Source organism: Marinobacterium rhizophilum DSM 18822 (assembly GCF_000378045.1).
Taxonomy (GTDB): domain Bacteria; phylum Pseudomonadota; class Gammaproteobacteria; order Pseudomonadales; family Balneatricaceae; genus Marinobacterium_A; species Marinobacterium_A rhizophilum.
Window position 1 is genome coordinate 1 of the sequence record NZ_KB899108.1, and the last position, 57671, is coordinate 57671.

General features: G+C 58.5%; 48 protein-coding genes and 2 pseudogenes (1 of these 50 running past the window's edge). 18 read left to right on the top strand and 32 right to left on the bottom strand.

Annotated features, from left to right (window positions below; all coding sequences use genetic code 11):
• Positions 1-913: 913 nt before the first annotated feature.
• The 12 genes from F451_RS0118750 to F451_RS26040 form a co-directional block, all read right to left on the bottom strand.
• Entirely contained in the window at positions 914-1642 is a 729-nt protein-coding gene (locus tag F451_RS0118750) for an SDR family oxidoreductase (RefSeq protein WP_020682949.1), read from the bottom strand.
• Between the two features lie 167 nt (positions 1643-1809).
• A complete protein-coding gene (locus F451_RS26900; RefSeq protein WP_020682950.1) occupies positions 1810-2502 on the bottom strand; it encodes a hypothetical protein in 693 nt (230 codons plus the stop codon).
• Positions 2503-2603: 101 nt separating this feature from the next.
• Positions 2604-2960: a hypothetical protein gene (locus F451_RS0118760; protein WP_020682951.1), complete on the bottom strand. Its 357-nt coding sequence runs from the start codon at positions 2958-2960 to the stop codon at positions 2604-2606.
• A 26-nt stretch (positions 2961-2986) separates the two neighbouring features.
• Positions 2987-3646: a methyltransferase family protein gene (locus tag F451_RS0118765; protein WP_040880192.1), complete on the bottom strand. Its 660-nt coding sequence runs from the start codon at positions 3644-3646 to the stop codon at positions 2987-2989.
• A gap of 45 nt (positions 3647-3691) precedes the next feature.
• Positions 3692-3916, bottom strand: a complete 225-nt coding sequence (locus tag F451_RS26025) for a DUF2933 domain-containing protein (protein WP_040880193.1) — start codon at positions 3914-3916, stop codon at positions 3692-3694.
• An 11-nt stretch (positions 3917-3927) separates the two neighbouring features.
• On the bottom strand, positions 3928-4287 hold the full coding sequence (locus F451_RS0118775) for a cupredoxin domain-containing protein (RefSeq protein ID WP_020682954.1): 360 nt from the start codon (positions 4285-4287) through the stop codon (positions 3928-3930).
• A complete protein-coding gene (locus tag F451_RS26030) occupies positions 4284-7229 on the bottom strand; it encodes a heavy metal translocating P-type ATPase (protein ID WP_020682955.1) in 2946 nt (981 codons plus the stop codon). The genes F451_RS0118775 and F451_RS26030 overlap by 4 nt, the downstream gene beginning before the upstream one ends.
• Positions 7226-7708 (bottom strand): MerR family transcriptional regulator, encoded by a 483-nt coding sequence (locus F451_RS0118785; RefSeq protein ID WP_020682956.1) that lies wholly within the window; start codon positions 7706-7708, stop codon positions 7226-7228. Before F451_RS0118785 ends, F451_RS26030 begins: the two co-directional genes overlap by 4 nt.
• A gap of 371 nt (positions 7709-8079) precedes the next feature.
• Complete coding sequence (locus F451_RS26035) at positions 8080-8832, bottom strand: metallophosphoesterase (protein ID WP_020682957.1); 753 nt, start codon at positions 8830-8832, stop codon at positions 8080-8082.
• A 337-nt stretch (positions 8833-9169) separates the two neighbouring features.
• Positions 9170-10126: a choline ABC transporter substrate-binding protein gene (gene choX / locus F451_RS0118795; RefSeq protein ID WP_240476514.1), complete on the bottom strand. Its 957-nt coding sequence runs from the start codon at positions 10124-10126 to the stop codon at positions 9170-9172.
• Between the two features lie 47 nt (positions 10127-10173).
• Positions 10174-11700 (bottom strand): choline-sulfatase, encoded by a 1527-nt coding sequence (betC, locus tag F451_RS0118800; RefSeq protein WP_020682959.1) that lies wholly within the window; start codon positions 11698-11700, stop codon positions 10174-10176.
• Positions 11701-12151: 451 nt separating this feature from the next.
• Complete coding sequence (locus F451_RS26040; protein WP_020682960.1) at positions 12152-13033, bottom strand: LysR substrate-binding domain-containing protein; 882 nt, start codon at positions 13031-13033, stop codon at positions 12152-12154.
• A gap of 256 nt (positions 13034-13289) precedes the next feature.
• Here F451_RS26040 and F451_RS26045 point away from each other — a divergent pair, with 256 nt between their 5' ends.
• Positions 13290-15023: a BCCT family transporter gene (locus F451_RS26045; RefSeq protein ID WP_020682961.1), complete on the top strand. Its 1734-nt coding sequence runs from the start codon at positions 13290-13292 to the stop codon at positions 15021-15023.
• A 29-nt stretch (positions 15024-15052) separates the two neighbouring features.
• Here the strand turns inward: F451_RS26045 and F451_RS26050 are convergent, their stop codons facing one another.
• The gene (locus F451_RS26050; protein ID WP_020682962.1) at positions 15053-15826 is read right to left on the bottom strand and encodes an NAD(P)-binding domain-containing protein; all 774 of its coding nucleotides are present in this window, start codon (positions 15824-15826) and stop codon (positions 15053-15055) included.
• Positions 15827-16592: 766 nt separating this feature from the next.
• On the opposite strand from F451_RS26050, the gene F451_RS0118820 reads away from it, so the two are divergent.
• On the top strand, positions 16593-17219 hold the full coding sequence (locus F451_RS0118820) for a trimeric intracellular cation channel family protein (RefSeq protein ID WP_020682963.1): 627 nt from the start codon (positions 16593-16595) through the stop codon (positions 17217-17219).
• Positions 17220-18037: 818 nt separating this feature from the next.
• On the opposite strand, the gene F451_RS0118825 is transcribed toward F451_RS0118820, so the two are convergent.
• From F451_RS0118825 to F451_RS0118840, 4 genes and pseudogenes are all read right to left on the bottom strand, one after another.
• Positions 18038-18406, bottom strand: coding sequence for a nucleotide pyrophosphohydrolase (locus F451_RS0118825; protein WP_020682964.1), 369 nt, complete (start codon positions 18404-18406; stop codon positions 18038-18040).
• Positions 18407-18513: 107 nt separating this feature from the next.
• A complete protein-coding gene (locus F451_RS0118830; protein ID WP_020682965.1) occupies positions 18514-20904 on the bottom strand; it encodes a DNA/RNA helicase domain-containing protein in 2391 nt (796 codons plus the stop codon).
• A gap of 621 nt (positions 20905-21525) precedes the next feature.
• A complete protein-coding gene (locus tag F451_RS27855; protein WP_156826558.1) occupies positions 21526-21786 on the bottom strand; it encodes a hypothetical protein in 261 nt (86 codons plus the stop codon).
• A gap of 776 nt (positions 21787-22562) precedes the next feature.
• Positions 22563-22769: pseudogene (locus F451_RS0118840) on the bottom strand (transposase); the annotation flags it as partial.
• A 124-nt stretch (positions 22770-22893) separates the two neighbouring features.
• On the opposite strand from F451_RS0118840, the gene F451_RS0118845 reads away from it, so the two are divergent.
• The 4 genes from F451_RS0118845 to F451_RS0118860 all read left to right on the top strand — a co-directional run bounded on the left by F451_RS0118845 (position 22894) and on the right by F451_RS0118860 (position 28967).
• Positions 22894-24123 carry a LysR family transcriptional regulator gene (locus F451_RS0118845; protein ID WP_169434544.1) on the top strand — a complete coding sequence of 410 codons (1230 nt, stop codon included), beginning with the start codon at positions 22894-22896 and terminating at the stop codon, positions 24121-24123.
• A 233-nt stretch (positions 24124-24356) separates the two neighbouring features.
• Positions 24357-25379 (top strand): TAXI family TRAP transporter solute-binding subunit, encoded by a 1023-nt coding sequence (locus F451_RS26055; RefSeq protein ID WP_020682969.1) that lies wholly within the window; start codon positions 24357-24359, stop codon positions 25377-25379.
• Between the two features lie 70 nt (positions 25380-25449).
• The gene (locus tag F451_RS26060) at positions 25450-27408 is read left to right on the top strand and encodes a TRAP transporter permease (protein WP_020682970.1); all 1959 of its coding nucleotides are present in this window, start codon (positions 25450-25452) and stop codon (positions 27406-27408) included.
• On the top strand, positions 27405-28967 hold the full coding sequence (locus F451_RS0118860) for a sulfatase family protein (RefSeq protein ID WP_020682971.1): 1563 nt from the start codon (positions 27405-27407) through the stop codon (positions 28965-28967). The genes F451_RS26060 and F451_RS0118860 overlap by 4 nt, the downstream gene beginning before the upstream one ends.
• A gap of 266 nt (positions 28968-29233) precedes the next feature.
• On the opposite strand, the gene F451_RS27860 is transcribed toward F451_RS0118860, so the two are convergent.
• From F451_RS27860 to F451_RS0118895, 8 genes are all read right to left on the bottom strand, one after another.
• Positions 29234-29740: an NIF family HAD-type phosphatase gene (locus tag F451_RS27860; protein ID WP_156826559.1), complete on the bottom strand. Its 507-nt coding sequence runs from the start codon at positions 29738-29740 to the stop codon at positions 29234-29236.
• Positions 29741-30002: 262 nt separating this feature from the next.
• Positions 30003-31184: an acyl-CoA dehydrogenase gene (locus F451_RS0118865; protein WP_020682972.1), complete on the bottom strand. Its 1182-nt coding sequence runs from the start codon at positions 31182-31184 to the stop codon at positions 30003-30005.
• 36 nt (positions 31185-31220) lie between these two features.
• A complete protein-coding gene (locus F451_RS0118870; protein WP_020682973.1) occupies positions 31221-32423 on the bottom strand; it encodes a 3-oxoadipyl-CoA thiolase in 1203 nt (400 codons plus the stop codon).
• A complete protein-coding gene (locus tag F451_RS0118875; RefSeq protein WP_020682974.1) occupies positions 32420-33949 on the bottom strand; it encodes a 3-hydroxyacyl-CoA dehydrogenase in 1530 nt (509 codons plus the stop codon). The genes F451_RS0118870 and F451_RS0118875 overlap by 4 nt, the downstream gene beginning before the upstream one ends.
• Positions 33950-33966: 17 nt before the next feature.
• A complete protein-coding gene (locus tag F451_RS0118880; RefSeq protein WP_020682975.1) occupies positions 33967-35109 on the bottom strand; it encodes an acyl-CoA dehydrogenase family protein in 1143 nt (380 codons plus the stop codon).
• A 15-nt stretch (positions 35110-35124) separates the two neighbouring features.
• A complete protein-coding gene (locus tag F451_RS0118885) occupies positions 35125-36321 on the bottom strand; it encodes an acyl-CoA dehydrogenase family protein (RefSeq protein WP_020682976.1) in 1197 nt (398 codons plus the stop codon).
• Positions 36322-36334: 13 nt separating this feature from the next.
• Positions 36335-37714, bottom strand: a complete 1380-nt coding sequence (locus F451_RS27350; protein WP_083928492.1) for an enoyl-CoA hydratase/isomerase family protein — start codon at positions 37712-37714, stop codon at positions 36335-36337.
• A 55-nt stretch (positions 37715-37769) separates the two neighbouring features.
• Positions 37770-38546 (bottom strand): enoyl-CoA hydratase, encoded by a 777-nt coding sequence (locus tag F451_RS0118895; RefSeq protein ID WP_020682978.1) that lies wholly within the window; start codon positions 38544-38546, stop codon positions 37770-37772.
• Between the two features lie 202 nt (positions 38547-38748).
• Between F451_RS0118895 and F451_RS0118900 the strand changes: the two genes are divergently transcribed.
• The 12 genes and pseudogenes from F451_RS0118900 to F451_RS28490 all read left to right on the top strand — a co-directional run.
• Positions 38749-40413, top strand: a complete 1665-nt coding sequence (locus F451_RS0118900; RefSeq protein WP_026291885.1) for an AMP-binding protein — start codon at positions 38749-38751, stop codon at positions 40411-40413.
• A gap of 44 nt (positions 40414-40457) precedes the next feature.
• Entirely contained in the window at positions 40458-41225 is a 768-nt protein-coding gene (locus F451_RS0118905) for an SDR family NAD(P)-dependent oxidoreductase (protein ID WP_020682980.1), read from the top strand.
• A 16-nt stretch (positions 41226-41241) separates the two neighbouring features.
• Entirely contained in the window at positions 41242-42024 is a 783-nt protein-coding gene (gene badI / locus F451_RS0118910) for a 2-ketocyclohexanecarboxyl-CoA hydrolase (RefSeq protein ID WP_020682981.1), read from the top strand.
• Between the two features lie 63 nt (positions 42025-42087).
• Entirely contained in the window at positions 42088-43227 is a 1140-nt protein-coding gene (gene aliB / locus F451_RS0118915; RefSeq protein WP_020682982.1) for a cyclohexanecarboxyl-CoA dehydrogenase, read from the top strand.
• A 72-nt stretch (positions 43228-43299) separates the two neighbouring features.
• A complete protein-coding gene (locus tag F451_RS0118920) occupies positions 43300-43776 on the top strand; it encodes a MarR family winged helix-turn-helix transcriptional regulator (RefSeq protein ID WP_020682983.1) in 477 nt (158 codons plus the stop codon).
• Between the two features lie 9 nt (positions 43777-43785).
• Complete coding sequence (locus F451_RS0118925; RefSeq protein ID WP_020682984.1) at positions 43786-44463, top strand: nitroreductase; 678 nt, start codon at positions 43786-43788, stop codon at positions 44461-44463.
• A 714-nt stretch (positions 44464-45177) separates the two neighbouring features.
• Positions 45178-45984: an ABC transporter ATP-binding protein gene (locus F451_RS0118930; protein WP_020682985.1), complete on the top strand. Its 807-nt coding sequence runs from the start codon at positions 45178-45180 to the stop codon at positions 45982-45984.
• Positions 45981-46709, top strand: coding sequence for an ABC transporter ATP-binding protein (locus F451_RS0118935; protein WP_020682986.1), 729 nt, complete (start codon positions 45981-45983; stop codon positions 46707-46709). The genes F451_RS0118930 and F451_RS0118935 overlap by 4 nt, the downstream gene beginning before the upstream one ends.
• 66 nt (positions 46710-46775) lie before the next feature.
• Entirely contained in the window at positions 46776-47990 is a 1215-nt protein-coding gene (locus tag F451_RS0118940; RefSeq protein ID WP_020682987.1) for an ABC transporter substrate-binding protein, read from the top strand.
• Positions 47991-48084: 94 nt separating this feature from the next.
• Positions 48085-48972 carry a branched-chain amino acid ABC transporter permease gene (locus F451_RS0118945; protein WP_020682988.1) on the top strand — a complete coding sequence of 296 codons (888 nt, stop codon included), beginning with the start codon at positions 48085-48087 and terminating at the stop codon, positions 48970-48972.
• 51 nt (positions 48973-49023) lie between these two features.
• Positions 49024-49950 carry a branched-chain amino acid ABC transporter permease gene (locus F451_RS0118950; RefSeq protein WP_040880194.1) on the top strand — a complete coding sequence of 309 codons (927 nt, stop codon included), beginning with the start codon at positions 49024-49026 and terminating at the stop codon, positions 49948-49950.
• Positions 49951-50375: 425 nt separating this feature from the next.
• A pseudogene (locus F451_RS28490) lies at positions 50376-50510 on the top strand (IS3 family transposase); the annotation flags it as partial.
• A 533-nt stretch (positions 50511-51043) separates the two neighbouring features.
• On the opposite strand, the gene F451_RS0118955 reads toward F451_RS28490, so the two are convergent.
• The 7 genes from F451_RS0118955 to maiA form a co-directional block, all read right to left on the bottom strand.
• On the bottom strand, positions 51044-52318 hold the full coding sequence (locus F451_RS0118955; RefSeq protein ID WP_020682990.1) for a TRAP transporter large permease: 1275 nt from the start codon (positions 52316-52318) through the stop codon (positions 51044-51046).
• Positions 52315-52824 carry a TRAP transporter small permease gene (locus F451_RS0118960; RefSeq protein ID WP_020682991.1) on the bottom strand — a complete coding sequence of 170 codons (510 nt, stop codon included), beginning with the start codon at positions 52822-52824 and terminating at the stop codon, positions 52315-52317. The genes F451_RS0118955 and F451_RS0118960 overlap by 4 nt, the downstream gene beginning before the upstream one ends.
• A 44-nt stretch (positions 52825-52868) precedes the next feature.
• Positions 52869-53849 carry a TRAP transporter substrate-binding protein gene (locus tag F451_RS0118965; protein WP_020682992.1) on the bottom strand — a complete coding sequence of 327 codons (981 nt, stop codon included), beginning with the start codon at positions 53847-53849 and terminating at the stop codon, positions 52869-52871.
• Positions 53850-54000: 151 nt separating this feature from the next.
• A complete protein-coding gene (locus tag F451_RS0118970; RefSeq protein ID WP_020682993.1) occupies positions 54001-54702 on the bottom strand; it encodes a fumarylacetoacetate hydrolase family protein in 702 nt (233 codons plus the stop codon).
• Between the two features lie 43 nt (positions 54703-54745).
• A complete protein-coding gene (locus F451_RS0118975; protein WP_020682994.1) occupies positions 54746-55777 on the bottom strand; it encodes a cupin domain-containing protein in 1032 nt (343 codons plus the stop codon).
• Between the two features lie 30 nt (positions 55778-55807).
• Entirely contained in the window at positions 55808-57019 is a 1212-nt protein-coding gene (locus F451_RS0118980) for a 3-hydroxybenzoate 6-monooxygenase (RefSeq protein ID WP_020682995.1), read from the bottom strand.
• 47 nt (positions 57020-57066) lie between these two features.
• Positions 57067-57671, bottom strand: the 3' portion of a protein-coding gene (gene maiA / locus F451_RS0118985) for a maleylacetoacetate isomerase (protein ID WP_020682996.1). Its footprint extends 37 nt past the window's final position; only the last 605 of its 642 coding nucleotides appear in the window; the start codon falls outside the window, past its right edge — the gene reads right to left on this strand; its stop codon occupies positions 57067-57069.

Here is a 57671-nt window from a genome sequence, read left to right on the forward strand (position 1 = left end):
CTTGCATGTGTTAGGCCTGCCGCCAGCGTTCAATCTGAGCCATGATCAAACTCTTCAGTTTAAAATCAAGATACCGAAGTATCGATAAATCTGCTCAAGCTAAAACAACTTAAATGAATTCACATGAAGGTTGCTTACCTTGATAAAGCTTTTATGCCTTATCCTGACAAGCGCCCACACGAATTACCTGATCAATTTGTTAAAGAGCGTTTGGACTCAAGGACCGTTACCGCTGATCCCGTGTCTCAAGTGAGGCGCACATTCTAGCGACTCAGTGTTTTAAGTCAACCCTTTTTTTCAACTTTCGTGGCCGAAGCCGCGTGGAAAACAGGGTGACTCACAAGCCGATAACGCCGGTTAACTTTGCAAGAAAATCAACCACTTACTTCCGACTTGCTCGCTCTGCTTGAGGGCCGTTAAAGCCGCTCTCCCTAAGCGAGGTGCACATTCTACATCCCCCCACTGGAGAGTCAACATCCCTATTAAAAATATAGCCAAAAAAGGGAAAAAAGGCAGCTTTCTGGCTACTCCGTGACCAGCCGACCAACAACAAGAACAGTTAACACTCAAAGGTGAACCAAAGTATCGATAACCTGGGTCAACGACCCGCTTCTCAAGGCCCTGCTCGACTGCATAAAGAGCCTAACCAATGAAGAAATTGCCACCATCGTGCAGATCGATGACGCTGACAGCATCGCGACTAGACAGTTATTCATGATGGAGAGCGATACGACGCCGTTATCGAGAATCGACGCAGGCTGGTGCCACCGCACTTACCCGTACACCTTCTCCCGCCAAGGGCACGCGAGCACCGGTGTAAGCGGCGACCCATTTTCTGGTTATCTTGCTGGCGTCTTTCTTGTTTGCTTTGCATCTCCGCCTGTGGCGGCGGACAAAAGCAGTTACATCAACCTCAAAGGTCAAACCCGGAGGGCATGATCACCACATCCCGAATGGTCACGTTGCGCGGTCGTGTCAGCATGAACATCAATGTATCGGCGACCTCAGTGGCCTCGATCAGACTGCCCGACGCCTTCGCGTCCTGCAGTTTATCCTCGGGCCAGTCAGCCAGCAGCGCGCCGATGACAGGTCCGGGCGAAACCGACCCGATGCGAATTCCATGTTTGTTAACCTGGCGGCGGACCGTCTGGACAAAGCAGTGAATCGCCCACTTCGATGATGCATAAACCGGCTCCCACGGTGTGGGGTAGTGCCCTGCCAGTGAACTGGTGACAAGAATGTCGCCGCAACCACGCTCGATCATGTGCGGCAGGACATCATGGACGTTTTTCATCACAACATTGATATTGAGGTTAAGCATGCGGTCGATCGCATCGGTTTCTGCATCGACCAGGTCTCCACCAATATAGAGACCGGCATTGGCATGGAATATATCGAGCTTGCCCGCCTTCTCCAATATTCGTGACATCATGCTGGCGCAGCTCGTCAAGTCGAGCAGATCAATAACCAGCGGGATCGCCGCATCGCCATGCTTCGCGCAGACGGTCTTTAGCGCGGCTTCGTCGCGATCGACAAACACCACACGTGCACCGGCTGCCAACATTGCTTCGGCGCTCGCCAGGCCAATACCGGATGCAGACCCCGTAACGGCAGCAACCTTGCCCTCCAGTTCTCTTGCCACCTCACGTCTCCTTATTATTCTTGGGCGTCCCGAAACGCAGGATATATCGCATACAACGGGTATGCCTTATACAGGCATGGCAGGACCGTTACGTTTCTTTTGGTCTCACCGGGCTCGCTTGAAAAGCGGCCTTGCCCGGCACTTAGGATTTTCCGGTCATGTATGGCTCAATGATGTTGTTCCATCAACTGTTCGAGCATTAGCTGCATCAGGTCCAGCCGCCTGTCCATCTGTCGATACGCCTCCATCATGCCTTCATGAACCAGTGCCTTATGGTCCATCATGCCCATACCACCCGCCATCATTCCCATGCCGCTGCCCTGTTGCTTGTCACGCATCATGTCCATCGCATCGTGCATCTGCTGGCGGGTCTCCTTCATCAGTTCGAGTCGCTTGGCGGGATCTTCCGTTTTCATTATCTCGTCCATCCCTGCCTGCATCTGTTCCATACGCTGCATCATCGGCATCATGCCGGACTGGCCGCCCATCATGCCCATGCCGCTCCCCATCATGCCCATACCACCACCCATCATGCCCATACCGCCCTTACCAGCTGGCATACTGCCCTGCATACCCATACCGCCTGACATCGCGCCCATCATGGACCGGGTGTCATGCATCGTCTGGCGATATTCCTGCATCAGTTCGCGGCGTTTGGCCGGGTCGTCGGTTTCCGCCAGCCGGTCGACGATCGCCTGCATATGATCAAGCCGCTGCTGCATGGGCGACGGCATCGCTGTCGCCTCATCCGTCGCCGCGGCATCTGGATGGTGGGCCTGGTGGTCTTGATCCTGCTCTGCCAGCGCCGGCGGTGCGGCCAGTGACAGGGCCAGCGTAAGAAAAAGTGAAGGTGCTTTCATTTCTTTATGCTCCAAGTGAATATCATAGTTTGCCAACCCGTTTGCGATACCGAGCAGGAACGACGTCCCGGGTCGCAAAGAACACCGCATCAGGCACCGTTTTACTTCCCCGACGGTGCCTTGTTGCAGCAATGGGGCTCGTGTCGGGCATTATCCCGAATGTTCTGATCCGTAAAGCGGTACCAGCTCGCCCTGAGCCGCGCCCACCAGCCCTGATCCGGTTCGATGCCATGCTCGCGCAGCATGTCCGTGAGCTGCCCGAACTGCAGCTTCGATGCGTCGTAGGCGACGTTTAGCCACCGCGCTTCGCCATCAAGTTCCACCGTATCGACGCCATCAAGCTGGCGGATCTGCTCGATGATTACGTGAACCCGGTCATCATTCCGATATTGAAGTTTCAGGTGGCGCTTCACCCGGAAGGCTTCGTGAATACCGGGCTTGTGAATGATTTCGGACATACTCGCCCTCCAATACGTATGACTGGCTAACCTCGCCCCGAAGCTACGCCGCCCTGATTCCGCAGCCGCGGGACAAAGGCCGGCGTTTTGGCCCGATAGCGCCGGTATTCATCGCCGAACTCCTGTATCACCTGCGCCTCTTCACGTTTGGCCAGTCGAGTGTAGACCACCACCAGAACCGGAAACATGATCAAGGTCAGGAGTGTCGGCCATTGCAGCAAAAATCCGAACATCACCAGCATGAAGGCCGCATACTGGGGATGACGCATCCGGGCATACAGGCCGGTCGTGGCGAGACGGTGTTGCTGCTGCGCCCGGTGCAGCACATGCCAGGCCGACGCCAGCATGAAAAAGCCACCGAGAATCATCAGGTTACTGGCTAAATGTAAAACATCGAAGTGCGGATCGCCCTCCATCCCCAGCAGCGTATGCCAGAGGTGACCGCTCTCATGGGAGAAAAGGTCTAGCTCCGGATACAGGCTCTGCAGCCAGCCGGACAGCAGGTAAATGGTCAGCGGAAAACCGTACATCTCGCTAAAGAGCGCCACGACGAAAGCCGAAAAGGCGCCGAGGCTGCGCCAGTCGAGCCGCGTACGCGGTTTGGTGAAACTGAACGCGAAAAAGATAAAGATGGCCGAGTTAAGGACCACCAGCATCCATAATCCATAGGCATCGTGTTCCGTCATCGCTGCGCTCCCCAAATTCAGCTCAGGCCCCTTCAGTCTGGAGCCCTAACGGCCCTCATCGTCGTGACGACGGGGCCTGTGGCCGTGGCCGTGACCGTGATGCATGAAAAGATGCATCAGCGGACACGCCAGCAGTATCAGGTACGGCAGCCACTCCACCAGATGCTGGCGATGCTCCATCACCAGCAGGTAACCGAGGATGGCAATGGCGCCGAGGGCTACAAGCCCACGGCTGCTCATCCAGAATGAAGGGGGTCTTTCATCGGGCATGATTCGCCTCCCTAAGACTCGACGACCAGTTCGCCGCGGTACATTTTCATTTGGCAGGTAAAGGCATAAGTACCCGGCTTATCCACCTTCAGGCTGATCTCCTTGGGTCTGTCGACCGGCAGTTCCTCGCTGATATCAAGATCGTCGAAGATCACCATGGCGGCACAAGGACTTGGGTCCTTGCGCAGGAACCGCAGTGTCACCGGCTCGTTGAGTTTGACGCGAACCCGGCTGGGACTGTAGACGCCATCATCGACGGTGATGGCCACTGCCCCCAGCGCCGCTTCTGCCGCCTGCGGGCGGTACAGCCAGAACCACCAGACGATCAACGCGATCAGTGCCAGCCCGACCAGATTGACGAGAATACTCATTTGGATTCCTCCCGGGGTTTGAACAGGCGCAGACGATTCGCATTGGTCACGACGGTCACGGACGAAAACGCCATTGCCGCACCGGCGATCACGGGGTTGAGCAAAATGCCGGCGAAGGGATAAAGCACACCGGCGGCGAAGGGTATGCCCAGTATGTTGTAGATGAAGGCACCGAACAGGTTCTGCTTGATATTGCGCAGCGTCGCTTTGGAGATCGCGATCGCATCGGCAATGCCGTGCAGGGATCCGCGCATCAGCGTGACGTCGGCACTCTCGATCGCCACGTCGGTACCGGTGCCGATGGCGAAACCAACATCAGCCTGTGCCAGGGCCGGCGCGTCGTTGATGCCATCACCGGTCATGCCGACCAGTTTGCCCTCGTCCTGCAACTGCGCCACCTTTTTCTGCTTGTCATCGGGCAGGACTTCAGCAAAGTAGTGCTTGATACCGACCTTGTCCGCCACGGCCTTCGCCGTGGCCTCATTGTCACCGGTGATCATCACCACATCAAGGCCCAGCCTCTGCAACCGCTTGATGGCTGCGACGGAATCCTCCTTGATCGGGTCCGCCACCGCGATAATCCCCCCTGCCTGACCATCCACCGCCAGATACATCGGCGTACGGGCCTGGGCCGCCAGCTCCTGCGCCTTCGCCTGCAGGTCGCCAAGATCGATATTGTGATCCTGCATCAGCTTGTAATTGCCGAACAGCAACGCTCGGCCCTTCACCGAGCCTTCAACACCATGGCCGGCGATGGCATTGAAGCCCTCAAGCGAATCCAGGGTCAGGTCACGTTCCTGCGCGGATTCGACAATGGCCTGGGCCAGCGGATGTTCGGAACCTGCCTCAAGGCTGGCCGCAAGCTGCAGCAGTTCGCTTTCATCGAAACCATTGCGGGTAATCACCTCCGTTACTTCTGGATGACCGGCGGTGATGGTGCCGGTCTTGTCGAGCACCATGGTGTTCAGCTTGCTGGCCTGCTGCAGTGCCTGGCCGTTTCGAATCAGCACGCCGGCTTCGGCGGCCTTGCCGACACCAACCATCACCGACATCGGTGTCGCCAGCCCCAGCGCACAGGGACAAGCAATGATCAGCACCGTGGTCGCGGTAACCAGCATATAGGCCACCTGGGGCACCGGCCCGAAGTTGTACCAGCCGAGGGCCGCCAGCACTGAAATGATCATCACCACCGGTACGAATACGGATGCGATCGTATCCGCCAGGCGCCCGATCGGCGGGCGGGAGTTCTGTGCCTGCTTCACCATCGCGATGATCTGCGCCAGCGCCGTCTCCTTGCCGACCCGGGTCGCCCGGTAGAGGATCGAGCCGGATTTGTTGAGGGTGCCGCCGACCACCTCGTCGTCGGCGTCTTTCTCGACCGGCATGGGCTCACCGGTCAGCATTGACTCGTCGATGCTGGTATGGCCCTCGGTAACGACACCATCGACTGCAATTTTTTCACCGGGACGGACACGGACAATATCGTCGACCTGCACCGCACCGATCGGTATATCCTGCTCCTTGCCGTCCCGAATAACGCGTGCCGTCTTGGCCCGCAAGCCCAGCAATCGCTTGATCGCCTGGGAGGTGCGCCCCCGCGCCCTGACCTCCAGCGCAAGACCGAGATCAATCAGGCCGATGATCATCGCGGTGGCCTCGAAATAGACATGGCGTGCCAGCTCAGGCACGATACCGGGCGCCACCACGACCACCATCGAGTAAACCCAGGCAGTCCCTGTTCCCAGCGCGATCAAGGTGTCCATGTTGGCGCTGTGTGCCTTGCAGGACTTCCAGGCACCGACATAGAAATGGCGGCCAGCGAACATCATCACCGCCAGCGTCAACAGACCGACCACCAGCCAGACCAGCCGCTCGCCGGTGGTCACGACGTTCATCTCGCCGCCGAGCACACCGTAGGCCATCAGCGGCACGCCCAATGCCAGCGCGACAGTCATCTCCCGCAGCAGCTTGCGGTAGTAGGCCTCGTCGGCCTTCTCCCTATCCTCCGATGCCTGCTCCTCGTCGGTGATTTCAGAGGCGCCGTACCCCGCGGCTTCAACCGCCTGGATCAGCGCACCGGCATCGACCTTGCCCTGCACCACGGCTTCCCGGTCGGCCAGATTGAAGCGCGCGGAATCTACGCCGTTCACGCCCTTCAAAGCCTTCTCGATCTTGCTGACGCAACTGGCGCAGGAGGCGCCGGTCACGGCCAGGTGCACTGCGCTCTCCTGGCTCTCCTGGCTCTCCTGGCTCTCCTGGCTCTCCTGGCTCTCTTGGCTCTCCTGGCTCTCCTGGCTCGCCTTCAGCGACGGGTCGCTGGAGGCCTTGGCCTCATGGCAGGGAGCCTCCTGCGTCATGCTCGAGCCGGACGGCTCCTCGTCGGTCATTTCAGAGGCGCCATACCCCGCGGCCTCGACCGCCTGGATCAGCGCACCCGCATCGACCTCGCCGTTCACTACGGCTTCGCGCTCGGCCAGGTTGAAGCGGGCGGATTCGACACCGTCCACGCCCTGCAGTGCCTTCTCGATCTTGCTGACACAGCCGCCACAGGAGGCGCCGGTTACCGCCAGGTGCACTGCGCTCTCCTGGCTCGCCTCGGGCGACGGGTCGCTGGATGTCTGGGCTTCATGGCAGGAGGCCTCCTGCATCAGTTTCGAGTCGGCCGGCTCCTCGTCGGTCATTTCAGTCGCCCCGTAACCGGCCGCTTCGACGGCCTGGATCAGCGCACCGGCATCGACCTGGCCGCTCACTACGGCTTTGCGCTCCGCCAGATTGAAGCGGGCGGACTCGACGCCGTCCACGCTCTGCAACGCCTTTTCGATCTTTCCGGCGCAGCCGCCACAGGAGGCGCCGGTTAGCGCCAGATGAATACTCTTTTGCGTCCCGCCGTGATCGGTATTGGCCGCATGGCCGGGTTCGTGGCAATGGGATCTGTGCTTCATGCTTGAGGCTCCCTGTTATGGTCGTCGAAACCATTCTCGTTCTTCGGCCGGATCACGGCTGCTGCATTTTCGCCGGCCGGGCTCCAGGATTCGATCAGATGACAGATCATGTCACCGCACGGGGCCTGATCGGGCATCTCGTCCCACTGTTCAAGCGCGCTTTCCATACGCTCGAACAGTGCTTGGGCTTCGCGCAGTTGTTCACGCATCTCATCGACCCGCTGCACGATCAGGCTGCGGACCAGCGGACAGGGTGACTCACCGCTGTCGGCATGCTCGAGCATTTGCTGGATGTCGCGCAGCGTGAAGCCGAGCAGCTTGGCGCGTGATGCGAATCGTAGCCGGGTTTCATCCCGCTCGCTGTAATGGCGGTAGCCGTTGTCGGCTGACTTGCGGGGCTGAAGCAGACCGATGCGGGTGTAATAGCGCACCGTGTCCGGTGCGACTTTCAACTTTCTGGCAAGCTCGTTAACGGTCATAACAGCAATCTCGCTATTCATTTGACCCTAGCTTAAAACCTATGAGCTACTCACAAGTCAAGTGCACTGCTACCAAGATATTAGAATACAGGATGGCCAGCGGATTCCAGGCAGTATCCAACCAACCGGACTCGCGTTGACCCAGATCAGCCTTTCAGCTGCTTGTACCGGTTACACAACGAGGCGGGATTCAGCAGTGCCATGCTGGTTGGCCAGCGGCGGCTAGCCGCCACCGAATCATGGGCATTGACAAGCGTTTTCGAGGCATCCGGGTTACAGCGGGCGTGGCTGCACGGGGCGTTATGCAGGCAGTGCGATCCCGGAACTCAGCGAGACAGGCCCTTGCATTGACCTTCGCCGGCGCGGCTCGATCAAGGTGTGCGCTCAGGCATATCGAACAAGCTGGCAATTTCCACCAGTGTCAGACGCGGCTGGCTTATGTGGCTGGCCATGGCTGTTCCCTGCCCCAGCAGCGCCGCTCCAGTATCGATATAGACACCATTACCCCGCTGTATCACCTGCGGCACGATCACATGGCCATGTACCGTGAGATCAATACCCTTGATGCGACGAGCATAATCAGGTGAATGGATCGGACGGTCCCAGATGATCGCATCACGCAGGGCCTGATCATGCTGCAGCCGCACTTCAAGTTCGAGCCAGTCGTCTACCGGTAAGCTGCTGTGTGAGATACCCAGGCGACGCCCGTCCGCCAGTGTCAGCTCGATCACCCAGGGCATTTCATTCGCCAGTTCGCGGACATAGCCAGCCACATGCGGATTCTGCTGAAAGAAACGCTGTGGATCATCGCCCAGCCAGGCGCGGCCACCGTTGCACAGCCAGATTTCGACATTGCAGCCTGCAGGATCGGATAGCCAGTCGAACAGAAACTGCTCATGATTGCCGCGGGTCGAATGGAACCAGGGCTCGCGGGTCAGCATCAGGCACTCGACCGAGTGGGGGCCGCGGTCGATCAAGTCGCCGACGGCGAAAAGTCGATCCACCGCCGGATCGAAGCCGACAGCCTCCAGCTCAGCCCACAGCGGCTTGAGCCAGCCATGAATATCGCCGACCACGAAATCGCGTCCAACCGGGTTGGCCTTGAAACGTTGAACGAGTGGCATTCTTACTCCCGATTTGTCGCTGGCGCATTAACGCTCATGCCAGGAACTTTAGTGTAAGAGTGACAAAGCAACGGTTTCTCAGCAAGCCAATCGCCAGGCCTGATTCGCGCGGTAACCACGACAAGCGGCGTGAGGTGCCCGCCGGTGGAACCCCGGCCAGAAGAATGGCCGGGGGTATTTAGCGGGCTGTTGAAAAGCGCTGGCGACGCAGCCTAGGCAAGGCAAACATACTCGAAAAGCCGCAGTTTACCGTGTGTAAATGAGGATTTTGAGCGGATTTTTAACGCTGGATTGGCCATGCAGGTCGGTTTGCAACAACCTGCCAAGGCCGAATGTCTCAGCCTTCGTTAACACCCAGGTGACGCTTGACCGCCTCCAGGCCCGGCTTTCCGTCCAGCGTGCTGATGCCGCCGAGCCAGCTGTTAAGTACATCGGGGTTCGCCACCAGCCATTCCCGCGCGGCGACGGGCGCGTCCTTGCCATCGTCCAGAATGCCACTCATCACTGCGCTCTCCATCTCCACCGAGAACTGCAGGTTGTTTAGCAATGCAGCTACGTTCGGGCAGTATTCCCGGTAGCCCTTGCGGGTCAGGGTATGGATGGTGGCGCCACCGTAATCGGGCCCGAAATAGTCATCACCACCCGCGAGGTAGGCCATGTCGACATGCAGGTTCATCGGGTGCGGCGCCCAGCCCAGGTAGACGATGTAATCCTGCTTGCGCACTGCCCGGCGAACCTGGCTCAGCATTGCCTGCTCACCGGATTCAACCAGGCGCCAGCCGTCTAGACCGAACTCGCCGGCATCGATCATCTTCTGAATCAGGCCATTGGCCGGCGCGCCCGGATCGATGCCGTAGATCTTGTGGCTGAACTTGTCGGCATTTTTACCAAGGTCGGCAAAGCTCTGCACACCGGCGTCATAGGCATACTTGGGTACTGCCAGTGTGAACTTGGCGCCTTCGAGGTTGGCGCGGATGTTGTCAACATCGCTGCCGTACTTGTCGATGAACGCCTGCTGCGCCGGCATCCAGTTGCCCAGAAAGACGTCGATCTCGTTCTTCTTCAGGCTCTCGAAACCGATCGGCACCGCCAGCAGGTCGACGGAGGTCTGGTAACCCAGCCCGTCGAGTACCGTGGATGCCAGCGCGTTGGTCACGCTGATATCGGTCCAGCCGGGGTCGGTAAAGCGCACCAGCTTGCACTGCTCGGCATCACCCGCCTGGGCTGAGGCGGCGACAACCAGGGAGGCCGCCAGGACGGCGCTCCCCAGACAGGATTTCATGTTAGTGTGCATCGTTTGAGTCCTCTTAGATTTCGTATTGAGGTGCTGCCCGTTATTGCTCAGTCGCTGACCCGGGGAAAACGCGAGCGCGCTTCGAGATCATCCAGGTCAATGGTGTTGCGCATGTACTGCTGGCTGGCGTCGACGAACGGCTGAAAATCCCAGGACGTAACCTTGCCCTTCATCAATGACCGGGCCACCAGGCGGCGGCGACGCTGACTCCAGAGCACATCCTCGGTCACTTTGTCGAAATCCCAGCGCGCGGCTGCTTCCTGGCGGAACTTTTCCGCCAGATCGGCATATTCAGGGTCATCCACCAGGTTGCTGAGTTCCTGCGGGTCTCGGCTCAGGTCGAAAAGCTGATCGGGATCAGCCGGCGAATGCACGAACTTCAGGTCGCCGCGGCGAATCATCACCAGCGGTGCAATCGCGCCTTCGCCCATGTACTCGCCGATGACTTCATCGTGCCCCTGTCCGCCAGTCAGGTGGGGAAGCAGACTGCGTCCCTCGACCGGAGTGACGGTTTGCGCCGCCTTGCCACCCTGGGCCAGTTCGATGAAGGTCGGCAGCAGGTCCATCGTCGAGACACTGGCGCTGACCCGGCCCGGTGCGAAGCGCTCCGGAGCATGCACGATCATGGGTACGCGGGCGGACGACTCGAACCAGCTCATCTTGTACCAGAGGCCCCGCTCACCCAGCATGTCGCCATGGTCGCCGGAAAACACAATGATCGTATTCTGGTCCAGCCCGGTTTCCTTCAGTGTTTTCAGCAGCTCGCCGATTTTGTCGTCGACGTAGCTGATGTTGCCGTAGTAGGCCCGACGGGCGTTACGAATCTGCGCCTCGGTCACCTCGGTCTTGTCGGCCTCGTAAACGAACTGCAGGCGTTTGGAGTGCGGGTCCTGATCCTTCGGCGCGATCGCTACCGAGGGCATATCGATGTCGACATCCTCGTAGCGGTCCCAGTATTCCTGGGTGCAGGCGTACGGATCGTGGGGATGGGTCATGGACACGGTCAGGCAGAACGGGCGCGGGTCACTGCCGCGAACGTGGTCGAACAGGTAACGCTTGGCGTTGAACACCACCTCGTCGTCAAAATCCAGCTGGTTGCTGCGCACGCAGGTGCCGGCATCAGTGATCGATGACATGTTGTGGTAGTAGCTCGGGCGCTTGTCGAATTCGTCCCAGTTCACGAACCAGCCGAAATCCGCCGGGTAGATATCGCTGGTCAGACGTTCCTCAAAACCGTGCAGCTGGTCCGGGCCACAAAAGTGCATCTTGCCGGACAGCGCCGTGCGGTAGCCGCCATCCCTCAAATAATGGGCAAAGGTTGGAATATCGGCCGGCAGTTCCGCCGCATTGTCGTATGCACCTATCTTGGACGGCAGGCGGCCGGTCATCAGAACAAAGCGCGACGGGGCGCAGAGCGGGCTGTTGCAGTAGGCCGAATCAAACACCACACCCTGCTCAGCCAGCGCATTCAGGTGAGGCGTTTTGACGACCGATTGCGGATTGTAGATTGGCAGTACTGGCGCTGCCAGCTGGTCAGCCATGATGAAAAGAATGTTGGGCTGGGTGCTGCTCATAGGGACTCCTGCAAAGACTTCGGGCGGGCATAAACCTTAAAATTTTTAATGTCAGTTACCCGCGTTTCATCCCGATACTGCCCGGCATCACTGATGCTGTAAACTAGCTCCACACTAATGCCAGACATTAGAATTTCTTATGCCAACAAGAAAAGCACAGCCGCTGCTGGCAACATGGCAGGCGTTCGAAGCGTGCGTTAGACCGAATCCAGGCAGCGCGGATTGAAAATCTCGACGGGGACGTACCCGAATGGCGAGAGGTGATAGGTGAGAGGCGAAAGGCGAAAGGTGAAAGGTGAAAGGTGAAAGGTATTGCTGCAGCGCGACAAGCCCCCAGCAACGCGAGGATGAATGAGGCCGCGGCCTGCGTTTCCCCGCCGCTCGGGATGACGCAATGCCCACTCGGCATTGACATATCGGTGGCCACGGTTCAGCCGCGTATCACCCAGAATCAGGTGAGCTGCATCTCCTGTAAAAACCACTCCTCAAAGACGGCCGCAGACTTGGACAGCGGTCGGCTATCGCTGTAGATCAGGTAATAGTTGTCTGGCGTTTCGACGCTGATATCAAAAGGCGCCGCCAAATAGTTGTTGAAACGCGTGGCAGCGATGAAATCCTCGTAGCCCAGGAACACGCCCAGCCCCGACTGCGCCATCTGAATCGCCATCGCGACGCTATCGACCTTGTGCTTGAGCACCGTGCCGGGGTCTGCGATGCCAGCACACTCGAACCAGTCCTTCCAGCTTCGTCGAGTGCCGATCACTTCGATCAGCGGCAGTGACAGCAGATCGACGGGCTCCTGAATCAGCCGCGCCAGTTGCGAACCACAATAGGGTTTCAACTGCGGCCTCAGCAGTGGCCGGGTAACATAGCCGGGCCAATCACCATCACCGTGCCGAATGGCGATGTCGATGCCCTGGCTGCCCCAATCACGCTCCCAGTTTGAATGGTACAGCTGAACCCCCAGGCCCGGATAGCGGCTGCAAAAGCCATTCAGCCTCGGCGCCAGCCAGCCCCAGGCGAACGCCATGTTCACTTCGAGCACCAGTTGGCCTTTCGAGATCGGCGCGAAGATATCGACGGTACTGCGCTGCAGCCGCTCAATGGCACTCTGAACCACCGGCAGGTAGGCCATGCCGCTGTTGGTGAGGGTTACACGACGGTGCTGGCGATTGAACAGCGGTTCGCCGAGATGATGCTCCAGCAGGCGAATCTGCTGGCTGACCGCGGACTGCGTCATATTCAGCTCCCGACCCGCCGCACTAAAATTGAGCAGCCGTGCGGCAACTTCGAATGTTTTGAGCCAGTTCAGCGGAGGCAGGTCGGACTTCATGCTATGTATTAGCTCTGCTTATCAAGATTGCTAAAATAAGTCGCTTGAATAACATAAACGCACAACCTAGCATGCGTTTTCTACAAAGACCATCCGAACGCGAGCCGTTTTGATACCACCCCCCGACGGCTGAGGGTCCGTGTAATTGCCCCCAACGCTGCAACACATCAGCGGTTAAAAAAGAACAACAGCGACACCGCCAACAAGAACAAAACTTTCAGGACCGAATTGATCAATTATCAATTAAGGAAAAAGCATGCTTTCAGATGAAAAAATCGACGAACTTATCGAACAAAGAGGTGTATTGAAGGGGCTTAATTCGACCCTCGGCATCACCGCCATTACCATGACCCTGTTCTTTATTCTGTACGCGGTGTTGCTCGGCAAGGCCGCCAGTGAACAGTTTCTGGGGCTGAAGGGCTGGATCGAAAGTACCCTGGGCTGGTATTACGTTCTGATGATGTTTCTGGCCTTTCTGGTCTGCATGTACGTGACCTTCTCGCGAGCCGGCCGCATTCGGCTCGGGCGCGACGACGACAGACCCGAGTTCAGCAATTTTGCGTGGTTTTCCATGCTCTTCGGCTGCGGCACAGGCGCTGGCATGCTGTTCTTTTCAATGTCCGAGCCGATGATTCATTTCGCCAGTCCCTGGAGTGGCGGCAACCCTTTCCTCAGCCATGAGGTCAAGACTGCCGTCGCGGCCTTCTTCGAGGCGAAAAAGACGGCACTGGAAGCCGGTTTGCGGCCCGGTGATGCGGGCTTCCCGATTCCCAGCGACCTGGTCGCCGAAGCCGCCGCGGGCGGTCTCAAGCTGACGATTTTCCACTGGGGTACCGTCGCCTGGGCCATGTACGGTGTCGTGGGCCTGTCGCTGGCGTACTTCGCGTTCCGCAAGGGCCTGCCGCTGTCGATGCGCTCCGCGCTCTACCCGCTGATTGGTAACAAGATCTACGGCCCTATCGGTCATACCGTCGACATTCTGACCGTGTTCGGCACCATCTTCGGTATCGCCACAACCCTTGGCCTTGGCGTGGAGCAGATCGGATCCGGCCTGGTCTCGCTGGGCGTGCTGGCGGAAAAATCCCAGACCGTCACCATTCTCTCGATCACCTTCATCACCATCATCGCTACTGCCTCGGCAACCAGCGGTGTTGCCAAGGGTATCAAGCGGCTGTCGACACTGAACACCTGGATCTGTATCGCGATCCTGTCCTACTTCCTGCTGGCCGGTAACACCAACTACATGATTGCCAGCACGATCACCGCGCTGGGCGACTACGTCTCCGATGCCGTCTCGATGACACTCTGGACCGCACGCAGCCCCGAGGAGCGCGTATGGCAGGGCGGCTGGACCATATTCTACTGGGGCTGGTGGATCGCCTGGGCCGGCTTCGTCGGCATGTTCATCGCGCGCATCTCCCGTGGCCGCACCATTCGCGAATTCATGCTCGGTGTCATGTTCATCCCGTCGATCGTCGCACTGGTCTGGTTCGGAGTGATTGGCTCCGCCGGCATTCACGAGTCGATCTACGGGGACGACATGCTGATCTACGACACCGCGGTCAACAACTGGGACTACGCCGGCACACTCTATAACGCCTTCGACGTACTGACGCCCGGTACCACCGCAACGCTGGCAAAGATTGCCGCCCTGGTGGTGGTGGTCATTTTCTTCGTCACATCCGCCGACTCGGGCACACTGGTACTGGGACGCCTGCTGGCATTCGGCCGCCGTCCCCCGGTGCAGCAGCGTATTATCTGGGGCACGGTACTGGGTGCCGTCACGCTGATCGTGTTGCTGCTCGGCGGTGACGAAGCGCTGCGCTCGCTGCAGGCGGCGTCGATCGCCGGCGCCCTGCCCTTCAGCTTCGTATTGCTGGCCATGATGGTGGGACTGCTGAAATCGCTGCGTGAGGACGGTGAAACCACCATCGAAAACGAGGCACATATCAAGCGCATGATCGAACGGGAAATCTCCGATATGTCGTAGATCGCCCCGCCGGGTGATCGCCCCCCGTGTCAGTCGTCCGCATTCGCTGTATCAAGCTGGTGGCGCAACAGTTCGCACGCCTCGGACCAACGTTCGAAAGCGCCACTGTCATTAAGATGATCGAGCCCGAGCCGGGTCAGGGTATTGGGCGTGGCGATTCCGGCGCTGAGCTCGTGCAGGCTCGGCGCGACCTTGCCCATACCGAGTGCCGCCGCGCCAGCGCTGGCACTCAGCGTCAAGGCGCGAGCCTTTTCTGGCGCCATTCCCTGCTGTTCCAGCCAGTCACTCACCGTCGCGAAGAGATCAATCAACCAGCCGTTGTAGCAGGCGGCGATGGTCGCCAGCTCGTACTGCTCCTCACTATCAAGCGCGATCACCGAACCCAGGCAACCGAACAGCCCTTCGACCTCGGTGCTGGGAGGAAATACCGGGACGGCACCGGCACCGAACTCGGCACAGGACAGCGGCATCGCGCGAACCAGGCGTATGGAAAGGCCTGCGAACCGCTCGCTGCCAACGCCGGCGATACAGGAAATGACCAGCTGATCGGCACGAAAGTCGCACTCGTCAAGCACCGCATCAAGGAACTCGGGACGCACGGCGAGCAGTATCCAGTCAGCGCTGTCGATCACCGCCTGGTTGGATGGCATTACCTCGCAGTCGTATTCGCGCCCGAGGCGGGCCGCAACCTCGCGGTTGCGAGGCGAAACGACGATGCGGCGCTTGTCGCCGCCATTACGCAGCCCGGCGACGGTGTAACTGGCGAGATGACCGGCGCCGATAATACCCAGGGTTGCAGCCATGTTTCATAGTCCTTTGATGCGAAGTAGGAAGAAGTCGAGGATTAAACATCCAGCGTTCCTGCATGGGAGCAGTATATTGTAGCGAACCACGCCGACAGCGAATCCTGCCCCCGCCATTCCCGAATATTTACAGCGCCAGCCAGCCGTTGTCCGCAGACAACACACGCATTTTAGTATGCTGTAAGACACATCCTGCCCGCCGCTCTTTGGAGAAAATCAACACGATGAGCTTTCATAGTCCAGTTCAATGTACTCGAATATCTGTCGGCGCAAGGCTTCGCGTGCAACCATCAACCTATCTGTTCGATGAGACTCCTCCAAATAGCCCTTAACGGGCAATCACAGGAGCCTGAACGGCACCACTGGAGCACGTCTTCACGGGCGGAGGCGGTCATCCGATGGCAGCGTGGCCGGAACGGATTGTTGACGGGACCAGGAGTGGAGAAAAACCGATGGGCATGGATTACGGGCTTGAAAACTCGCATCTGGTGTTTCCGTTACGGGCCGGCTGACGGGCGATCTCAGCACGGTTGTTCAAGTCCTTGTGCTGGCAGTACGTTGCGATCGGCATCAGCTCCCTACGGGCGAGACACCCAGGGGCCGTCCGCGGTGTTGCATTTTCTCGACATAGGCCCACTATATCGTCAAAACTGCGCCTTGTAGCCAGCCCCTTAGCGACTCGCTATATGCACCTTCAAGAGCGAAACAGCACACTGCCGACAGCTGCCAGGTTGTTGACGAATACAACAATAGACTGGATATAACGATGCCATTTGATATTAGCGCTGCGGTGAACATGATGAGCTTGGCTGCTGTAGCAGTTTTTGCCATTTCCGGTGCTCTTGATGCGGCCCGCCACAGAATGGATATCCTCGGCTTTATGCTGATCGGCACGGCGACGGGGATCGGCGGTGGTACGCTTCGAGATGTACTGCTGGGAGACGTACCGGTATTCTGGATTCGCGAGCCCGTCTGGATACTGGTCTGCCTGGTCTCCTCAGCGGCGACCTACTTCGTGGCGCCCAAGCTGGCCTCGCTATCGCGTGCGCTGGTCTGGATGGATGCAGTCGGATTGGCGCTGTTTTCGGTGGTTGGAATAAAAATCGCGCTGGATTTTGGCACATCGCCACTGATTGCCATCTGCATGGGGGTCATGACGGCGACTTTTGGCGGCATCGCACGCGATGTGCTCTGCGGCAGCAACCTGACACTGATGAACGAAGAGCTTTATATCACCACAGCACTGGCCGGCTCAGTTGCGTATCTCAGTCTCAACTACCTGAGTCTTCCCGAGAATTTTGACTTGCTCGGCGGATTCCTGGTCGCTTTTGTACTACGCGCCCTGGCGATTCAGTTCAATATCAAGCTACCCAACCCCTATAAAAAGGCCTGATGGGCTTTTCTGGCCACGATTTTGCCCCCGCAAGATTAGGCGTGTCTATTGCATTGATCCACAAGGTTCATCCCCCAGGGTTTATTTCCCAAGGTACAGGGGAAGATGCGAGATTACAGGTTCATTGCAATTCCTACTCGATACTCATCGCGCCACTGCCGCTTTCGCGACCATATCTGATCGGCCCGCTCCAACGGAACGATGCCGAGCCTTGAATCATCGTGCTTGCCATGTGGCATTGATGCAAAATCACCAAAGCCTATCCTGTATGGGCTTCACTGATAATCCAGTCGCAAAATGCCGAAAGTTTTGGCAAGCTGACAAGCAATTCAACTCGCCGTAACGTCCTAAGAAAGGTACGAGGATGGAATTGGTAATCGGACTTCAGGATCTGAACAATCTGTGACTCGGTGATGCGTGACTTCCGCATCGTGTGTTCTCCATCAGCATTGTTGAAGTATGCCGGAGAACTCTAGCTTTGGCTGGTCCGATTTTAAGGGAGGGTTACACCACGTTGAGCTAGTCATGGTGTCAAGCGGGAAGATGACCTTCCCGCTGCGCTAGGCGAGGCTCACCGGCGTTATACACATCATGTGCATTTTCAGCAGGGTTGGTGGGGCACTGTGGCAGGATCGATTGCACTCATTCGTCATGGACAAACAGTACTTGCTGGCAACTGTACGCAACGTTGAGCGTAATCCAATTATGGCGCGGTTGTGTCGGCAACCGGCCGACTGGAAGTCGTCCAGTGTTTATGCACACTTGGCGGTTCAGGACGACGGATTCGTTCGAGTAAATCCGATGCTTGATCGGCGGAATTACAGCTCATTATGCTTTTGATATCGAGTGTACTTTTGCGCACTCCCTTTCACTTGCTCTGCGGGGTATTTTTCTGCGTTTTTTTCCATTTTATCCCAACAAGCCTGTTCAATATCTACGTTCAGCTTTCCAGCTAGCCGAATCAAGTAGAGCTGGACATCGGCAATCTCGTCACGGACGGCGGATAACTGCTTCTCGTCCAGCTCTTTCGATTGCTCCTCAGTGAGCCACTGAAAGCACTCTTGTAGCTCTGCCGCCTCTACCGTCAGTGCCATGGCGAGGTTCTTGGGCGAATGGAACTGATCCCAGTCTCGCTCGTTGGCGAACTGGTCCATGGCGTCGTGAAGCTGCTTGAACGGATCTGACATAACGGACTCACTTGGTTCGGTTGTATCGAATTGCTGTGAGCATGCCTGCTCTGCTACTTAGTATCCAGCCTGAATCCAACTGAATCACTCAGCGAGGCCAGAGGGTCTTACAGCACGGAGAGAAATTCACCGATGACTTTCAGATCCTCCAACTCGTCTTCGAGCACTATGTCCCGGTAGCCGAAGGCATTGGTTTGGGGCTTCAGTACGATGCGCTGATTGACGTACTCGCCGTATTCTTCGATCTTCTCGCTCTGGTACAGCTTGACCGTGAAACTACCGCCATGGTCCGGGTCCTCGATGGATCGATGCTGTACCACAACGATCTTTCCTTGCCGCGTGCCGCCAGGATTTGCGCGGAACAGACACCAGGCGCCGTTGGGGATGCGCCGGTTCATTGACTCACCTACTACCCGGCTGACGAACAGGCCTGGGCTTGCCCGCATGAAGTCCGGCAGTTCGACCCAGTGCTCGGCTTCAGCGACCTGCATCTCGCTGAAATCACCAGCGGCAATGCTCAGGTCGTACACCGGCACATGACGCTCAAATGGCTCTGCCTGTTCCCGCGACACGATGGGGAGGTTCAGGCCATTCAGAGATCCACTTTTCTCGCTTACGACTGGACGCTCGACCTCTGCCCGGGAGCGGACAAAGTCCGCGAAGTACTTACGTGTTTCGGGATCGGTTGCGTAGACGTAACAGCCCTTCTGTCCACGAGTCATCAGCGTACGGTAGGTGTTCTTGATGATCTGGTCGGCCAGGGCTCTAGCATGCGCAGGCTCGTTCTTGTGCATTATCTTGTAGCCATGAACAGACCGGTCCTGCCGTGCACGCTTCTCCGCATTGGTCACCACGCGGCCATCTCGAATCACGAAGTCGTCTCCAATAATGACGCCGACGTAGTCGAACTCCAGGCCCTGACAGGTGTGGATGCAACCTATCTGTTCGACTGATTGATCGGCGATGGCCCAGAGCATGCCATCGTCATCCAGGTTCCACTGGGCAGCGAAGCCATGATCGGGAAAGACAATGTCCATGGCCTGCTTGTCCTTCTTGCTCGCCCAGGGCCAGCAGTACCCCGCCACCATACGTGCCTTGTTGGCCGTGCGGTTCTTTTCAAGAATGGCTCGCCGCAAAGCGCTGGGATCGTCAAATACCCGAAAGTCGTAATCGATGTCGTCAAGGTCGGTGTTGGCCGTGGTGCGAACCTGGAGCGCGTGATCAAGCCAGGCCAGGTAGCCATCGGAGCCGTTGCAGCGAAACTGGGAAACCAGATCAAGTTCTTGCACATCGGCCCCGCATTCCTCTGCTCGACGTCTGATTTCTTCGACCGTGCCCACATCTTTCATGGTCACCCGCTGCGCTTCATCAATGAAAAAAATTGAAAAACGTGACGCCAAGATCACCTCCTTGATCTGGCTCTCCCCCATGTTCTGGTACATGCCGGACTTTTCATTCAGTCGGTGCGCTTCGTCCACGATAAGAGCGTGGAAGGTATCAGGCGCCGCATTCACATAGCTTCCCGAGCCCTTAAACAGATTATCGATGTGTGTCTTCTTGCGGCTGCCCGTCAGCTTCTTCTTGAAGACCTCACGTGGGGCGGAGTTGCGTGACACGTACTGTGTCATCATCTCCCGGCTGGTCAGCTCTACCAGCAGGTTGATAGCCACCACAGACTTACCGGTTCCAGGCCCACCCTTGACGACAAGGCACTGTTTGTTGCCATTGGTCGCTCGGTGGGCAAGGTCAATCGCGGTTTCATAAACCAGTTTCTGGTCATCAATCATCACAAACTCGCCATTACCCTGCATCATCGACACCAGAGCATCCGCCAGATTTTTGCTCGGTTTGATCACACCATGCTCGATGCGATACATGATGTTGCTACTGTCACCGTACTTGATATGCTGGCTCAGGAACTCGGAAAGCAGCATCGCATCGCGGGAAATGAAAACCGGGGCACGGCGGGTATGGTGTTCGTAGAAGGGGTCATTGATGGCATCTGCCTGCTTCATGTTGTGAAGGTAGGCACAGGGCACAAGGCGGATTGACTCGGAGCGCACTGTCTCGTTGTAATCTTCGATTAGCGCCGCATAGGACCACGCCTGATAGGAGGGATGGTTGGTTTCGCGAATACCGGAACCCAACTGAGTACGCACAATGGCATCTTTTTTCGTCACCTCAACGGACTGCCATTGTTTCAATTCCACAATGACAGCGGAATCGTCACGCTGGTGATTCTTGCCGGTGAGGATGAAGTCTACACGGCGGTTAGTCAGCGGAATATTGTACTCGATAGCCACCCCTGCCGATGCGGGAATCCCCTCATCAAGCAGCACGCTCATCATGAAGCGAAGGGAGTTCTCCCAAGACGTCACCTCATTGCGAGGAGAGTTGCGGTTCAACTTGCGCGCAACCTCATTCTCTATGGCGTCGGTGATGATGTTGGCTCGCACGTCATCAATGAATTGCTGTTTGGTGGCGTTGTAGACCAGCATATATTCGAAAGTTCCCTTTTCGTATCAGCCGTTTATGGAGTGCTAGTGTGAATGCAGCTGACAATTATGCACGCTAGTTACCGCGATAGCATAGATCAGTAACGAAAAGGGCTGAGAGGGCGTTGGGCTGTACGTAACGGACTTGGGGAACCTGAACTCAGTCTATATTTTTGCTGTATCTCGCAATCGCAGTAATTGGAACACGAATTCGGCCGTCAGTCGCTGTTTGTAAGGTCTACAGCTACCTTTTTAGGCAGGTGTCAGATTAAGTCTGAACTAATACAGCTATCAGCTGACCCTACTCTTGCGGTCAAGTCTATTAAAAATAAGACGGTATTTCGGGGACAGATATTTCGGGGGCAGGTCAAGTATACCTATTTATCTGCTGATCAATGTCTGTTTTGTGGCGTTCGCGTTCCTCATATTCCTAGGCGTTCTCTCGCCTAATTTCTTCCCGATGTTTACGCTTCATCTCTTCGCAGTGCTGGCGATCTTTGCGCTCTACTTATCCCGTAATTGATGGTGAAATTGCCGCCCCACTCACCGTCAGCTTATCCATCATTTTGAGCTCGGTGTGCACTTCAGATCGCCATTTGGCGATCTGCTAATACATCGTATTGATCAATTATCGATATAGGCTTTAACCGCGCGTCCTTCAAAGTACATCTTCCCTTTCGTCACACGATTCAGGGCCGGCGGATTCTTCCCCTTCAGCGGCAGGTTGTGCTGCACCGCATGCTTCAACTCTGTGATCCTGACACCCAGGACACAGGCAACCTCTTCGATAGACAGCATACGATCCCAGTAGCTTGATGCCTGACTGTTATGCCATCCAACGCTACCAGGGACGGCACATGACTTCGACGATGTATCCTTTGCCATGTCAATTTCCTGTGACCAGATGGTTAAGCATCATTGTACCTACCGCAGGTGTGGTATCCAGGCCCAGAAGTGGAACTAGCTGGCTATCGTTGCAGCAGGAATCGATGCACACAGTGCGTGTCGCACGGCACACGGCACACGGCCCAGGTATCAAGAGTGGAAGTTACATAGGCGAGTAGGTTATCGACAGAATGAAACAAGCAATCAGAATTGCGGTGATGCAGTGGCTGTATGGTCAAGGAATTGCTTAGGATGATCTATCGCAGGGGTCTTGATAAAGCGGTATACAGCCAAGACCACCAAAGCGTTTAGCAAATCTCAATTAGGCACGAATTAGGCACGAGAAACACCAAACCCCAGAAACAACAAAGGCCGGTTGCTTTCGCAAACCGGCCTCTGCCTTTTGAATAATGGTCGGGACGAAAGGATTTGAACCTTCGACCCCTTGCACCCCATACATGCACTCTTCTCTACCTAAGAGTTTGATTTAAAATGGTTTTATGGAGAATCACAACATGTTTGGATCGGACTTTTGATACCCTTGCAAATCAATGAATTACGTAGCCATTTTGGATGCATCGAGAGCGTATAGAGTGATGGGCTCAACCAGGGTAGCCAGGTGAGAGGGAAGCACCGACACCTTATTCGGTGAACGCCTACTTCGAGACTACCTCGGTATCCATGCCGTGAGCCTCCATCAGTAAATATGAGGCCGGATATATGGGAGCAATGACTAAGCTGCCGATCGATCATTTTCTTGCAATACGGGGGAAGGTCCATATATGCATGCAGTGAATTCGCAGCATGGTGGACAGGGGGTACGGTCGACGGCCATTGCCGGTCTTGGGATAGTGAGGCTCGATGACGTCTTCGAGACGTGCCCATGGGATCAGCGTGTCCATTCGGCCCAGGAACTTTTCCTTGCGGGTCTGACGGCGTTTATTGCTGAACTCGCTGTCCGCGAATGTGAGTTGCTGATCCATCTCTTCGTCCTCGATCGTGTGCAGGGAACATTATCTCATGCGGCAGACTTGATCACAGCTTCCCTAACTGAAACGCGATTGGCTACACTCGCCAAGGCACGTGATGGATTATCAGGGAGCACGCATGACCGCAGCACAGGACACCGATACATTCACGCCCACCATGCGCTGTCTGCGCGCCTTGGTCGCCGTGGCCGATACCGGCGCCGTGCTGCGCGCGGCAGAGGCGCTGAACTTGTCCCAACCTGCCGTATCCCGCGCCATTCACGACCTGGAACAGGCGCTTGATATGCCATTATTTGAACGCCATCACGGCGGTATGCTCAGCACACGGGCTGGCGACATTGTCAGCCATCGATTTCGCCGCGCACTGACACAACTCACCCAGGCGCAAGAGCAGCTGGCGCATCTGGAACCCGCCGGGCATTTCCAGCGCCTGTCACTTCGGCTGTCGTACCGCAATCTCAAGGTGCTGGTCGAAATCGCCAGAAGCGGCAGCGAAATGCGTGCCGCCCGGCAGCTGGGGCTGACCCAGCCGACAGTGAGTGCCGGCCTGCGCGACCTGGAAACCAAACTGGGCGTACCACTTTTCCAGCGTACTCCAAGGGGGATGATTACAACTCTCTGCGGCATGGAGCTGATACGCCATGTCAAGATCGCCATGCGTGAACTTGCCCTGGTGCAGCAGGACCTGTCGGCCTGGCGTGGGAAAATCAGCGGCCGTGTGATTATAGGTGCCCTGCCCCTGACCAGCTCACTGCTGGTGCCTCAGGCAGTCGATACGCTGTTGCGCGAGTTACCGGGCCTGAGCATCGCCATTTATGAAGGCTCCTATGACACATTGTTTGAACTGCTACGCAGCGGTGAAATCGACATGCTGGTCGGCGTCTTACGCCCGCTGGACCGCAAAGAAAACATGACTCAGAAAACCCTATTTTATGACCGTCTCAGCACCATCGTGCGTCCCGACCACCCGTTGCTGCAGCGCGCGAACCTCAGCCTCGGTGAGCTGCTCAATGCCGACTGGATTGCGCCGCCCCAGGGCACTCCTGCACGCCACAGCTTTGATCAGCAGTTTCATGCCGCCGACCTGGTGCCTCCCACGCCTGTGATCGAAGCCGGCAACCTGAGTCTCTTGCGGGCATTGCTTTTGAATAGTGACCGGATTGCTATGGTATCGCCCTGCCAGATGCGCTTTGAGATCGAGAGTGCTCAACTGGCTCAGCTTCCGGTTCCACTCGAAGGCCCACCCCGCGCAATTGGCATCCTGATGCGCGAAGACAGCGCACCCACCGAGGCGATTCAGGCGCTTTGCCGCACCCTTGAAGAGGCCAGCCTGCAACTAGGCCTATAGAAAAAACACATACACCCTGTCCCCATTAGAATTAGCCAGCCATTGCGCGAGCGCAGTAGCATGGATCCAAGGGTTAAAACAGACAGCGATACGCCATCCCTGAGAATGTATAAGGGTTCGTACTTTTCGTTTACCTACGCCCGCCGCTAAAAGCTGCAACGGCCCCCATGACAACTCGGCATCTGCCTGTCACAGTCGGCCAAATATAATAACAACGAGTCCCGGAGGACCCGATGAAACTAACAACCAGTCTATTAGCTTGCGCCATTACAACCCACCTTGCCTTGACCGCTCCGCTGATCCAGGCGCAAACGCTGCGTGCCGAAAGCGGTAATCCTGCTACTTTCAATTCCCAGCTGGCCACCATGATGAGCAAGTACGCCAGCCAGGAGCATGGCATGAGCATCCAGCTCAATACCGGACAGGCGCTGTCGATGACCGGCGTCAAAGTCGGCAGCGGCCGCATCGATCTGACCATGATACCCACCGAACTCTATACCTATATGGGCGAAGGCAGCCAGATGTATGCGGGCATGGGCGATCAGGCGGTTAAGGCGGCTGAGAACATTCGCTCTCTGTTCGGTTATGTACACGGCGCCTACCATATCTTCACCTGGGCCGACAGCGGCATCACGAACTGGAGCGATATCGCCGGTAAAAATGTCTATATCGGCCCCTCGTCCAGTGCCTCAAGCCTGGCTATAGAACAAGTGATCAAGGCCAATACCGGCATGTCCCCGGGTGAAGGCTACAACGCGATCACCATGGGCTGGGGCGCCTCAGGCCAAGCCTTTTCCGACGGCCAGATAGATGTGCTGGTCAGCGGAGCGCAAATCGGCTCGTCCTCCATCGAGCAGTATTCGCTGGTCAAACCCATTCGTTTTCTCGGTGTCACCGAGGCTGGCAAAGCGTCCGAAAGCTGGCAGACGCTAATAGCGTCACCCGCCATGCAGGCACTGGAGATAAATAAAGATACTTATGCGAATACCGTCAATAATGATGACGCCATCACCCTGCTGGCATTCACCATGATGACGATCGTCAATCGCACGCTGTCCGACGAAGATGCCTATCAGCTGACCCAGTCGTTTTGGGACAATGCCGCCGAGATTCGCGGCTCAGGCCCTACCTTCAAGAGCATTTTAATCGACAATGCCTTTGTCGGTGTCAACGCACCACTGCACCAAGGTGCGTACCGCTACTACTTGGAACAGGGTATCGACGTGCCCGAGCACCTGCGTCCCCGCGCCGAATAAGCCCTTGCACGCACCGCTGCGCTGCGGTTTCTGGCTTGCGCAGCGCACTGACACGACAACGGACCTACCCATGACCCGATTATTCTCTCAGTTTAACGAGGCGAATATCCGCACCCAGCTGTCACTGGCGGTTGGACTGCTGATCGCCCTTCTTGGCATCATCAACAGCATGCCAAACTTTTCCTTTGTGCCGCGCCTGGGCCCTTTCGACTACGAATACATGCACCCCGGCATGCTTGGCCTCGCGGCCCTGGCGGTACTTAGTCGCACACCGTTGCTCCAGGCATCTCCGGATTCCCCGCTCCTGCTGCGTCTGGGTAGTCTGCTGCTCGACATTCTGGTCATGGTCGGACTGGGGTACGCACTCTACAGCTACTTCCTGACGATGGAACAACTCAAGGGTGGCCTGTTCTTCTTTGAAAATGCCCACGCTTGGACCGCCTTACTGGGCACCGGCGCCATTTTGCTCATCTGCCTGAGATTCTGGGGCCCGGCACTGACCGGCGTCGCCATCGTGGCACTGCTGTACTTTTACACCGGCCACCACTGGCCCGGTGTTTTTGGCATCGCGCCGATAAACTTTATCGACTCCACCGCCGACACTCTCTGGTACAACAGCGCCAACGGCGTGCTGGGCACCCTGCTGGGAATTGTCATCAATACCATCCTGCCCTTTATCCTGCTGGGGGCCCTGCTGGAGGGCAGTGGTGCCGGCGGTTCGCTGATCAAGACGTCCCTGTATGCCTTTCGACATGCTCGCGGCGGCCCCGCCCACGCGGCCATACTGTCGTCGGGCCTGTTCGGCTCAGTATCCGGCAGCGCTGTCGCCAATGTTGTCGGGACCGGGGTAATCACCATACCAATGATTCGCCGCCGGGGCTTCAGTCCCACCTTCGCTGGCGCCGTCGAAGCCACCGCGTCCAGTGGCGGACAGATCATGCCCCCCATCATGGGTGCCGCCGCCCTGGTCATGGCGGACTTTACCGGCGTGTCCTATCTGAATATCGTTATTGCAGCCCTGATACCGGCGCTGTTCTACTACGGCTCGCTATTCGCCGCCGTCGTGTATGAAGCGCGACGCCTGGGCATAGAAAACCAGCCTTCAGGCATTGAGGCTGTCGCAGTACCGACACGGCAGGACTACATTAACCTGATTATGGTTTTCGTACCTCTGTCTATCGTCGTGGGGGCACTGATCGCGGGCTTCTCCCCGGCCGGCGCCGGTGTCATGGCGCTGTTCTCGGTAATGCCACTGAGTCTGACACTGAACGCAGCAATTCGCCGGCGCCCACTTACCCTGATCCGCTCGCTAGCGGCGGGTGGCCAGAGCTTTTCCACGCTGCTGATTGCCGTTAGCGTCGTCGGGATCATCGTCGGGGTGCTGTCCGCCACGGGACTGCCAATCAAGTTCGCACAACTCATCAGCGAGTCCGCCGATGGAAATCTGCTGCAATCGCTGTTGCTGGCTATGGCCGCCGCCCTGGTACTAGGCATGGGCATGCCGACCCTGCCCGCTTATCTGACCATCATCCTGATCATGGGACCGGCCATGTTGCGTCTTGGACTCGAGCCCCTGGTCGCCCACATGTTCGTGTTCTATTTTGGTGTAGCTTCGGCCATCACACCTCCGGTGGCTGTTGCTGCCTTTGCCGCTGCCGCCATCAGTCAGGCCTCGCCGCTGAAAACAGCCTTTGAGGCAACGCGCATCGGTCTGGTGATCTTTATTCTGCCCTTCACCTTTGCATTTTATCCGCAGCTGCTGCTAATCCCCGAAGCCGGCGGTTCGGACTCCCTGTTCGATCTTGTCTCCATCATCCTGCGGTTGGGGCTGGCCATCCTGCTGATTTCATCCGCATTGGCCCGTTTTGATCACTCCAGGCTCAACCTGGCGGCAGTCCTGAGCCGCATCGCCATTGCCCTGGCCATGCTGATTACCCTGCCCCTGATTCACTGGAGTGCCTTCGCCGCGGGAATCGCCATACTCATTATTCACCGTCAACAGAGCCTTAAAAAGGAAGCCCTGGCATGAGCAAGCGCCCGAACTTTCTGTTCATCATCACCGACCAACAGCGCGCTGACTATCTCGGCTGTATGGGGCACGCACAACTAAAAACCCCGAATATTGACAGCTTGGCCGCTCGCGGCCTTTTGTTCGACGAGTTTCACACTGCAAGCCCCGTGTGCATGCCCAACCGCGCCTCGATACTCACCGGGCGCTACCCGTCCACCCACGGCCTGCGCAAAAATGGTCTGCACCTGCCTCTGCACAACAGCACCTTTGTCGAGGCGCTGCGCCAGGACGGCTACAACACCGCGATGATCGGAAAGTCACATCTGCAACCCTTTACCGGCCGTGAGATTCCACAGCAGAACCCCGCTGCCCACGCCCGGATTCCCGATGCGCACCAGGAATGCCCGGACGACTGGACGCAGGAAGAGCCGGCGCGCTGGCAAGGCCAGACGCCCTACCGGGTCGAGCTGCCCTACTACGGCTTTGAGCAGGTCAAGATTGTGACCCAGCATGGTGATAACTGTGGTGGACACTACTATCAGTGGCTCTGCGAGCAAGTGGAGGACCCAGCAGCGCTTCGCGGGCCCGCCAACCAGTTGCCCCATGACTATATCTGTCCCCAGGCGTTCCGCACCGCTATGCCCGAATCCCTGCATCCCACCAGCTATATCGCGCAGCAAGCCCGTGAGTATCTGCAAACGCAAACCGAGGAAGATACGCCCTTTTTCGCCTTTGTATCCTTTCCCGATCCTCACCACCCCTTTGCGCCACCGGGCAAATACTGGGGTCGGCACAACCCTGAAGACTTCGAGGTTCGTACCCCCTACAGCAAACACCGCAACCCGCCCGCACACCTCCAGTTTGTCGCCAAGCAGTTTCGCGATGGCCTGCGCAACACCGCCACGGAAAAGGCCTTCATGGCCAGCGATCGAGAAATCCGCGAAGCCATGGCGCTGACATGCGACATGATCAGCATGATTGACGACGCCGTAGGCACCCTGCTCGATACCTTGAAAGCGACCGGACTGGAAAACAATACAATCGTTATTTTCACCAGCGACCACGGCGACTATATGGGTGATTTCAACCTGCTGCTTAAGGGGCCCGCGCCACTGCGCAGCATCACCCGAGTGCCGATGATCTGGGCCGAACCGGGCCAGCACAGGCCACAACGAACCTCGGCGCTCGCATCAGCCATCGACTTCGCCCCCAGCATATTGGAACGCGCCGGCATAACGCCCTACCATGGCATTCAGGGCAGTTCCCTGCTGCCGCTCCTGGGTGGTGACGCCCGGCTTCGAGATTCGCTGCTTATCGAGCATGAAGACAATATCGCCCACTGGGGTTTTGAAACTCCTGCACATTCACGCACGCTGTTGCACGATGGATACCGACTGACGCTGTATCAGGGCCAAACATGGGGCGAACTATACGCTCTCGAGGATGATCCCCATGAATGTCACAACCTCTGGGACTCTGCAGAACGTCGCGAACTGCGTTTCGAGCTGACCGAGCGCCTGTTGCGACAGGTGATCGCAGCGGATGACCGCAGCCCCTGGCCCAAACGCCTGGCTTAGTCTTCACACCCGAGTACCCGGCCATACAAGGCCGGGGCTGATCGGATAGCCCCACAGCTCGCGCCAAACTTTCACGACAAGCTGATCAAGCCAAGTGGACATGATTCGGATCGGACCAGCCAAAACTAAAGTTCTCCGGCATACTTCAACGATGCTGATGGAGAACTTTAGTTTTGGCTGGTTCGATTTTAAGGGATGGTTACAAAAACAGCTCTTGACCGAAATATAAAATCCGAATATAGAAAGTTCGCGCAAGCTACAAAATGTCAAAATTCAAATAAACTATCTTTCAAATAGAGCAGTTCTTTATCATTTGGATCTCCAAAAAAGCTTGACACCTCAACAACTCTATCCCTTATATCCACCAACTGAGGGCGATCTGTAATGATCCAGAGATCATTGATAAAAACATGACACCGCTCTGATAAATACCCAAGATATTTCATCGGCCCTTTATCGGTTTGGACACATTGATCTAGAGACCAAGCGAACACATCAAGATCACAACTAAACGTTTCTAAGTTACAGGAATCATCAACACCAAGGTAGTAATTCGACAAGGTAGACATTACCTTATCTACATCTGATACTTTCATATCTGTGTAAATAATTGGACTGGCGTATCTTTCCAACTCTGAAAATAATTCGATAAGCCCAGGCCTTGGTATAATTATTAGATCGCTATCCGATCCTAGACTATCAACTTCAAGATTGATACCGTTTATTAACCACTGTGGATTGATATACTCAGGGATATCTTTTAAGTCTACTATCCGGAATAGCGTACCATCTCAGTCAAGGCACACACAAAAAGCGAGAGAGTCGAAAACTCTCTCTTCCTTAGTTATCTTTGGCAAAGAGTAACGGCCAATGAAGTGGGGTCGCAGTCACACATATACACAACAGTCTCCTTTTTGGCTGGCGTGGTTTTTTGGGGTGGAAAAAAAGGGGAGGCACTCATACAGCGCATGCAGGGTAGTATTTTCAGTGCCGACGGGGTCAAGAGTGCCCCACCGGCTCAAATACAAGTCACCATCAAAAGAATGCTTGTAAGCCCGTCTGTGCCCTCCCCAGGATCAGCGCATGGATATCGTGGGTGCCTTCGTAGGTGTTGACCACTTCAAGGTTGACGAGATGGCGTGCGACGCCGAATTCGTCACTGATGCCGTTGCCGCCGAGCATGTCGCGCGCCAGGCGGGCGATATCCAGCGCCTTGCCGCAGCTGTTGCGCTTCATGATCGAGGTGATTTCGACCGCCGCGGTGCCCTCGTCCTTCATCCGTCCCAGGCGCAGGCACCCCTGCAGCGCCAGACAGATCTCGGTCTGCATGTCGGCCAGTTTCTTTTGGATCAGCTGGTTCTGCGCCAGCGGGCGTCCGAACTGCTTGCGGTCCAGCGTGTACTGGCGCGCGGTATGCCAGCAGTCTTCGGCGGCGCCAAGCGCCCCCCAGCTGATACCGTAGCGGGCCGAATTCAGACAGGTAAAGGGCCCCTTAAGTCCGCGCACGTCAGGGAAGGCGTTTTCCTCCGGCACGAAGACGTTGTCCATCACGATTTCCCCGGTAATGGATGCACGCAGACCGACCTTGCCGTGGATCGCCGGAGCGGACAGGCCATCCCAGCCCTTTTCCAGCACAAAGCCGCGAATCTCGCCAGCATCATCCTTGCCCCAGACCACGAAAACGTCGGCAATGGGGCTATTGGTGATCCACATTTTATTGCCGGTCAGGCGATAGCCACCCTCAACCTTGCGCGCGCGGGTGATCATCGAGCCCGGATCTGAGCCGTGATTCGGCTCGGTCAGGCCAAAGCAGCCTATCCACTCGCCGCTGGCCAGCTTCGGCAGATATTTCTGCCGGGTTGCCTCGTTGCCGAACTCATGGATCGGCACCATCACCAGCGAGGACTGTACGCTCATCATCGAGCGATAGCCGGAATCGATGCGTTCGACTTCACGTGCAATCAGCCCGTAGCAGACGTAGTTCAGCCCGCTACCACCGTATTCTGCCGGAATGGTCGCGCCCAACAGCCCTGTTTCGCCCATTTCGCGAAAAATCGCCGGATCCGTGTACTCGTTGCGAAATGCCTCCAGGACCCGCGGCGCCAGCTTGTCCGTGGCAACCTGCCGTGCCGTGTTGCACACCATGCGCTCTTCGTCGGTCAACTGCTGATCGAGCAGCAATGGATCTTCCCAGTTGAAGCTTGCGTTGTTAGCCATGATTCATGTCTCCGGATAGAAAATTGTTATTGTGTTTCAGACCTGACGTTCAAGAATGCAGGCGATGCCCTGTCCGAGCCCGATACAGAGGCTCACCAAGGCGTAGCGCCCGCTACGTTGTTCCAGTTGCCGCGTGGCGGTCAGCACCAACCGCGCCCCGGATGCCCCAAGCGGATGTCCCATGGCGATGGCGCCGCCATTCCAATTGAGCCGGCTGTCGTCGAACGCCAGCCCAAGCTGACGGGCGCAACCGAGCACCTGGGTCGCAAAAGCTTCATTGATTTCGATGACATCCATATCGGCCAGCGTCAGTCCCGTCCGCTGCAGGACCTTCTGAATGGCTGGCACAGGCCCAAGCCCCATAAGCCTGGGTTCCACGCCCGCGACGGCCCCGGCCAGGATCCGCGCCCGCGGTCGGATGCCGCATCGTTCGCCAATCGCCTGCGACCCGATCACCAGTGCTGCCGCACCGTCGTTGATCCCGGAGGCATTGCCGGCCGTCACCACCCCGTCTGGGAACAGGGGTCTGAGCCGCGCCAGTGTCTCCAGGCTGGTGTCGGGGCGCGGATGCTCATCGACGGCAATCGCCAAAGGCGGCGCCTCGCGTGCGCGGGGCACCTCAATCGGCAGCAGTTCATCGGCATAAAAACCCTGTTTGAGTGCCGCATCGAACAGCAACTGGCTTCGCAGAGCATAGCGATCCGCCTCTTCGCGGCTGATGCCCAGTTCACGGGCAACATTGTCCGCGGTCTGGGGCATCGAGTCGGCACCATAGTCCGCCTCCACCCGGGGGTTGGGAAAACGCGAGCCGATGGTACTGTCGAAGATCCTCAAGTCACGATCATAGGCCCGCTCGGCCTTGCCCATGACAAAGGGCGCCCGGCTCATACTCTCGGCCCCGCCAGCGATGAACAGCTCACCTTCACCGGCACGCACCGCCTGGGCCGCACCAAGCACGGACGCGAGGCCGGAGCCGCAAAGCCGGTTCAACGTCACGCCGGCCACAACTGTAGGCAGTCCGGCCAACAGCGCGGCGTGACGAGCCAGGTTGCGCGCGTCCTCGCCAGCCTGGTTAGAACAGCCGGCGATCAGATCCTCGTAGGCACCTGGCGCAAAAGGATTACGGGCTACCAGCGCCCGCACCACGTCGGCCAGCAGATCATCAGGTCGTACAGCGGCCAGCGCTCCGCCATGACGCCCAAAGGGGCTTCGCAGACCGTCATAGATACAGGCATTCATGCTTGCACCTCCTGTTCTTCCGGGGTTACCAACGGCAGGCCTAGCTGAATCCGCCGACGCAGCCAGGGACTGGTGCGATAGCGGGGTTCCTGATACAGGTCATGCAGATGATGCAGAATCCGCGCTATACGTTCCGGTCCGACACTGTCGCCGAAGCTGAGTGGCCCTTTCGGGTAGCCCAGCGCCAGTTCAACCGCACGGTCCAGCGTTGCCGGCGTGGCGATGCGCCGCTGGGCAATCTCGCACCCCAGATTGACGATTCCCGCCAGCACGCGCTGGGCGATGAAGCCTGGCGAATCGTTGATCACCTCGACCGGTACGGCGTCTGCGCCAAAGGCCTGCCGCGCCTGTGCCAGTATCCCTGGCTCCAGCGCCGGCTGACGCATCAGCACGCGGCACCGATCGAAGCCGGCAAAGGTTTCCAGCGCCAGCGTTCGCCGGGCAGGCAATCCCTTGCGGGCAATCAGGCTGCAGGTGTCTTCGCCCAGGGGTGTCAGTACGCAGATCGCCTGCGGGGAGGGCGTTGCACCCGATTCAAGCACAGCGCCCGCGGCGCCGAGCACGGCGGCAATTTGCTCCCGCATCTCAGCATCCTCGCAGTCGAGCCAGAAGGGTTGCTCAATTGTCACCGGCTCAATCTCGGCAACCGGCTCCGCTTGTGGCTTGTCGTCGATATAGCGGTAGAACCCCTGGCCGGTCTTGCGGCCCAGCAGGCCCGCGGCCAGACGCGGCGGCACCAGTGCAGAAGGTGCATAACGCGGATCCTGGTAAAACTGATCGTGCACCGATTCCATCACCGCGTGGGACACATCCAGCCCCATCAGGTCGAAGAGTTCGAAGGGACCCATCCGGAACCCCAGACTGTCACGCAGGATCCGGTCGATCTGCGCAGGCGTGGCGATCCCTTCGGCGAGAATTCGCAGCGCCTCCGGCCCGTAGGCTCGGCCAGCATGATTGACCAGAAAGCCCGGAGAGTCCGGCACCCGCGCGGCGAGATGACCGGCCTGTTCGACCAGCGCCGTCAGCCGCTCCAGCACCTCAGGCGCGGTACGCTCTGCACGCACCACCTCGACAATTTTCATCAGCGTTACCGGATTGAAGAAATGCAGACCCGCCACCCGCTCGGGATAACGACAGGCACTGGCGATGCGCGATACCGACAGTGACGAGGTATTGCTGGCCAAAACCGCCATCGGGCTGACGTGGGTTTCAAGTTCACGCAACAGCGCCTGTTTGGCATCAAGGTTCTCGACGATCGCCTCGATCACCAGATCGCAGTCCGCCAGATCACTCAGTGCCGGCGCCGGCGCCATGCAAGCAAGCGCTCTTTCCAGCGTCCCTGCATCGAGCTTGCCCCGCGCATGGGCCCGTTCCAGCAGGCCGCGGTTGTAGGCCAGCGCCTCGTCGATTGAGCCGGGCCGGTTGTCGTGAAGAAGCACCTCGATGCCACTGGTCGCAAACAGTTGCACGATGCCGCGCCCCATGGCGCCAGCACCGACAACGCCGATTCGTTTGAATGCTTTCACTCGCATGTCCTCCAACGTCAGGCCGTTTGCATCAGCTGTGCATAAACACCGAGATGATGATCGTCGTCACCGAACTGATGACTCAGCATCACCAGCCGCTTGGCATGATGGGACAGACTGTACTCCCAGGTCATGCCGATACCGCCATGCAGCTGAATGGCCTGTTCGGCGACAAAGCGCGCCGCCCGGGCAACAATGTACTTCGCGGCCGTCAGGCGCCGGCTGCGGTCGTCACTGTCTGGCTCGTCGGCCACGCAGGCCGCCATGATCGCCATTGAGCGGGCCTGCTCCAGCTCGCTGCAGATATCCGCCATGCGGTGCTGCAGTACCTGGAACTCCCCGATCGGCCGGCCGAACTGCTTGCGCGTTTTCAGATAATCCAGCGTCAGCGAAAAGACTTCCTCCATGCTGCCGAGGGCTTCCGCGCACTGGGCGGCAATGGCGCGGCCTTGCTGATAGCGCAGCGCACCCAGAGCCTGTCCTTCTTCCCCAAGCATCGCGCCAGACGGAACGAATACCTTTTCCAGGAGGAGATCAAAGGCCCGTGGACCGTCGATGCAGGGATAGCCGCTACGGCTGACACCCTCGGCGGCGGGGTCCAGAACAAAGAGGCTGATGCCGCTGTCGTCGCGCTGCTCGCCGAAGGTTCTTGCCGACACCAGAATCCGGTCGGCGCTGTCACCACCGATTACGACACTCTTGCGACCGCTGATTCGCCAGCCGCCCTCGACCGCCTCAGCACGGCAGGCGACATCGTTAAGCCGGTAATGGCTTTGCGGCTCTTCGAATGCCACCGCAAGCTGCAACTCGCCACTGACCACCTGCGGCAACAGGGTCTGCTGCTGATCGGGATTGGCGAGCTGCTGCAGCAGGCCACCGCCGAATATCTGGCTATGGAGAAAGGGCTCCAGGCAGAGGCCTCGGCCAAGCTCTGTCATGATCACCAGGTTGTCGACACAGCCCCCGCCAAATCCACCTAGCGCCTCATCAAAGGGCACCGCGGTCAGGCCCAGCTCCGACAGTTGCTGCCAGAACGCGGTACTGAAACCGACCTCGCTCCTGTAGAAACCTTCGCGAGCCTCGAAGCCGTACTGCTCACGTACCAGACGGGCGACGGTATCCTGCAGCATCTGCTGCTCTTCGGTTAGATTGAAGTCCATAAGTCTGACCTCCCGTTACAGCTCGAGCATCATCTTGGCGATGATGTTCTTCTGGATTTCGTTGGAACCGCCATAGATCGACAGCTTGCGCAGATTGAAATACTCACTGGCCGGTGCGGAACTGTAATCGGCGTGACGCGGCTCGCCAGCAAAGGCCGGATTCAGCTCAGCTTCTACAAAGGGCAGTGCATGGGGGCCCAGCACCTTGCGCATCAGATGGCTGATGGCCTGGCGAATTTCTGAGCCCTTTATTTTCAGGATCGAGCTTTCGGCTCCAGGCACGCCTCCGGCCTGGGCGGCGGCCAGAATTCGCAGGGTGCTCATTTCGATCGCCATCAGCTGCATCTCGATGTCGGCAATCTGGGCACGCAGCAGCGGATCCTCGATCAGCGGCCGGCCGTCGCAGGTCTCCTGCGCGGCCACCTGTTTCAGATGCGCCAGGGCCGCCTTGGAGGTACCGATACCGGCCTGGCCGGTACGCTCATGCGTCAGCAGATATTTGGCACAGGTCCAGCCCCGGTTCTCCTCGCCGATCCGGTTTTGCACCGGCACCCGGACGTTGTCGAAAAAGACTTCGTTGACCTCATGCTCACCATCGAGGGTAATGATCGGACGTACGCTGATACCCGGGGAGTCCATGTCGATCAGCAGAAAGGAGATACCCTGCTGGGGGCGGGCATCCGTATCGGTGCGCACCAGGCAAAATATGCGATTGGCATACTGCCCCAGCGTGGTCCAGGTCTTTTGCCCATTGACCACATAGTGTTCGCCGTCGCGTACCGCACGGGTCTTCAGCGATGCGAGGTCCGAGCCCGCGCCCGGCTCCGAATACCCCTGGCACCACCAGTCCTCGCCGGACAGAATGCGCGGCAGGTAACAGGCCTTCTGCTGCTCGGTGCCGAATTTGATGATGACCGGCGCCACCATATTGACACCGAAGGAGATCAGGCGCGGCGCGCCCAAAGCCGCACACTCCTCCTGGAAAATATGTTTCTGCACCACCGTCCAGCCGGTGCCGCCATGCTCCACCGGCCAGTTGGCGGCGTACCAGCCCTTCGTCGAAAGGATACGTTGCCAGCGCTGGTGCTGCTCTTTGTTCAGGTGCTTTCCAAGTCGGACGCTGGTCGCAATATCGGCAGGCAAGGATTGCCGCACAAAAGCACGCACCTCGTCGCGAAAGGCAAGTTCATCAGCGGTATATCGGATATTCATGCAAAGTCCTCGATCAGTTTTGGGCGTTCAGGTCGGCGAAGGACCGGCCGTCACTAACCAGCTGTCGCAACAGGGGGGCCGGCGTCCAGCGATCGCCCAGGCGTCGTTGCCAGTATTCGATGCGCTCCAGCACCCGCCCCAGCCCAAGCTGGTCGGCACAGAACATCGGACCGCCGCGCTGGGGCGCAAAACCGCCATTTCTCGTCAGGATCACGTCGATATCACCGGGTCGGCGCACAACGGCCTCGGCGAGCAGACGCGCGCCCTCGTTGATCAGTACCAGCAGCGGTCGCTCAAGCAGCCAGCCCTCTCCGAGCAGAAGTGCCCCCCTCGATTCGTCGATCTTCTCTGGCAGCGCTGCGTCGCCTTCCACCAGGCAGCATCCCGGGGCCTCACGCAGGGGCCCAATAGACATGTCAAACGCCGTCTGGACAGCATCCAGCTGGCGCTCAGCGACCCCTTCGACAACCAGCTGTTCCAGCTCCTGGCGATACCGCTGCGCCAGGCGCTCCAAGACTGCATCGGCCGCTTCCTGGCCTGGCTCCCGGGCATAACGCCGTTCAGCCATAAAGCGGTGGATCAGGGCCGCGCGCTGGGGCGAAGCCATGCATTGTAGAAACAGCTCCCGCTCCCGCTGCAGTCCTTCGGCCAGCGGCAGACGCAGCGCCGCTTCAATCGCATCAATGCAGCGCTGCGGCGAATGGAAACCCGGCAGCCGTTGTGCCAGTTCACGGCGCCTGGCTTCGAGCAGCGCTTCACCATCGATAGCGCAGTCGAGGTGAGCATTCTGTTCACCCGTGCGGCGCGGCCCCGCGTTGCGTGCCAGCAGTGAGCGCGCAAAGACCAGGCCTGCATCTTCCAGGTCACCGTCGAACAGCTCATCGACGATTCCGCACCGCTGGGCCTCGGCCGCCTTGACCGGCTCGCCACCGACAATCATCTCGAGTGCCTTGGCGACCCCGGCCAGCCGCGGCAGCCTCTGAGTACCACCGGCACCCGGCAGCAGACCCAGCCGGACCTCCGGCAGCCCGAGCCGGGCATCGATGCGGGCGATGCGGTAGTGACACCCCAGCGCCAGCTCCAGCCCGCCCCCCAGCGCGGAACCGTGGATCACAGCCACCGAGGGTTTATGGCCACTTTCAAATTGGCTTACCAGGTCCGGCAGCAGGGGTGGCTGGGGCGTCTTGCCGAACTCCTTGATATCGGCACCGGCGATAAATGTCTTGCCCTCGCAGAGCAACACCAGGGCCCGGACCGCCGGATCGGCTTCCGCCGTTTCGAAAGCATGCAGCAGGCCGGCGCGCAGCCGCTGGCTCAGCGCATTGACCGGCGGGTTATTGACACGCATTACGCAGATATCGTCGACGCGGGATACTCGTACCGGATCGGACATCGGAACCTCCTTCAGGCCAAAGCCCTGCATTTCTTCTTGTTAGCGCAGCCTGGCTTCAGCGGTCCTGCCAGCGGGGCTGGCGTTTTTCCAGGAAGGCCTGCATGCCCTCCTTCTGGTCGGCGCTCGCGAAGCTGGCATACAGCAGGTGTCGTTCGAACCGCACGCCTTCGGCCAGCGATGTCTCAAAGGCACTATTGACGGCTTCCTTGTTGAGCCGCACCGCCATACCGGAATAGGCCGCAATCTGCCGCGCCGCCTGCAACGCTTCGTCGAGCAGCGAAGTGGTCGGCACGACACGAGCCACCAGCCCACTGCGCTCAGCTTCGTCTGCATCCATCAGCCGTCCGGTCAGACAGAGATCCATGGCTTTGGCCTTGCCAACGGCGCGGGCCAGTCGCTGGGTGCCACCTGCCCCAGGCAGGGTACCCACCTTGACTTCGGGTTGTCCGAAACGGGCGTTGTCAGCCGCGATAATGAAGTCGCACATCATCGCCAGTTCACAACCGCCCCCCAGTGCCAGTCCGGCAACGGCGGCGATCACCGGCTTGCGACAGCGGGTTACGTGCTCCCAGTCTGCCGTAACGAAATTTTCCAGGTAGAGATCGGAAAAACCCCGGGAATGAATTTCCGCGATGTCAGCACCCGCCGCAAACGCCCGGTCACTGCCGGTGATGACGATCGCCCGGACGGCGTGGTCGGCCTCCAGCACCTGTAGCGCGGCGCCCAGTTCACGCATCAACGCCGCATTCAGTGCGTTCAGTACCGCGGGTCGGTCGAGCCGGATCAGGCCCACCCCATCGCATAGCTCAACCCGAATATTGCTGTAAGACATGGCCCCTCCCACTAAACGCCTGCGATAACACCGGAATCGGTCAACACTGCCCGCTACCGGCTTCGATGAGTTGAGACCAGTCTAGCCAGAATAAAATTTAAAGACAATATATTGACATATTATTTTATCAGGGCGTATTGTTCCAACATCACCGAGGCGTCACAAGCAGTCTATAAAAACAACTTAAACAGACGGAAAACGTATGATAACTCCGACTTACTCAGTCCAGAGTCGCCGCGAAAGCATGATCGAGTCCGGCGCATGGAATAACAATACAATTACATATTATTTCGACCTGACGGTCGCATCGACGCCGGACAAGCCAGCGATCATCGGCTATCAGGTCGAACAGAATGAACGCAAAACAATCAGTTACGGCGAACTCGACCGCATCGTTACCCGGATGGCCGCCGGACTGGCCGCACTCGGCATCGAGAAAGGCGAGGTGGTGTCCTGCCAGCTTCCCAACTGGTGGCAGACCACCGCACTTTTTCTGGCCTGCGTGCGCATCGGCGCCATACTCAACCCGCTGATGCCAATCTTTCGCGAACGTGAACTGCGCTTCATGCTACGCCATGCCCAGAGCCGAATTCTGGTCATACCGCAACGCTTCCGCGGCTTCGACTATGCCGCGATGATCGAAGGGCTGCGGGCTGAATTGCCGGATCTGAAGCAGGTTCTGACCATTGGCAGCCATGATGAGAACAGCTTCGAGACGCAGCTGCTCGAACGCGCCTGGGAACGCGAAACCGATACACAAGCGCTCTTTGCCGAGCGCCTGATCGGCGGTGACGACGTAGTGCAGCTGCTCTATACGTCCGGCACGACCGGCGAACCCAAGGGCGTGCTCCACACCTGCAACACCCTGTTCGCCAATGCCCGCCCCTACAGCGAACGCCTGCAACTGAGCGCCGACGATATCGTATGGATGGCTTCGCCACTGGCCCACCAAACCGGTTTTCTCTACGGAATGATGATGCCGATCTACCTGCAGGGCACGGCAGTGCTGCAGGACATCTGGGACCTCGACTACGCGCTCCGGGTGATCAAGGCGGAGCAGCCGACCTTCACCATGGCCTCGACACCGTTCCTTGCCGACCTGGTGGAAGCCGCAAGTCAGCACCCCGGGGAACTGGACTCACTGAAGATCTTTGTTGCCGCCGGCGCACCGATTCCCGGCGCCCTGGTGGAAAAGGCGGCAACACGGTTGAAGACGCAGATCGTCTCGGCCTGGGGCATGACTGAAACCGGCGCCGTGACCATGACCCGGCCCGAGGACGACACCTCTGTCGCCAGCCACACCGATGGTGTTGCCCTGCCCTATATGGAAGTTCTCGTCATCGACGCTGAGGGGCAGCCGCTGCCAGCAGGCGAAGAAGGCTATCTGATGGTACGCGGCGCCAGCCTTTTCATCGGCTATCTGAAGCGCCCGGAACTTTACGGCGTTGACGCTGACGGCTGGTTCCCGACGGGTGATCTCGCCCGCATGGATGACAACGGCTACATCCGCATCACCGGTCGCAGCAAGGACGTGGTTGTTCGTGGCGGCGAAAACATCCCGGTCATCGAAATCGAAAACCTGCTCTACAAACACCCGGCCATCGCCTCGGCAGCCCTGGTCGGATGCCCGGACGACCGGCTCGGCGAGCGCCTTTGTGCCTACGTCACCCTGCATCCGGGCTACGAAACCCTGACATTGAATGACGTTGTCGACTACCTGCTCGAGCAGCAGATCAGCAAAACCTACCTGCCGGAGTATGTCGAGGTCATGCCGGGAATGCCGCAGACCCCGTCCGGCAAGATCCAGAAATTCAAGTTACGCGAGCGTGCCAGCCGGATACGTCTGGCGCCGGCAAAACACCGCTGAGATTTCCTCCCACCCATTTACAACCACAACAAGAGACCCAGCATATGAAAGGATTGGATAGCAAAGTCGTCATCGTTACGGGCGGCGGCGGCGGCATCGGCCGCGCCATCTGCCAGCGCTTCGCCACCGAAGGCAGCAAGGTCGCGGTCCTGGACCGCGATCAGGCCGCAGCGCAGGCCACTGTCGACAAGATCGTCGGCGCCGGCGGCACAGCGATCGCCTACACCGCCGATATCACCAATTATCAAGCGATTGCCGACACCGCCGAAGCCATCACCAACGATCTCGGCCTGCCGACAGTACTGGTAAACAATGCGGCCTTCGACCGCTTCATGCCATTTTTGAAAACCGAGCCCTCTCAGTGGGATCAGCTGATCGCCGTCAACCTGACCGGCGCACTCAACATGCACCATGTGGTGCTGCCCCTGATGATCGAAGCCGGTGGCGGCAAGGTCATCAACATCGCTTCTGACGCCGCCCGCGTCGGCTCATCCGGCGAAGCCGTCTATGCCGCCTGCAAGGCTGGCCTGGTAGGCCTGAGCAAGACCCTGGCGCGGGAACTGGCTGGCAAGGGCGTCAACGTCAACGTGGTCTGTCCGGGGCCGACCGACACCGCCCTGCTCAAGGATGTCGCCTCCACCGCCAGCAACCCGGACAAGCTCGTCGAAGCCTTCAGACGCGCCATTCCACTGGGCCGTATCGCCCAGCCCGACGACTACCCGGGCATCATCGCCATGCTCGCCAGCGACGACGCAAACTTCATTACAGGCCAGGTGATCAGCGTATCCGGCGGCCTGACCATGGCCGGCTAACAAGGAGCCCAAGACAATGCATTATGAAGATATCCTCTACGACGAAAAAAACGGTGTTGCCACCATCACTATCAACCGCCCGGATCGATACAACGCCTTTCGCGGCCAGACCTGCATGGAACTGCTGGATGCCTTCCACCGCGCCGGCTGGAACAAGGACGTCGGGGTTATCGTGTTCACCGGCGCCGGTGACAAGGCATTCTGTACCGGCGGTGACCAGGGTGCTCACGAAGGCCAGTATGACGGCCGCGGTCTGATCGGGCTGCCGGTGGAAGAGCTGCAGCGTGTAATCCGCGAGGTACCCAAACCCGTCATCGCCCGGGTACAGGGTTTCGCCGTCGGCGGTGGTCACGTGCTGGCACTGATCTGCGACCTGACAATCGCCTCCGACAAAGCCCAGTTCGGCCAGGTGGGTCCCAAGGTCGGTTCCGTCGATCCGGGCTTCGGCACCGCCTACATGGCCCGCGTACTCGGCGAAAAACGCGCCCGTGAAATCTGGTACCTGTGCCGTCGCTACAGCGCCCAGCAAGCATTGGAGTGGGGCCTGTGCAATGCCGTGGTTCCGCACGACGAACTTGATGCTGAAGTGCAGCAATGGTGCGACGAGATTCTCGAGAAAAGCCCCACGGCCCTGGCCATCGCCAAGCGCTCTTTCAATGCCGACAGCGAAAATATCGCCGGTATCGGCGCCCTCGGTATGCAGGCCCTGAGCCTGTACTACAACACCGAGGAGTCGCAGGAGGGCGTCAACGCCTTCAAGGAAAAGCGCAAGCCGGAATTCCGTAAATTCTACAAATAAGGCCTTGCCGCCGGCAGCCTCAGCGCTGCCGGCCAACACCTCACAAACAGCTCGGAGATCAAGATGAACTTTGCATTTACTGAGGAACAGAACGCGATCCGCGAAAGCGTAGCGAGACTCAGCACCGAAGTCCTGGCCCCGCGCTACGCCCAGCGCGACCGGGAGGGGCAGATCGAGAGGTCCACAGCAGAGCTGCTGGGCGAAATGGGACTCCTGGGCGGTGAGTTGCCGGAGCAGTTCGGCGGCAGCGGACTGGACTGCGTCACCAGCGGCATCATCATCGAGGAGATTTCGCGGGGCGACTTCAACGTCGGCTACCTGCCACTGCTCTGCTCGCTCAACGGCCAGATCATCGCCAACTTTGCCAAACCGGAACTGGCACAGGAATGGCTGCCGCAGATCATCGCCGGTCGCAAGCTGGTGTGTATTGCGCTGACAGAACCCCACGGCGGTTCCGATGCGGCCAGCCTGCGCCTCAAGGCCGAACGCCGCGGCGACACCTATGTACTCAACGGCGAAAAGACCTCGATCTCGATTGCCGATCAGGCCGACGTTGCCGTGGTATTCGCCCGCACCGGCACCCAGGAGTCCCGCGCCAGCGGCATCAGCGCCTTTCTGGTCCCGATGAACCTGCCGGGCATCTCCACGACACGCTTTGAGGATCTCGGGCAGCGGGCCATCGGCCGCGGCTCGATTTTCTTCGATTCGGTGGAACTTCCGACCAGCCACCTGCTGGGCAATGAGGGCAGCGGTTTCAAACAGGTGATGCAGGGCTTCGACTACAGCCGTGCACTGATCGGACTGCAATGCCTGGCTGTTGCACAACAGTCGCTGGACGAGACCTGGCAGTGGCTTACCGAGCGCCATGCCTTCGATCAGCCGCTGTCGGCATTCCAGGGCCTGACTCACCCGCTGGCCGAACTGCAGACCTATGTCAGTGCGGCCAGGCTGCAGTGCTATTACTCGCTATGGCTGAAAGATAGCGGCCTGCCACACAATAGCGAAGCGGCGATGAACAAGTGGTGGGCGCCGAAACTGGCGTTCGACGTCGTCAAGCAGTGTCTGCTGGCTCACGGCCACACCGGCTATGGCGAAGATTTCCCCATGGCACAGCGACTGCGTGACGTGCTGGGGCTACAAATAGGTGACGGCACGGCCCAGATCATGAAGAATATCATCGCTCGAGAAGCAACCCGGGAGTAGCTGCCGCACTTCCCCGGATTAGGGGGGGGGATACAGCAGCTCACCCGTTAAACGGACATACAAGGATCTGCGATGACCCAACAGGATTCCGGAGGCATCCCCAACCGGCTGTTTTTCCGTCTTTTTCAAACCGGAAACGTACTGCAACGCCAGGTACAGAAAGAGATGGGCATCAGCACTGTGCAATGGGCCGTACTCGGAGCCCTGTCACGCACAGGACATGAAGAAGGAGTCTCGTTCAATGAGCTGACCGACTATCTGGTGGTCAGTCGCCAGAATCTCGACGGCGTCCTCAAGCGGATGGAACGGGACGACCATGTCGTGCGTGTCCCCCATCCCGAGGACGGCCGGGCCAGACTGGTGAGACTGACCGAAACCGGCCAGACCTACTGGAACAGTCTGCAGGCACGGATCCAGGAGTTTTATCGTCAGGGACTGCACGGCTTCAGCTTCGACGACACGGTCAGCCTGCTGCATTATCTCAACAAGCTGCAGGATACCCTGGCCGACATTACGCTTGAGCCAACCAAAGCCCTCGAGCCCGAATAGGACAGTACCATGCATATCGACAATGCCATTCGCACCCGCAAGTCGGTGCGCCGTTTTCGCCCCGACAGCATCCCGAAAGAGGTGATCGAGCATATTCTGGAGCTGGCCGCCCGCGCGCCGAGCGGCAACAATGTGCAACCCTGGCATGTCCACGTGATCACCGGCATAGCCAAGCTCGAACTGTGCAGCGACATCCTCGCCGCTGCACGCGAGGATGCCAGCACGCACGAACCCGAATATGCCTATTACCCGACCGAATGGTTCGAGCCTTACCAAGGCAGGCGGCGCGAAGTGGGCTTCTCGCTTTACAACCGGTTGGGTATCGGTCGCGATGACAGGGATGCCCGCGATACCCAGATGCTGCGAAACTTCCAGTTCTTTGACGCACCAGTAGGGCTGCTGATCAGCCTGGACCGGCGACTCAGTACCGGCAGCTATATCGACCTGGGGATGTTTATCCAGAACATCCTTCTGGCCGCCCGCGGCCAGGGCCTTCACACCTGCGCCCAGGCGGCCTTCGCAGGCTACCACCGGGTGATCCGCGACCACCTCCCCCTGGCCGAGCAGGACATCCTGGTCTGCGGCATTGCACTGGGGTACGAAGACCCCGAGGCCCCCGAGAACGGTCTGATTACCGGGCGCGCCCCCGTATCGGATTTTGCAGCCTTTCACGGCTTCGAGGACTGAGTTGACTGTCAGATCAGCCAGGTCGTTTTCAGCACCGACCAATACCGAACTGATGACAGCACTTGGCTAGACACTCGAAGCATCGACACTTCTGCATCACAACAGCAGACTCGACCAGCATAAGAATGCTTGCAGCAGACTCCGGACCATTCTGACAACCGCCAGGCAACGCTCCGATAAACAGGAGATCTCGGGGAGCCGCCTGCGACCGAAGATATGACCATTCCCGGACGACAGTGCGCGATCGGTCACGACCTGATACATCGCCACAATCGACCACCCCTCAACCGTTACAGTAGCGGCGCGGCCCTGCATAGCCGAAGCAGGCTGGCCGCCCGGCACTGACTGACGACCACACCACGCGGCCGGCGAGGACAGCCGACGCAGTCGGCCACCAAAGAGCCCTCAATTGAAATTAAGCAAATAAATTGTCATTTAAGACAAAGAGCAATCTTTTATTAAGACGACATGAAACGATAGGTTCGCATTAAAAACCATAAAAAACGCACAAAATCGCTTAATTAAAGGATATAAAACACATTCCGAGCACAGAAGAAAGAAGGCTATAATATATTTAGGTAAACTTATTGTCTTAATTTTTCTTTGACAGTACACTGAATTCAGTTCCGATATGCGCACCCAGCTTCGACGAACTCATCTGCGCGAACTGTTCGCACAGAAACCAGAGCCATAACAAAAAAAGAAGGAGGCTTTATGCAACGGGATCTGATCCTGGAGACCAAGCATCTTGTAAAAGAGTTTAAGGGTTTTACCGCCGTTGACGACGTCAACCTTAAGGTCGAGCGCGGAACCATTCATGCCTTGATTGGCCCCAACGGGGCCGGGAAGACAACCGTATTCAATCTGCTGACCAAGTTTCTGACTCCGACCCGGGGAAGCTTGCTGTTCAACGGGCAAGACATCACCAGAGAAAACCCAGCCTCGATAGCCCGCATGGGAGTGATCCGCTCTTTCCAGATATCTGCTGTGTTTGCGAACCTGTCTGTACTGGAAAACGTACGAGTGGCATTACAACGCAAACGCGGCGACAGCTTTGTGTTCTGGCGTTCGGAAAAGACGCTGGATAGGCTCAACGAGCGTGCCCTGGAACTACTGGAATCAGTCGGCCTGCGCGACTTTTCCAAAGTGCGAGCCGTCGACCTGCCTTATGGCCGCAAGCGTTCACTGGAGATCGCTACCACACTGGCGCTGGATCCTGAGCTTCTGTTGCTCGACGAACCAACCCAGGGTATGGGACACGAGGATGTCAGCGTCATCACCGAGCTGATCAGGGAAGTAGCCAAGGATCGCACCATCCTGATGGTCGAGCACAACCTCAAGGTGGTAGCCAACCTGTCAGACCGTATCACCGTACTGCAGCGAGGCGCCATTCTCACCGAGGGTAACTACCAAGCCGTATCCGCCGACCTGCGGGTACGCGAGGCCTACATGGGCGTCGAAGCGGATCCGTCGACGGCGCAGAACACTATCGACGACAGCGACCTGGAGGCTACTGCATGACTGCAGTGATGAATGCCCAGTCACAGCGCGAAAAGCTGCGCATTAACGACCTGCACGCTTTCTACGGCGAGTCCCACATCCTGCATGGCATCGATCTGTCGATCAAACAGGGAGAACTGGTCACCCTGCTGGGTCGCAACGGTTCCGGCCGCACCACCACCTTGCGTGCGATCATGAACATGGTGGGCAAGCGATCAGGATCGATCAATATCAACGGGCACGAGACCATCGACATGCCCGGCCACCGTATCGCTCACCTGGGCCTGGGTTACTGCCCGGAAGAAAGGGGCATTTTTTCCAGTCTCAACGTCGAAGAGAACCTCATGCTCCCTCCCAGCGTGCGCTCCGACGGCATGTCGGTGGAGGAGATCTATGCCATGTTTCCCAACCTGGCCGAACGTCGCAAGAGCCAGGGCACACGCCTCTCTGGCGGCGAACAGCAGATGCTGGCCATGGCCCGTATCCTGCGTACCGGCGCCAACATCCTGTTGCTCGACGAGATCACCGAGGGCCTGGCACCGGTGATCGTGCAGACGCTTGCCAAGGTGCTCACCCAGCTCAAGCAGCGGGGCCTGACCATCCTTCTGGTGGAGCAGAACTTCCGTTTCGCCGCCCCCATAGCCGATCGCCATTACGTGATGGAGCACGGCCACATCGTCGAGGAAATTCACGCCAGCGAGCTGGAAGCCAAGACCGAGTTGCTGAACATCTACCTCGGTGTGTAACCGATTTTCGCAGGACGCGAAAAACCGAAGCAGAACGTAATACAACAATAACGCTTGGAGAACAATATGAACCTGATATCTAAAATACTGCTGGCCTCTGCCCTGGTTGCCAGCACCAGCGCGGCCCAGGCCAACATCTCAGACGGAAAGGTCAAGATAGGGGTAATGGGCGACATGGGTGGTGTCTATGCAGAGATTTGCGGCCGAGGCTGTGTCGAGGCTGTGCAAATGGCGGTCGATGATTTCGGCGGCAAGGTGCTTGGCAGCCCCATCGAAGTCATCAGCGCAGACGATCAGAACAAGCCCGACCTTGGGTCCACGATCGCGCGCAAGTGGATTGAGACCGAGCAGGTCGATGTTATTAACGGGTCAGTCGCCAGCTCCGTAACGGGAGCGATTACGAAATTAATGACTGAGCACGAAAAGATTACCCTCATTTCCGCTTCTGCCAGCCATGCGTTTACCACCAAGTCCTGCTCCCCATTTAACGCCCAGTGGACGTACGATGTCGTGGCCATGGCCAACGGCACCGTCAAGCCGATGGTTCAGAGCGGCAAGAAGAAGTGGTTCTTTGTCACCGCCGACTATGCCTTCGGCCATGCGCTGGAAAGCGTTGCCACAGACGTAATCCAAGCCAACGGCGGTGAGGTGGTTGGTGCCGTCCGGGCACCGCTGGGCACGACCGATTTTTCCTCCTATATCCTTCAGGCTCAGTCTTCCGGCGCCGACGTCATTGCACTCGCCAATGCGGGGAATGACATGGTCAATTCGCTCAAGACCGCCGCCGAATTCGGCGTCACCGACATGATGGACATCGCCGGCCTGATGGTGTTTACCCAGAACGCCCAGGCTCTGGATCCAGCCATCGCAGGCGGCATGAAGCTGACCATAGGCTTCTACTGGGATATGGATGAGCAAACCCGTGAATGGTCCAAACGGTACATGGCCCGCATGGGGGGCGCTATTCCGTCGATGATACACGCCGGCACCTACTCCTCGACCATGCACTACCTAAAGGCAGTGGAAGCTGCCGGCACCGACGAGTCCAGGGCCGTGATGGCCAAGATGAAGGAAATGCCGGTGGAGGACTTCTTCTCCCGCAACGGTTTCCTGCGCAAGGACGGCCGCATGGTTCACGACATGCTGCAGGTCCGCATCAAGAAGGCAGATGAACGCCGTGACGGCAACGACATTTTCGCCATCGAGAATGTGATTCCCGGCAAAGATGCCTACCTGCCCCTGGACAAGGGCGGTTGCGACTTCGCACTGAGCCAGAACTGACGGGCGCGCATCGGGGCAGACGGACGTCTGCCCCTTTCGATAACAACAATAAAAGGAAGCTAAGGCTTTCCGCTGAGCATTATCAGGTGTGGTTATGGCGACTCTCTTCGATATCAATCTCTTTGCCCTGTCGGGCCAGTTGCTGATCGGCCTGATCAACGGCTCCTTCTACGCACTGCTGGCGCTGGGCCTGGCGATCATCTTCGGCCTGCTGAAGATTATCAATTTCTCCCACGGAGCCTTGTACATGCTGGGCGCTTTTTCAGCCTGGATCGGCCTGGAATACCTGCAACTCAACTACTGGTGGGCGCTTGTGCTGGTGCCGCTCGGCATCGGCGTTTTCGGCATCCTGCTGGAACGTACCCTGATCCGCCCCATCGCCCACGAGGATCACCTCTACAGCCTGCTGCTGACCTTCGGCATCGCCCTGATTCTGCAGGGCCTGTTTACACACTGGTTCGGCTCTTCCGGCCTGCCCTACGCCATTCCCGAGGAGCTGCAAGGCGGCACCAGGCTGCCGTTTATGTACCTGCCCAACTACCGCGCCTGGATCATCATGTTCTCCCTCGTGGTCTGTGCCGGCACCTGGTATCTGATTGAGAAGACCAAGCTCGGTGCCTACCTGCGTGCCGGTACCGAGAACCCGCAGTTAATGCAGGCCTTTGGCATCAACGTGCCGCTCATCGTCACCCTGACCTATGGCTTCGGTGCCGGTCTGGCCGGATTGGCCGGCGTGCTTGCAGCCCCGATTTACTCCGTCGCGCCGGAAATGGGCTCCAATATCCTGATCGTGGTCTTCGCCATCGTCGTCATCGGTGGCATGGGTTCCATCGGCGGCGCCATCCTCACCGGCCTGGCCATGGGTGTTGTCGAAGGACTGACCAAGTACTTCTATCCCGAAGCCTCCAACACTGTGATCTTCCTGGTCATGGTACTGGTGCTGCTGACCAAGCCCGCCGGCCTGTTCGGTAAAGAAGCATAGCCGGCGTACGACGGCACGCACTCACCGCTTGATGTTTTTGAGGTCGCAATAATGAATAACAAAATGCTCAATCTGCTACTGCTGGGTCTGGCGCTGGTAGCCCCCTTGGCGCTCTACCCGGTTTTCCTGATGAAAGCGCTCTGCTTCGCGCTCTTTGCCTGCGCCTTCAACCTGTTACTGGGGTTTGCCGGGTTGCTCTCGTTCGGTCATGCGGTGTTTCTCGGCACCGGCGCCTACGTCACTGGTTACCTGATGGTTACCTACGGCTTGACGCCCGAAGTCGGTATCCTGGCCGGCGTGGGTGCCTCAGCCCTGCTGGGCTTCATCTACGGCACACTGGCTGTCAAACGGGAAGGAATCTACTTCGCCATGGTCACGCTGGCGCTGGCCCAGCTGGCGTTTTTCTTCTACCTGCAAGCGCCCTTCACCGGTGGCGAGGACGGCCTTCAGGGTGTACCGCGCGGCAAGCTCTTCGGACTGGTCGATCTGTCCGACAACCTCAACATGTACTACTTCGTCCTGGCGATCTTTATCGCCGGCTTTGGCCTGATCCGCCGTACCGTCCACAGCCCCTTCGGCCAAGTGATGAAGGCGATTCGGGAAAACGAGCCCCGCGCCATCTCCCTGGGCTACAAGGTCAATCAATACAAGCTGCTGGCGTTCGTGCTCTCCGCAACTTTGGCAGGGCTTGCTGGATCCACCAAAGCACTGGTATTCCAGCTGGCCTCCCTCAATGACGTACACTGGTTCATGTCAGGCGAAGTGGTGCTGATGACCCTGCTGGGTGGAATGGGCACCCTCTGGGGCCCCGTCCTCGGGGCAGGTACCATCATTGCCATACAGAACGTCCTGGCTTCGGGCCCCCTGGCCAACTACATTCATGTGATCATGGGTATTGTATTTGTGCTCTGTGTCCTCGCCTTCCGCAATGGTCTTGTTGGAGAACTGCAGAAGCTGATCAGGAAAAACTTTAACTAATCTTGCCGCAAGGTAATGTCGCTCAAGAATATATCGGTATTCAGACATGCCGAAAGAATTAACTCACCGATATTTCACGAGAGCAGACCGAGGATCATGGCCAAATTCATCACTTTCGTTCTGAGTGGCATTCTGTACTATCCCCGAGTGTAGCTAAGGAGCCAGCACGCGTGCGACCGATTAGAGGTATCAGCCCCAATACTGATACTTCAGCAGTACCATTACCTGTCCGGTAAAGAAGGCCCGCACGCACGCAACACTTATCAGTTGATCGAGGTTGTTTTGAGTGTTTACTTACTTCGAGGTGGCCGGATATGGGTCGAGGTAAGATGAGAGTGCTTTAGTTGCCTACTGCCACCGAAGCATCAGAGCTGCTCTTGCCCCCCCTCAGCAGCCGACGAGCACCGGGATTATGTTCAGATAAGACCCGGGAGGAAGCCCGGGCGGATATCGCCCGCTACATCACAATGTTTTATAACAGCCACCGGTTACATTCCTATCTGGGTTACCAGAGTCCGAATGAATTTGAACGAAAGGGCCTGTTGGCCAACGCCGCTTAACTGGGGTGTCCGTTATGACTTGACCACGTCATTGTCTCCCTCTTCACCTTGAAGGCAGGACGTCCGGAGTAACATTCCGCTAGGCACTGTAGCCGAAGACCGGCTGATGTGGGTGCATTCTTCAAGGTAAAGCGCTTTGGTTACTTTTCTTTGCCAGTAACGCGCCAGCTAGGCGCAACAGGAGCGATCAAACCGCTCCGATACCCCAGCCTGCACAGACTCCAACACGATCACCTTAATCTCGCCTCAACTCTCGCAATGGGTCGATACAAGATGAAAGTGCTCTAGGCTAATGCTCCTGCTTCATCCAGCCTGTAACTCCATCTGCACGTCGGACAGGCGGCAAAACCGCTTGAGCAACAGAATCTACACCATCGTTTCCGCTGTTCAGGATGGCCGATCGGCCTTAGCTTCACCCCGTGGTCTCTCGTGCCGCTTGAGTCGCACCACCTGCCCGGATACAAAGCTTTCGACCTTGAAAACAAAAAAGCCCCGCAGGCAAAGGTGCCGGCGGGGCGTGAAAAGGAAAATCGTCAGCTGGCCATTAGGCTCGGCAGCCAGAGCGAAATGGCCGGGAACAACGCGATGATCAGCATGCAGGCGAACATCGACAGCAGGAACGGCACCATGGCGCGGAACAGTGCACCCATCGGCAGGTTGGCCGCGGTCATGGCGATATAGAGGCCAGGCCCGACCGGCGGTGTCACCAGCCCCACCAGGGTTGCTAGACTGATCATGACGCCAAAGTGAATGGGATCGATGCCAAAGGACAGCGCCGCCGGCAGGATAATGGGCACGATCACGATCATCACGCTGATGCTTTCAAGGAACATTCCCAGCACAATCACCAGCGCATACACCAGCATCAGGAAGACGATCGGCGAGGTGGTAATGCCGCTGATCCATTCCACCAGCATGTCTGGCACCGCTTCAAATGACAGCGCCCAGCCAAATACCGAGGCGGTGGCAATCAGACCGGTGATGGTGGCGGTATTCAGCGCCACCGAGGCAAAGACGGCGCCCAGGTCCTTGATGCGAATCGCCTTGTAGGCCCCGGCGCCGATCGCAAACGCCATGATGGAAGCTACGGCGCCGGCTTCGGTGGGTGTCATGACACCGGCAATGATGCAGACGATCACCACCAGCGGTATGGTGGCCGGCAGCAGACCGGCAAGCAGATCCTTGCGCACGCGGCTGCTCTGGTGACGTTCGCCACTGGGCAGGCCCTTGACCAGACCGGTGATAAAGATCACCAGCGCAAAGCCGGCCACGATCAGCAGTCCCGGCAGAATGCCGGCGATAAACAGCGCCGAAATAGGCTGATAGGCCACCACGCCGTAGATGATCATCAGCATGGACGGCGGAATGATGGGCCCCAGCAGACCACCGGCCATGGTCACGGCAGCGGAGAATTCCTTGTTGTAGCCCTTTTCCACCATGGCCGGGATCATCAGCCGGCTCATGACGGCGATCTGCGCGGTGGCCGACCCCAGAATGGAGGCCGCCATGGCATTGGTCAGCAGGTTGACGTAGGCCAGCCCGCCCCTGAAGCCACCGACGAACACATCGGCGGCATTCATCAGCCTTGTGGTCAGGCCGCCGCGGTTCATCAGTTCACCCACCAGCATGAACAGCGGAATAGCCAGCAGGCCGTTCTGGTTCAGCGACCCGTACAGCTGGATCGGCAGGGATGTCATCAGCACCGCTAGGTCAGCCTGCAGTAGGAACACCAGGGTGCCCAGCAGCAGGGTTATAAAGATCGGTAGTCCAGCCAGCAGGCTGACAAAAAATACAGCGGACGTCATCATGCGGCAGCCTCCACCAGTGCAGGTTTAGCCTGGAAAAATGAGCACAGCAGCCGGACCAGCTGGTGCCAGCTCATGCAGTAGAATGCCGCCACCAGCACGCCGTAGTTGTACCAGCGCGGCAAACCGGTGGTGGGCGACACATCGGCCTTGATTTCGGGGCGCAGGATCCAGTCGGTGGCGTAATAACAGAACACCAGCAGGGTGGCCAGCACGACCAGGTTCAGCAGCCGCTCCATCCACAGCGCCGCCGCCCCTCTCAGGCCCGCGAGCAGCAGGTCCACCCGCACCAGCTGATTGGTGTAGAGCAAATAGCTGACGCCAATAAAGGTGGCCGAGATCAGGATTTGCACCGCCACTTCCTCGGCCCAGAACAGCGGGCTGCTGAAGAAATAGCGCAGCACCACCTGGGCCGACAGAATCAGCGTCAGGCCGGCGGTCAGGCCAATCAGCAGCGCGTATTCTATCTTGCCGACAAGCCGGTCGATCGTTGTTATTAAACCAGACATAAGCACCTCGCCTGGCAGAGGCGCACCCCTGCCCTGTTCATTATTTACCGCGTCTGCTCATAAAAGCTTTTGATGGCAGGGTTGCCCGCGGTGTAGGTGTCGACGATGCGCTGGGCCACCGGCGCCAGCTGTGCGCGGTCAAATTCGGTGACGGTGACACCCTCGGCCTTCAGCCGTTCCAGGTTGCTGACCTCGGCTTCGGCCTGCTGCTTGAAGCCCCAGGCTTCAGCTTCGCGGAAGGCCTTCAGCACCTGGTTCTGCTTTTCTTCACCCAGCTTGTTCCACCAGACTTCAGAGGCCACCACTACGCCCGGAAACGCCATGTGGTTGGTCAGGGTCAGGTAGGGCGCCTGCTGGTACATTTTCAGGCCGACGACGATATCCAGGTCCACATCTACGGCATCAAGCAGGTTGGTGGTCAGGGCCGGCGATACATCGCTGATGGCAAGCGCTGTGGGTGCGGCACCCAGCTGGCTCCACCAGTCGTTGAACAGTTTGTTGGGAAAGGCGCGGATCTTCTTGTTGGCGAAGTCGTCCACGCTGCTGATCGGCTTGGACGAAATGACATGGCGCATGCCCGCCAGGGTATAGCCCAGGCCCACCAGCTTGTGCTGTTTCAGATCGGCCAACATCTGCTGGGCCGCGGGTGCCTGTGTGGCTGCGGCGGCATCACTGACGTTGTCAAAGGCAAAGGGCAGGAACCAGCCGTTGAACTCGTCGGCACGGTTGGAAAGACTGCCGGCCGTGAGTATGGCCAGCTGCATGCCGCCGCTTTGCAGCAGATCGATCATCTGGTCATCGCCGCCGAGCTTGGACAGCGGGAAGATCATCAGCGAGTCCTTGCCGCCGCTCTCCTGCTTGAGATTGTCATTGAAGCGTTCGGCCACCTTGTGCCAGATATGGCTCGGCGGTGTGACGTGGCCCAGGCGCATGCGTTCTGCACTGGCCGACAGGCTGAGAGTCAGGGCTGTTGCGGCAACGACTGGGGCAATGGCACAGGCAATCAGTTTTTTGATGGTCATCATTGGGTGAAGCTCCACTTTTATAGTTATTGCATACCTGCACCGGCAGGTACCGGCGCAGACAAACCCTGAGCCCTGCATCAAGTGTTAAAGCGATTCAGGAAGGATTGGCGGCCACCAACGGCGACCGCCAAGCATGCGTCTTGCTCGCAGGCTATTTCTTGATCGTCAGCTCGATATCGCCGACCTTTTCCACCGAACCGGTGATCTTGTCGCCGGGGACAACCGCGCCGACACCCTCGGGCGTGCCGGTGAAGATCAGGTCGCCGGGCTGCAGGTGATAGAATTTCGACAGGTGCGCGATAATTTCTGGCACGTTCCAGATCAGCTTGTCGAGATCAGACTGCTGCTTCACTTCACCGTTAACGGCCAGCTCGATCTTGCCGGACTCGATGGTGCCGGTAACTTCTTTGGGCACGATGGCGCTGATAATGGCGGACTCTTCGAAGTCCTTGCCCAGATCCCAGGGACGGTTGGTGGCGCGCGCCTTGAGCTGCAGATCGCGGCGGGTCATGTCCAGACCGCTGGCATAGCCGAAGATGATGTCGTTGGCATCGCTCTCGGCCACTTCAAAGCCTTCCTTGCCGATCGCCACGACCAGTTCCATTTCGTAATGGTAGTTTTCAGTTTGCGGCGGATAGGCGATTTCACTGCCTGAGGGCAGCAGGCTGCTCGGATGCTTGGTGAAGTAGAAGGGTTCCTGCTCGGACTTGTCTACGCTCACACCCATTTCAGCAGCGTGGGCATGGTAGTTGCGACCCACGCAGAAGATACGGTGCACAGGGAAGAGTGCATCAGAGCCTGCCACGGTGGCCAGGGGCTGCTTTTTGGCCGGGAATAAGAGCTGTTCAGACATTATCGTGTTCTCCAAAAATCGTCGTCATGAATAGTGGGGCTGATCAATAAATACCGAGGTACTGATGCAGCGGGCCTTCGTCCGCCGTGATCAGGAACGCCGGCTGATCCGATGACCGGTTGGTCAGGGTGATATCGCTGTAGCCAGGGGCGGACAGCGTGTCCTTTTCCACCCAGCTCAGCTCGTCTGCGCCATCGACGCTGATCGCGCCCTCGCCTTCCACCACATGAAACACGCAGGCGGTGGTGCGTTTTGGCAGGCGGATGCTTTCGCCCGGGCGCAACATCAGTGCGCCAAAGCCGATGCTCGGGAACAGGCTGGCGCCGTTTTCGGGATTCACGTAGCTGATCCGCAGCAGGCCTTCGCTGTAATGGCTGGCCATTTCCACCAGGCAGGCGCGGGTCTTGCTCCAGGGATAGCGCAGCTGCGGCGAATCCTGGGCGGCACGTTCGAAATTGATGTTCGGCACCACGCCGGCAGCGCTGTATTCGGCAAAGGACTTGTCCTGTTCCCGGTTGTCCAGCTGCGGTGTGCCCTCGATCGCCCAGGAGCCTTCGAGCTGATAGACCAGCGGCAGGTCGAGCACATCCAGCCACATGATGGGGCCATCGCCCCCGTGTTGATGTTCATGCCATTTACCAGACGGCGTCAGGATCAGGTCGCCCCGCTCCATGCGACAGACTTCGCCGTCCACAGTGGTGGAGGCACCCTCGCCTTCGATGATGATGCGCACCGCGTTGGGGGTGTGGCGATGATTGGGCGCCGACTCACCCGGCAGGATCAGCTGTATGCCCAGATAGATGCTGGGAGTGGCCTGCATGTTGTTGAGACCGTGACCCGGATTGGCCAGCACCAGTACGCGGCGCTCGGCCTTTTCCATGGGGGTCAGTTCACCGGCCTGCAGCAGCAGCGGGCGCACGCTGGCATAGTCCCAGCGCAGGGTCTGGGTCTTGCGGCTCGGCACATGCGGCGGCAGTACCGCGCGCATGTTGGGCCACAGCGGCACCAGGTTTTGCGCCGTCAGCTCGTCGCGGTAGCTTTGCGGCAGGTCTTCCAGGGTTCCAAGAGCTTGCATCGGTCTTCTCCTCATCAATTGGGTGCGCGCTTACTTCTCGCCGGGGTGCTTGAGGCAGTTTTCAACGTTCCAGCTGTACAGCCATTCGATGGCGTCGTAGAAGCGCTCCTGGCTGCGGCCGGCCCATAGGGCGTTGCGGACCTGACGCTCGACACCCTTGGCGTGGTACAACCGGCCCATTTCGCGGGCGGACCAGACGACACGGGCGGTGCGCGGAATACGAATTTCCTCGTACAGACGGAAGGCTTTTTCCAGATCGTTGTCGCAGACCCGGATCGCCTCGCCCAGGGTTACGGCATCTTCCAGCGCCATGCAGGCGCCCTGGGCCAAATACTGGGTCATGGGATGCGCGGCATCACCGAGGATGGTGGCACGGCCCTCACCCCAGCTTTCGACCGGTTCGCGGTCGGCGGTGGCCCAGCGTTTCCAGGACTTGGGCAGCGACAGCAGGCGATGCGGACGCTCGTCGATACCCTGAAAGTAGGACAGCACCTCTTCCTGGCTGCCTTCGCGCACGCCCCACTCTTCTTCCTCGCGGCTGTGAAAGGTCACCACCAGGTTGTACTGTTCGCCGCCACGCAGCGGGTAATGCACCAGGTGGCAGCGCGGACCGGCCCAGAGTACCGGCGAGTTGATGCGCAAATCTTCCGGCATTTCCTCGGCTTCAACCACGGCGCGGTAAACGACGTGACCGGTGACACGGGGGGCGTCGCCAACCAGCTGTTCGCGCACCACCGACTTGACGCCGTCGCAGCCCACCAGGGCATCGGCCTTGAACTGGTTGCCGTTGGTGTCGGTAACGACCACACCGTCGTCGTTGATCTCGACATTGTCGATTCGGGTCGAGGTGTGGAAGCTGATCAGCGGATGCTCTTGCACCGCTTCCAGGATCGACAGGTGAATGTCGGCACGGTGAATAACGCCGTACGGGTTGCCGAAACGCTTGCGGAACGACTCACCGACATCAATGCGACCCACTTCGCTGGCATCAACCGCATCCATCATCACCAGGTGATCGGTGAACACGGAGCGGTTACGCGCGGCCTCGCCGACGCCCAGCGCATCGAGGGCGGAATAGGCATTGGGCCCCAGCTGAATGCCGGCACCGATTTCGGCGATCTTGTCGGCCTGTTCCAGCAGCTGAACTTCAATTCCCTGACGGGTCAGAGACATGGCGGCAGCCAGGCCACCGATGCCACCACCGACGACGATCACTTTTTGCTGTGCGTTGTTGTTGTTCATAGCAGTACTCCGTAAACAAGGTTGTGCTGTCGTAATCAGGGAATCAATCAGACTTGAAAATCAGGCTGTGCGCTCGGCGCCGCCTGCTCAAAAGCACTCTGGCGCTGGCAGTGCTCGTATACCGCCATGACCCGCGGGTAAGGCGCCATGTCAAAGCCCATGCGCAGCACATTGGCCACCTGGGGCACCAGGCAGACATCGGCCAGGGTCGGTGTCTGGCCGAAGCAGTAAGGCGCATCGCCGTAGCGCTGCAGCAGGGTTTCCAGCGCATTGAAGCCTTCGCGGGCCCAGTGGGCATACCAGGCGTCTTTCTGGGCATCGGTCACACCCAGTTCGTTCTTCAGGTAACCCAGCACCCGCAGGTTGTTCAGCGGATGCATGTCACAGGCAATACCGTTGGCCACTTCCAGCACCCGGGCACGCAGCTCAGGTTCTTCAGGGATCAGGCGGGGCTCCGGAAAGCGGGCATCCAGATAATCGATAATGGCCACAGACTGGCTCAGCGTGGTGCCGTTATCGTCGACCAGCAGCGGCACGCCCCTGGACGGATTCAGCGCCGCGTAATCGGCGAAACGTTGCTCGCCCACACGGATATTGACGCCATGATAAGTGTAGTGAACGTCCTTGAGCGCCAGCGCGATTCGCACGCGGT

Bases quoted from the DNA above. Each gene is read 5' to 3' on its own strand.
- F451_RS0118880 (WP_020682975.1), bottom strand. From the start codon at position 35,109: ATGGACTTCAATCTAACCGAAGAGCAGCAGATGCTGCAGGATACCGTC.
- F451_RS0118975 (WP_020682994.1), bottom strand. From the start codon at position 55,777: ATGCAAGCTCTTGGAACCCTGGAAGACCTGCCGCAAAGCTACCGCGAC.
- F451_RS27350 (WP_083928492.1), bottom strand. From the start codon at position 37,714: ATGTCCGATCCGGTACGAGTATCCCGCGTCGACGATATCTGCGTAATG.
- F451_RS0118905 (WP_020682980.1), top strand. From the start codon at position 40,458: ATGAAAGGATTGGATAGCAAAGTCGTCATCGTTACGGGCGGCGGCGGC.
- F451_RS0118895 (WP_020682978.1), bottom strand. From the start codon at position 38,546: ATGTCTTACAGCAATATTCGGGTTGAGCTATGCGATGGGGTGGGCCTG.
- F451_RS0118970 (WP_020682993.1), bottom strand. From the start codon at position 54,702: ATGTCTGAACAGCTCTTATTCCCGGCCAAAAAGCAGCCCCTGGCCACC.
- F451_RS0118920 (WP_020682983.1), top strand. From the start codon at position 43,300: ATGACCCAACAGGATTCCGGAGGCATCCCCAACCGGCTGTTTTTCCGT.
- F451_RS0118765 (WP_040880192.1), bottom strand. From the start codon at position 3,646: ATGACGGAACACGATGCCTATGGATTATGGATGCTGGTGGTCCTTAAC.
- F451_RS0118830 (WP_020682965.1), bottom strand. From the start codon at position 20,904: ATGCTGGTCTACAACGCCACCAAACAGCAATTCATTGATGACGTGCGA.
- F451_RS0118870 (WP_020682973.1), bottom strand. From the start codon at position 32,423: ATGAATGCCTGTATCTATGACGGTCTGCGAAGCCCCTTTGGGCGTCAT.
- F451_RS0118935 (WP_020682986.1), top strand. From the start codon at position 45,981: ATGACTGCAGTGATGAATGCCCAGTCACAGCGCGAAAAGCTGCGCATT.
- betC (WP_020682959.1), bottom strand. From the start codon at position 11,700: ATGAGCAGCACCCAGCCCAACATTCTTTTCATCATGGCTGACCAGCTG.
- badI (WP_020682981.1), top strand. From the start codon at position 41,242: ATGCATTATGAAGATATCCTCTACGACGAAAAAAACGGTGTTGCCACC.
- choX (WP_240476514.1), bottom strand. From the start codon at position 10,126: ATGCACACTAACATGAAATCCTGTCTGGGGAGCGCCGTCCTGGCGGCC.
- F451_RS0118980 (WP_020682995.1), bottom strand. From the start codon at position 57,019: ATGAACAACAACAACGCACAGCAAAAAGTGATCGTCGTCGGTGGTGGC.
- F451_RS0118785 (WP_020682956.1), bottom strand. From the start codon at position 7,708: ATGACCGTTAACGAGCTTGCCAGAAAGTTGAAAGTCGCACCGGACACG.
- F451_RS0118885 (WP_020682976.1), bottom strand. From the start codon at position 36,321: ATGAATATCCGATATACCGCTGATGAACTTGCCTTTCGCGACGAGGTG.
- F451_RS0118960 (WP_020682991.1), bottom strand. From the start codon at position 52,824: ATGTCTGGTTTAATAACAACGATCGACCGGCTTGTCGGCAAGATAGAA.
- F451_RS0118930 (WP_020682985.1), top strand. From the start codon at position 45,178: ATGCAACGGGATCTGATCCTGGAGACCAAGCATCTTGTAAAAGAGTTT.
- F451_RS0118950 (WP_040880194.1), top strand. From the start codon at position 49,024: ATGAATAACAAAATGCTCAATCTGCTACTGCTGGGTCTGGCGCTGGTA.
- F451_RS0118845 (WP_169434544.1), top strand. From the start codon at position 22,894: ATGACCGCAGCACAGGACACCGATACATTCACGCCCACCATGCGCTGT.
- F451_RS0118820 (WP_020682963.1), top strand. From the start codon at position 16,593: ATGCCATTTGATATTAGCGCTGCGGTGAACATGATGAGCTTGGCTGCT.
- F451_RS0118900 (WP_026291885.1), top strand. From the start codon at position 38,749: ATGATAACTCCGACTTACTCAGTCCAGAGTCGCCGCGAAAGCATGATC.
- F451_RS0118775 (WP_020682954.1), bottom strand. From the start codon at position 4,287: ATGAGTATTCTCGTCAATCTGGTCGGGCTGGCACTGATCGCGTTGATC.
- F451_RS0118955 (WP_020682990.1), bottom strand. From the start codon at position 52,318: ATGATGACGTCCGCTGTATTTTTTGTCAGCCTGCTGGCTGGACTACCG.
- F451_RS0118965 (WP_020682992.1), bottom strand. From the start codon at position 53,849: ATGATGACCATCAAAAAACTGATTGCCTGTGCCATTGCCCCAGTCGTT.
- F451_RS26035 (WP_020682957.1), bottom strand. From the start codon at position 8,832: ATGCCACTCGTTCAACGTTTCAAGGCCAACCCGGTTGGACGCGATTTC.
- F451_RS26040 (WP_020682960.1), bottom strand. From the start codon at position 13,033: ATGAAGTCCGACCTGCCTCCGCTGAACTGGCTCAAAACATTCGAAGTT.
- F451_RS0118865 (WP_020682972.1), bottom strand. From the start codon at position 31,184: ATGGCTAACAACGCAAGCTTCAACTGGGAAGATCCATTGCTGCTCGAT.
- F451_RS0118825 (WP_020682964.1), bottom strand. From the start codon at position 18,406: ATGTCAGATCCGTTCAAGCAGCTTCACGACGCCATGGACCAGTTCGCC.
- F451_RS0118940 (WP_020682987.1), top strand. From the start codon at position 46,776: ATGAACCTGATATCTAAAATACTGCTGGCCTCTGCCCTGGTTGCCAGC.
- F451_RS0118925 (WP_020682984.1), top strand. From the start codon at position 43,786: ATGCATATCGACAATGCCATTCGCACCCGCAAGTCGGTGCGCCGTTTT.
- F451_RS26900 (WP_020682950.1), bottom strand. From the start codon at position 2,502: ATGAAAGCACCTTCACTTTTTCTTACGCTGGCCCTGTCACTGGCCGCA.
- F451_RS26045 (WP_020682961.1), top strand. From the start codon at position 13,290: ATGCTTTCAGATGAAAAAATCGACGAACTTATCGAACAAAGAGGTGTA.
- F451_RS0118860 (WP_020682971.1), top strand. From the start codon at position 27,405: ATGAGCAAGCGCCCGAACTTTCTGTTCATCATCACCGACCAACAGCGC.
- F451_RS26055 (WP_020682969.1), top strand. From the start codon at position 24,357: ATGAAACTAACAACCAGTCTATTAGCTTGCGCCATTACAACCCACCTT.
- aliB (WP_020682982.1), top strand. From the start codon at position 42,088: ATGAACTTTGCATTTACTGAGGAACAGAACGCGATCCGCGAAAGCGTA.
- F451_RS27855 (WP_156826558.1), bottom strand. From the start codon at position 21,786: ATGGCAAAGGATACATCGTCGAAGTCATGTGCCGTCCCTGGTAGCGTT.
- F451_RS0118945 (WP_020682988.1), top strand. From the start codon at position 48,085: ATGGCGACTCTCTTCGATATCAATCTCTTTGCCCTGTCGGGCCAGTTG.
- F451_RS0118760 (WP_020682951.1), bottom strand. From the start codon at position 2,960: ATGTCCGAAATCATTCACAAGCCCGGTATTCACGAAGCCTTCCGGGTG.
- F451_RS26030 (WP_020682955.1), bottom strand. From the start codon at position 7,229: ATGAAGCACAGATCCCATTGCCACGAACCCGGCCATGCGGCCAATACC.
- F451_RS26060 (WP_020682970.1), top strand. From the start codon at position 25,450: ATGACCCGATTATTCTCTCAGTTTAACGAGGCGAATATCCGCACCCAG.
- F451_RS26050 (WP_020682962.1), bottom strand. From the start codon at position 15,826: ATGGCTGCAACCCTGGGTATTATCGGCGCCGGTCATCTCGCCAGTTAC.
- F451_RS26025 (WP_040880193.1), bottom strand. From the start codon at position 3,916: ATGCCCGATGAAAGACCCCCTTCATTCTGGATGAGCAGCCGTGGGCTT.